General features: G+C 72.6%; 51 protein-coding genes, 1 tRNA gene and 2 pseudogenes (2 of these 54 cut by a window edge). 21 read left to right on the top strand and 33 right to left on the bottom strand.

Features of this window, described 5'->3' with window-relative positions; translation table 11 throughout:
- The 4 genes in view from R2E43_RS22020 to hasP are tightly spaced (at most 11 nt apart) and all read left to right on the top strand, a layout consistent with a single transcriptional unit that may run on beyond the window.
- On the top strand, positions 1–3,071 hold the end of the coding sequence (locus R2E43_RS22020; RefSeq protein WP_332056498.1) for a non-ribosomal peptide synthetase. It extends 7,969 nt beyond the left edge of the window; 3,071 of the gene's 11,040 nt are visible here — the last part of the coding sequence; the start codon falls outside the window, past its left edge; it ends in the stop codon at positions 3,069–3,071.
- The gene (locus R2E43_RS22015) at positions 3,071–10,324 is read left to right on the top strand and encodes an amino acid adenylation domain-containing protein (RefSeq protein WP_332056497.1); all 7,254 of its coding nucleotides are present in this window, start codon (positions 3,071–3,073) and stop codon (positions 10,322–10,324) included. Before R2E43_RS22020 ends, R2E43_RS22015 begins: the two co-directional genes overlap by 1 nt.
- Before the next feature lie 3 nt (positions 10,325–10,327).
- Positions 10,328–11,146, top strand: coding sequence for an alpha/beta fold hydrolase (locus R2E43_RS22010; protein WP_003975579.1), 819 nt, complete (start codon positions 10,328–10,330; stop codon positions 11,144–11,146).
- 11 nt (positions 11,147–11,157) lie between these two features.
- Complete coding sequence (gene hasP / locus R2E43_RS22005) at positions 11,158–12,060, top strand: 3-hydroxyasparagine phosphotransferase (protein WP_093456358.1); 903 nt, start codon at positions 11,158–11,160, stop codon at positions 12,058–12,060.
- Positions 12,061–12,136: 76 nt separating this feature from the next.
- On the opposite strand, the gene R2E43_RS22000 is transcribed toward hasP, so the two are convergent.
- The 15 genes from R2E43_RS22000 to R2E43_RS21930 all read right to left on the bottom strand — a co-directional run bounded on the left by R2E43_RS22000 (position 12,137) and on the right by R2E43_RS21930 (position 28,681).
- Positions 12,137–13,984 (bottom strand): ABC transporter ATP-binding protein, encoded by a 1,848-nt coding sequence (locus tag R2E43_RS22000; protein ID WP_093456359.1) that lies wholly within the window; start codon positions 13,982–13,984, stop codon positions 12,137–12,139.
- A 39-nt stretch (positions 13,985–14,023) separates the two neighbouring features.
- Positions 14,024–15,025 (bottom strand): L-asparagine oxygenase, encoded by a 1,002-nt coding sequence (gene asnO / locus R2E43_RS21995; RefSeq protein WP_003975576.1) that lies wholly within the window; start codon positions 15,023–15,025, stop codon positions 14,024–14,026.
- A gap of 57 nt (positions 15,026–15,082) precedes the next feature.
- On the bottom strand, positions 15,083–16,486 hold the full coding sequence (locus tag R2E43_RS21990) for an alkaline phosphatase family protein (protein ID WP_030871209.1): 1,404 nt from the start codon (positions 16,484–16,486) through the stop codon (positions 15,083–15,085).
- Positions 16,483–17,643: a metabolite traffic protein EboE gene (gene eboE / locus R2E43_RS21985; protein WP_011028848.1), complete on the bottom strand. Its 1,161-nt coding sequence runs from the start codon at positions 17,641–17,643 to the stop codon at positions 16,483–16,485. The genes R2E43_RS21990 and eboE overlap by 4 nt, the downstream gene beginning before the upstream one ends.
- Positions 17,644–17,649: 6 nt before the next feature.
- Positions 17,650–18,519 carry a TatD family hydrolase gene (locus R2E43_RS21980; RefSeq protein WP_011028849.1) on the bottom strand — a complete coding sequence of 290 codons (870 nt, stop codon included), beginning with the start codon at positions 18,517–18,519 and terminating at the stop codon, positions 17,650–17,652.
- Positions 18,516–19,214, bottom strand: a complete 699-nt coding sequence (locus tag R2E43_RS21975; RefSeq protein WP_030871213.1) for an EboA domain-containing protein — start codon at positions 19,212–19,214, stop codon at positions 18,516–18,518. Before R2E43_RS21975 ends, R2E43_RS21980 begins: the two co-directional genes overlap by 4 nt.
- A complete protein-coding gene (locus R2E43_RS21970; protein WP_011028851.1) occupies positions 19,211–20,083 on the bottom strand; it encodes a sugar phosphate isomerase/epimerase family protein in 873 nt (290 codons plus the stop codon). The genes R2E43_RS21975 and R2E43_RS21970 overlap by 4 nt, the downstream gene beginning before the upstream one ends.
- Positions 20,080–20,955, bottom strand: coding sequence for an SCO3242 family prenyltransferase (locus R2E43_RS21965; RefSeq protein ID WP_011028852.1), 876 nt, complete (start codon positions 20,953–20,955; stop codon positions 20,080–20,082). The genes R2E43_RS21970 and R2E43_RS21965 overlap by 4 nt, the downstream gene beginning before the upstream one ends.
- On the bottom strand, positions 20,952–22,118 hold the full coding sequence (locus R2E43_RS21960) for an inositol-3-phosphate synthase (protein WP_332056496.1): 1,167 nt from the start codon (positions 22,116–22,118) through the stop codon (positions 20,952–20,954). The genes R2E43_RS21965 and R2E43_RS21960 overlap by 4 nt, the downstream gene beginning before the upstream one ends.
- Positions 22,119–22,167: 49 nt before the next feature.
- Positions 22,168–22,965, bottom strand: a complete 798-nt coding sequence (locus tag R2E43_RS21955) for a hypothetical protein (RefSeq protein WP_003975569.1) — start codon at positions 22,963–22,965, stop codon at positions 22,168–22,170.
- A 67-nt stretch (positions 22,966–23,032) separates the two neighbouring features.
- On the bottom strand, positions 23,033–24,313 hold the full coding sequence (locus tag R2E43_RS21950; RefSeq protein ID WP_016326492.1) for an FAD-dependent monooxygenase: 1,281 nt from the start codon (positions 24,311–24,313) through the stop codon (positions 23,033–23,035).
- Between the two features lie 43 nt (positions 24,314–24,356).
- Entirely contained in the window at positions 24,357–25,349 is a 993-nt protein-coding gene (locus R2E43_RS21945) for a beta-ketoacyl-ACP synthase III (RefSeq protein ID WP_003975567.1), read from the bottom strand.
- Positions 25,346–27,169: an acyl-CoA dehydrogenase family protein gene (locus R2E43_RS21940; RefSeq protein WP_332056495.1), complete on the bottom strand. Its 1,824-nt coding sequence runs from the start codon at positions 27,167–27,169 to the stop codon at positions 25,346–25,348. The genes R2E43_RS21945 and R2E43_RS21940 overlap by 4 nt, the downstream gene beginning before the upstream one ends.
- A gap of 49 nt (positions 27,170–27,218) precedes the next feature.
- Positions 27,219–28,439 (bottom strand): beta-ketoacyl-[acyl-carrier-protein] synthase family protein, encoded by a 1,221-nt coding sequence (locus R2E43_RS21935; RefSeq protein ID WP_003975565.1) that lies wholly within the window; start codon positions 28,437–28,439, stop codon positions 27,219–27,221.
- Positions 28,436–28,681: an acyl carrier protein gene (locus tag R2E43_RS21930; protein ID WP_011028857.1), complete on the bottom strand. Its 246-nt coding sequence runs from the start codon at positions 28,679–28,681 to the stop codon at positions 28,436–28,438. Before R2E43_RS21930 ends, R2E43_RS21935 begins: the two co-directional genes overlap by 4 nt.
- A gap of 297 nt (positions 28,682–28,978) precedes the next feature.
- Here R2E43_RS21930 and R2E43_RS21925 point away from each other — a divergent pair.
- The 3 genes from R2E43_RS21925 (at position 28,979) to R2E43_RS21915 (ending at position 30,247) form a co-directional block, all read left to right on the top strand.
- Positions 28,979–29,051 (top strand) — tRNA-Arg (locus tag R2E43_RS21925).
- A gap of 114 nt (positions 29,052–29,165) precedes the next feature.
- Complete coding sequence (locus R2E43_RS21920) at positions 29,166–29,498, top strand: hypothetical protein (RefSeq protein WP_332056494.1); 333 nt, start codon at positions 29,166–29,168, stop codon at positions 29,496–29,498.
- On the top strand, positions 29,495–30,247 hold the full coding sequence (locus R2E43_RS21915; RefSeq protein WP_037897949.1) for a hypothetical protein: 753 nt from the start codon (positions 29,495–29,497) through the stop codon (positions 30,245–30,247). Before R2E43_RS21920 ends, R2E43_RS21915 begins: the two co-directional genes overlap by 4 nt.
- Before the next feature lie 103 nt (positions 30,248–30,350).
- Here the strand turns inward: R2E43_RS21915 and R2E43_RS21910 are convergent, their stop codons facing one another.
- The 4 genes from R2E43_RS21910 to R2E43_RS21895 all read right to left on the bottom strand — a co-directional run bounded on the left by R2E43_RS21910 (position 30,351) and on the right by R2E43_RS21895 (position 32,775).
- Positions 30,351–30,722 (bottom strand): hypothetical protein, encoded by a 372-nt coding sequence (locus R2E43_RS21910; RefSeq protein WP_030871233.1) that lies wholly within the window; start codon positions 30,720–30,722, stop codon positions 30,351–30,353.
- Between the two features lie 234 nt (positions 30,723–30,956).
- Entirely contained in the window at positions 30,957–31,103 is a 147-nt protein-coding gene (locus tag R2E43_RS21905; RefSeq protein ID WP_234328702.1) for a hypothetical protein, read from the bottom strand.
- 101 nt (positions 31,104–31,204) lie between these two features.
- Positions 31,205–32,443, bottom strand: coding sequence for a tyrosine-type recombinase/integrase (locus R2E43_RS21900; RefSeq protein WP_063739124.1), 1,239 nt, complete (start codon positions 32,441–32,443; stop codon positions 31,205–31,207).
- Positions 32,443–32,775, bottom strand: a complete 333-nt coding sequence (locus R2E43_RS21895) for an XRE family transcriptional regulator (RefSeq protein ID WP_234328703.1) — start codon at positions 32,773–32,775, stop codon at positions 32,443–32,445. Before R2E43_RS21895 ends, R2E43_RS21900 begins: the two co-directional genes overlap by 1 nt.
- A gap of 381 nt (positions 32,776–33,156) precedes the next feature.
- Here R2E43_RS21895 and R2E43_RS21890 point away from each other — a divergent pair, with 381 nt between their 5' ends.
- From R2E43_RS21890 to R2E43_RS21875, 4 genes are all read left to right on the top strand, one after another.
- The gene (locus R2E43_RS21890; RefSeq protein WP_030871241.1) at positions 33,157–33,381 is read left to right on the top strand and encodes a helix-turn-helix transcriptional regulator; all 225 of its coding nucleotides are present in this window, start codon (positions 33,157–33,159) and stop codon (positions 33,379–33,381) included.
- A 678-nt stretch (positions 33,382–34,059) separates the two neighbouring features.
- Complete coding sequence (locus tag R2E43_RS21885; protein WP_408649115.1) at positions 34,060–35,466, top strand: DUF3631 domain-containing protein; 1,407 nt, start codon at positions 34,060–34,062, stop codon at positions 35,464–35,466.
- Positions 35,467–35,766: 300 nt separating this feature from the next.
- Positions 35,767–36,270, top strand: coding sequence for a hypothetical protein (locus R2E43_RS21880; RefSeq protein ID WP_332056493.1), 504 nt, complete (start codon positions 35,767–35,769; stop codon positions 36,268–36,270).
- Positions 36,260–37,981 carry a relaxase/mobilization nuclease domain-containing protein gene (locus R2E43_RS21875; protein WP_030871251.1) on the top strand — a complete coding sequence of 574 codons (1,722 nt, stop codon included), beginning with the start codon at positions 36,260–36,262 and terminating at the stop codon, positions 37,979–37,981. The genes R2E43_RS21880 and R2E43_RS21875 overlap by 11 nt, the downstream gene beginning before the upstream one ends.
- A 24-nt stretch (positions 37,982–38,005) precedes the next feature.
- On the opposite strand, the gene R2E43_RS21870 is transcribed toward R2E43_RS21875, so the two are convergent.
- From R2E43_RS21870 to R2E43_RS21850, 5 genes are read right to left on the bottom strand one after another with little or no spacing between them, the layout of a single operon-like run.
- Entirely contained in the window at positions 38,006–38,536 is a 531-nt protein-coding gene (locus tag R2E43_RS21870) for an AAA family ATPase (protein WP_030871254.1), read from the bottom strand.
- 39 nt (positions 38,537–38,575) lie between these two features.
- Positions 38,576–39,451: a glycosyltransferase family 2 protein gene (locus tag R2E43_RS21865; protein ID WP_030871257.1), complete on the bottom strand. Its 876-nt coding sequence runs from the start codon at positions 39,449–39,451 to the stop codon at positions 38,576–38,578.
- Positions 39,445–40,680 carry a glycosyltransferase family protein gene (locus R2E43_RS21860; protein ID WP_030871260.1) on the bottom strand — a complete coding sequence of 412 codons (1,236 nt, stop codon included), beginning with the start codon at positions 40,678–40,680 and terminating at the stop codon, positions 39,445–39,447. Before R2E43_RS21860 ends, R2E43_RS21865 begins: the two co-directional genes overlap by 7 nt.
- Positions 40,677–41,381 carry a hypothetical protein gene (locus tag R2E43_RS21855; protein WP_030871263.1) on the bottom strand — a complete coding sequence of 235 codons (705 nt, stop codon included), beginning with the start codon at positions 41,379–41,381 and terminating at the stop codon, positions 40,677–40,679. The genes R2E43_RS21860 and R2E43_RS21855 overlap by 4 nt, the downstream gene beginning before the upstream one ends.
- Complete coding sequence (locus R2E43_RS21850) at positions 41,378–42,535, bottom strand: glycosyltransferase (protein WP_030871266.1); 1,158 nt, start codon at positions 42,533–42,535, stop codon at positions 41,378–41,380. Before R2E43_RS21850 ends, R2E43_RS21855 begins: the two co-directional genes overlap by 4 nt.
- Positions 42,536–42,676: 141 nt before the next feature.
- Between R2E43_RS21850 and R2E43_RS21845 the strand changes: the two genes are divergently transcribed.
- Positions 42,677–43,651, top strand: a complete 975-nt coding sequence (locus R2E43_RS21845; RefSeq protein WP_326651852.1) for a helix-turn-helix domain-containing protein — start codon at positions 42,677–42,679, stop codon at positions 43,649–43,651.
- Positions 43,648–44,217: a peptide deformylase gene (locus tag R2E43_RS21840; RefSeq protein ID WP_030871272.1), complete on the top strand. Its 570-nt coding sequence runs from the start codon at positions 43,648–43,650 to the stop codon at positions 44,215–44,217. Before R2E43_RS21845 ends, R2E43_RS21840 begins: the two co-directional genes overlap by 4 nt.
- A gap of 65 nt (positions 44,218–44,282) precedes the next feature.
- Here the strand turns inward: R2E43_RS21840 and R2E43_RS21835 are convergent, their stop codons facing one another.
- From R2E43_RS21835 to R2E43_RS21825, 3 genes are all read right to left on the bottom strand, one after another.
- Positions 44,283–45,023 carry a hypothetical protein gene (locus R2E43_RS21835; protein WP_030871275.1) on the bottom strand — a complete coding sequence of 247 codons (741 nt, stop codon included), beginning with the start codon at positions 45,021–45,023 and terminating at the stop codon, positions 44,283–44,285.
- A complete protein-coding gene (locus R2E43_RS21830) occupies positions 45,020–45,427 on the bottom strand; it encodes a hypothetical protein (protein WP_051815146.1) in 408 nt (135 codons plus the stop codon). The genes R2E43_RS21835 and R2E43_RS21830 overlap by 4 nt, the downstream gene beginning before the upstream one ends.
- 229 nt (positions 45,428–45,656) lie before the next feature.
- Complete coding sequence (locus tag R2E43_RS21825; RefSeq protein WP_158709861.1) at positions 45,657–46,370, bottom strand: hypothetical protein; 714 nt, start codon at positions 46,368–46,370, stop codon at positions 45,657–45,659.
- Between the two features lie 488 nt (positions 46,371–46,858).
- On the opposite strand from R2E43_RS21825, the gene R2E43_RS21820 reads away from it, so the two are divergent.
- Positions 46,859–47,059 carry a hypothetical protein gene (locus tag R2E43_RS21820; RefSeq protein ID WP_016326493.1) on the top strand — a complete coding sequence of 67 codons (201 nt, stop codon included), beginning with the start codon at positions 46,859–46,861 and terminating at the stop codon, positions 47,057–47,059.
- A 178-nt stretch (positions 47,060–47,237) separates the two neighbouring features.
- On the opposite strand, the pseudogene R2E43_RS21815 reads toward R2E43_RS21820, so the two are convergent.
- Both R2E43_RS21815 and R2E43_RS21810 read right to left on the bottom strand, forming a co-directional pair.
- Positions 47,238–47,560: pseudogene (locus tag R2E43_RS21815) on the bottom strand (helix-turn-helix domain-containing protein).
- Positions 47,560–47,896: pseudogene (locus R2E43_RS21810) on the bottom strand (type II toxin-antitoxin system RelE/ParE family toxin). Before R2E43_RS21810 ends, R2E43_RS21815 begins: the two co-directional pseudogenes overlap by 1 nt.
- Between R2E43_RS21810 and R2E43_RS21805 the strand changes: the two are divergent.
- Entirely contained in the window at positions 47,895–48,161 is a 267-nt protein-coding gene (locus R2E43_RS21805; protein ID WP_332056492.1) for a hypothetical protein, read from the top strand. The pseudogene R2E43_RS21810 and the gene R2E43_RS21805 sit on opposite strands and share 2 nt — an antisense overlap.
- Positions 48,158–48,604: a hypothetical protein gene (locus R2E43_RS21800; protein WP_332056491.1), complete on the top strand. Its 447-nt coding sequence runs from the start codon at positions 48,158–48,160 to the stop codon at positions 48,602–48,604. Before R2E43_RS21805 ends, R2E43_RS21800 begins: the two co-directional genes overlap by 4 nt.
- A 93-nt stretch (positions 48,605–48,697) precedes the next feature.
- On the opposite strand, the gene R2E43_RS21795 is transcribed toward R2E43_RS21800, so the two are convergent.
- Positions 48,698–49,132 carry a MerR family transcriptional regulator gene (locus tag R2E43_RS21795; protein WP_173668814.1) on the bottom strand — a complete coding sequence of 145 codons (435 nt, stop codon included), beginning with the start codon at positions 49,130–49,132 and terminating at the stop codon, positions 48,698–48,700.
- A gap of 425 nt (positions 49,133–49,557) precedes the next feature.
- Here R2E43_RS21795 and R2E43_RS21790 point away from each other — a divergent pair, with 425 nt between their 5' ends.
- Entirely contained in the window at positions 49,558–51,057 is a 1,500-nt protein-coding gene (locus R2E43_RS21790; RefSeq protein WP_003975558.1) for a SulP family inorganic anion transporter, read from the top strand.
- A gap of 12 nt (positions 51,058–51,069) precedes the next feature.
- Here R2E43_RS21790 and R2E43_RS21785 read toward each other — a convergent pair whose 3' ends face one another.
- Positions 51,070–51,996, bottom strand: a complete 927-nt coding sequence (locus R2E43_RS21785; protein ID WP_003975557.1) for an aminoglycoside phosphotransferase family protein — start codon at positions 51,994–51,996, stop codon at positions 51,070–51,072.
- A gap of 259 nt (positions 51,997–52,255) precedes the next feature.
- On the opposite strand from R2E43_RS21785, the gene R2E43_RS21780 reads away from it, so the two are divergent.
- Together R2E43_RS21780 and R2E43_RS21775 are read left to right on the top strand one after the other, a co-directional pair.
- Positions 52,256–53,470, top strand: a complete 1,215-nt coding sequence (locus R2E43_RS21780; RefSeq protein ID WP_003975556.1) for a cation:proton antiporter — start codon at positions 52,256–52,258, stop codon at positions 53,468–53,470.
- Positions 53,471–53,532: 62 nt separating this feature from the next.
- On the top strand, positions 53,533–54,078 hold the full coding sequence (locus R2E43_RS21775) for a DUF4396 domain-containing protein (RefSeq protein ID WP_332057127.1): 546 nt from the start codon (positions 53,533–53,535) through the stop codon (positions 54,076–54,078).
- A 36-nt stretch (positions 54,079–54,114) separates the two neighbouring features.
- Here R2E43_RS21775 and R2E43_RS21770 read toward each other — a convergent pair whose 3' ends face one another.
- A complete protein-coding gene (locus tag R2E43_RS21770) occupies positions 54,115–54,525 on the bottom strand; it encodes a four-helix bundle copper-binding protein (RefSeq protein ID WP_003975554.1) in 411 nt (136 codons plus the stop codon).
- Positions 54,526–54,672: 147 nt separating this feature from the next.
- Between R2E43_RS21770 and R2E43_RS21765 the strand changes: the two genes are divergently transcribed.
- Entirely contained in the window at positions 54,673–55,329 is a 657-nt protein-coding gene (locus R2E43_RS21765) for a precorrin-8X methylmutase (protein WP_003975553.1), read from the top strand.
- 31 nt (positions 55,330–55,360) lie between these two features.
- Here R2E43_RS21765 and R2E43_RS21760 read toward each other — a convergent pair whose 3' ends face one another.
- The gene (locus R2E43_RS21760) at positions 55,361–56,128 is read right to left on the bottom strand and encodes a cobalt-precorrin-6A reductase (protein WP_003975552.1); all 768 of its coding nucleotides are present in this window, start codon (positions 56,126–56,128) and stop codon (positions 55,361–55,363) included.
- A gap of 221 nt (positions 56,129–56,349) precedes the next feature.
- Here R2E43_RS21760 and R2E43_RS21755 point away from each other — a divergent pair, with 221 nt between their 5' ends.
- Positions 56,350–56,559: the start of an ATP-binding SpoIIE family protein phosphatase gene (locus R2E43_RS21755; protein ID WP_332056490.1), read on the top strand. 1,884 nt of this gene lie beyond the right edge of the window; 210 of the gene's 2,094 nt are visible here — the first part of the coding sequence; its start codon is at positions 56,350–56,352; the stop codon falls past the right edge of the window.

The following is a 56,559-nucleotide window of genomic DNA, read 5'->3' as shown; positions in this document are numbered from 1 at the left end:
GCGAGCGGATCGCCACCATGGCCGAGGACGCGGCGCCGGTGTGCGCGCTGACGACGTCGGCGGTCCCGGCCGGGGTGTTCCCGGCGGAGCTGCCCCGGCTGCTGCTCGACGACCCGGACGTCACCGCCCGGCTGGCGGTGCAGCCCGCGCACGACCTGACGGACGAGGACCGCACGCAGCCGCTGTCGCCGTGGAACGCGGCGTACATCATCTACACGTCGGGCTCCACGGGCCGCCCCAAGGGGGTGCTCGTGGAGCACCAGCCGGTGCTGAACTACCTGGCGGTGTCGGCGGAGCTGTACCCGGGCGTGGCGGGCAACGCGCTGCTGCACTCGCCGCTCTCCTTCGACCTGACGGTGACGGGTCTGTTCGCGCCGCTGCTGAACGGCGGCTGCGTGCACCTCGCGGACCTGGAGGAGCTGCACGAGCGGGCGCTGGACGGCGAGGTGCCCGACCTGCCGCAGACGACGTTCCTGAAGGCGACGCCGAGCCATCTGCCGCTGATCACCGGGCTGCCCGGGGTGTGCGTGCCGGACGGCGAGCTGGTCCTGGGCGGCGAGTCGCTGACCGGCCGCGCGGTGCGGACGCTGCTCGCGGCGCATCCGGGGGCGCGGGTCCTCAACGAGTACGGTCCGACCGAGACGATCGTGGGCTGCACGACCTGGCGGGTCGAGGCGCCGGACGACCTCGCGGACGGTGTGCTGACCATCGGCCGCCCGTTCCCCAACACGCGCATGCTGGTCCTCGACCCGTACTTGCAGCCCGTACCGGCCGGGGTGCCGGGCGAGTTGTACGTGTCCGGGGTGCAGCTGGCGCGCGGCTATCTGAACCGGCCCGGGCAGAGCGCATCCCGGTTCGTCGCCAACCCCTTCGAGGGGCCGGGCGAGCGGATGTACCGCACCGGCGACATCGTGCGCTGGAACCGGCGGGGCGACCTGGAGTTCATCAGCCGGGTCGACGACCAGGTGAAGATCCGCGGCTTCCGGGTGGAGCTGGGCGAGGTCGAGTCGGCCCTGTCGCGGCAGCCGGGGGTGCCGGAGGCGGTGGCCGTGGTGCGCGAGGACCGGCCGGGCGACCGGCGGCTGGTGGCGTACCTGGTGACCGGGGCCGGACCGGTGCCGGTGCCCTCGGACGAGGAGCTGCGGGAGCGGCTGCGCGAGACGCTGCCCGACTACATGGTGCCGTCGGCGTTCGTACGCCTGCCGGAGCTGCCGCTGACCGGCAACGGCAAACTGGACCGGGGGCGGCTGCCCGCACCGGACTACGCGGCCGCCGGCACGGGCCGGGCCCCGGTCACGGCGCGCGAGGAGCTGCTGTGCGCGCTGTTCGCCGAGGCGCTGGGCCTGGAGTCGGTCGGTGTCGACGACGGCTTCTTCGACCTGGGCGGCGACAGCATCCTGTCCATCCAGCTGGTCAGCCGGGCCCGCGCGAAGGGCCTCACGCTCTCCGTGCGGGACATCTTCGAGCACCAGAGCGTCGCCCGCGTCGCCGAGGCACTCGAACTCGCCGAGGCGCAGGCCGCCGACGGCGCGGCGGGGGTGCCGGCGGGCGCCGTACCGGGAGCGGCGGAAGAGGAGGCAGCGGCGAGCGGGCCGGTGCCCGCGACGCCGATCATGGGGTGGTTCGCCGCGCTGGGCGGGCCGGTCGCCCCGTTCAACCAGTCGGTGGTGGTGTCGGTGCCCGCGGACCTGGACGCGGAGCGGCTGGTGGCCGCCCTCAGGGCGCTCCTGGACCGGCACGACTCGCTGCGGCTGCGGGTCGCCGCGGACTGGTCGATGACCGTGCCCGAGCCCGAGCCCGGCGGCACGGACGCCGCCGGTCTCCTCACGCGCCGCGCGGCCGGGGACGTCGACGACGCCGGGCTGCACGCTCTGGTGGCCGAGGCGGGCGCCGCCGAGCGCGACCGGCTGTCCCCGGCCGACGGGCGGATGCTGCGGGCCTGCCACGTCGACCGGGGGCCGGACCGGCCGGGGCTGCTGGTCCTGGTCGCCCACCACCTGGCCGTGGACGCGGTCAGCTGGCGGCTGCTCGTGCCGGACCTGGCCGCCGCCTACGAGGGCCGCCCGCTCAGCCCGGCGGGCACCGGCTGGCGCCGGTGGGCGTCGGCGCTGCGGGACCTGGCCGGCTCCCCCGTCACCGAGGCCGAGACGGACCACTGGCTGGACGCGGCCCGCCCGGCCGCCGAGCCGGCGGACCCGGTACTGGATCCGGCGCGCGACACCCACGCCCGCTCGGGACAGGTCGTCCTCGACCTCGACCCGGACACCACCGACGCCCTGCTCACCTGGGTGCCCGGGGTGTTCCGGGCGGAGATCAACGACCTGCTGCTCACCGCGTTCGGGCTGGCCGTCGCCGACTGGCGGCGCGACCGGGGCGCCCGGGGCACGGCGCCCGTCACGGTGGACCTGGAGAGCCACGGCCGCCACGAGCACCTGGTGCCGGGCGCCGACCTCACCCGCACCACCGGCTGGTTCACCTCGATGCACCCGGTGCCGCTGCACCCCGAGGTCGACGACCCGGACTGGGCCGAGGTGTGGGACGGCGGGGCAGCGGCCGGGCGGGCCCTGAAGCGGGTCAAGGAGCAACTGCGCGCCGTCCCGCGCGACGGTGTGGGCCACGGCCTGCTCCGTCACCTCAACCCGCGCACCCGGGACCGTTTCGCCGCCCTGCCGACACCGGCGTACGGCTTCAACTACCTGGGCCGCCACACCGGCGGCCGGGGCGGCGGCGCACCGGGCGGCGGCGCCGGGCCCGAGCCGTGGAGCGTGCTCGGGCGGGGCGTGGCGGGGCAGCACCCCGACACCCCGCTGGCGCACCCGGTGGAACTGGTCGCGGGCGCCCACGACACCGACGCGGGGCCCACGCTGCACAGCGTGTGGACGTACGCGGACGCCGTGCTGTCCGAGACCGAGGTGCGGCGCCTGGGCGAGGGCTGGTTCCGGGCCCTGAAGGCGCTGGTCGAGCACGCCGGCCGGCCCGAGGCGAGCGGTCTGACCCCCTCGGACGTCTCCCTCACCTCGCTCAGCGAGGACGACATCTCCCGACTCGAGAGCGAATGGGGTTCCCTCTGATGGCCAAGTCCGGCTTGGAAGACATCCTGCCGCTGTCCCCGCTCCAGGAGGGGATGCTGTTCCACAACCTCTTCGACGAGGAGGAACTGGACGCCTACAACGTCCAGGTCTTCATCGACCTGGAGGGCGGCACGGACCCGGAGCGGCTGCGCCGGGCCGGGCAGGCGCTGCTGGAGCGGCACGCCAACCTGCGGGCCGCCTTCCGGCACGAGGGGCTCAAGCGCCCGGTGCAGCTCATCCCCCGCCGGGTCGTCCTGCCCTGGGGCGAGGAGGACCTGTCGGGCGTCGCCGAACCGGAGCGGGAGGCGGCGGCGGAGCGGGTCGCCGAGCGGGACCGCTGGACGCGCTTCGACCTGTCCCGGCCGCCGCTGATCCGCTTCACCCTGGTCCGGCTCGGCCCGGCCCGTCACCGGCTGCTGCTGACGCTCCACCACATCCTGGCGGACGGCTGGTCCATGCCGATCCTGCTGCGCGAGCTGATGACCCTGTACACCGTCCACGGCGACGGTACGGCCCTGCCCCGGGTGCGCCCCTACCGCGACTACCTGGGCTGGCTCGGCGGCCGGGACCGGGACGCCGCCCGGCAGGCCTGGACGGAGGCGTTCGCCGGGCTCGACGCGCCGAGCATCGTCGCCCCCGGCCGGGGCGCGCTCACCGCGGCGCCCGAGCGGATCGACTTCTCCGAGGACGAGGCGGCGAGCGCCGCGCTGACCCGGTTCGCCCGGTCCAACGGGCTGACGGTGAACACGGTGATCCAGGGCTGCTGGGGACTGGTCCTGTCCCATCTGACGGGCCGGGACGACGTGGTGTTCGGCGTGACCGTCAGCGGCCGCCCGCCGGAGCTGCCCGGTATCGACACCATGGTCGGCCTGTTCATGAACACCCTGCCGCTGCGGGTGCGGCTGCGGCCCGCCGAGACGCTGACCGGGTTCCTGCGCCGGCTGCAGGGCGAGCAGGCGCGGCTCATCGACCACCAGTGGGTGGGCCTCGCGGAGATCCAGCGCTGGGCGGGTTCCGGCGAACTCTTCGACACGGCCATGGTGTTCGAGAACTATCCGCTCAACTCCAGCCGCGGCCGCCCCCCGGGGGCCGCGCCGGACGCGGACCTCCCGACCGTCCTCGGGGTCCGTTCGAAGGACCAGATGCACTACCCGCTGGGTCTGCTGGCCCTGCCCCGCGAGACCCTGCGGTTCTCGCTGGGCTATCTGCCGCAGGTCTTCGACCCGGCGCGGGTCGAGGCGGTGATCGCCGCGTTCCGCCGGGCGCTGCGCACCGTCCTGGACGCCCCGGACACCCGGGTCGGCGCGGTCGCGCTGCTCGACCCGGAGGTGCGGGGCACCGTCCTGGAGAAGTGGAGCGGCTCGGACGACGTGCGGCCCGCAGAGCGGTTCACCGACCTGTTCGAGGAGCAGGTGGCGCGCACCCCCGGCAAGACGGCGCTGATCGCCCCCGACGGGCGGCTGACCTACGCCGAACTCGACGCCGCCGCCAACCGGCTGGCCCGTCGCCTGGTCGAGCTGGGCGTCGGCCCGGAACGGCACGTGGCGGTCGCGGTGGGGCGCCGCACGGAACTGGTGGTCGGCATGCTGGCGGTGCTCAAGGCGGGCGGCGCCTATGTGCCGGTCGACCCGGAGTACCCGCCGGACCGCATCCGCCACATGATCCAGGACGCGGACCCCGCGCTCGTCCTCACCACCTCCGACGTGGACGACCGGATCGGCGAGGAGTGCTGCGGGCCGCTGACGTTCGTCATGGACGACCCCAACACCGGAACGTCGCTGGGCAGGCACTCCGGGACGGCTCTCACCGACGCCGACCGCGCGGCGCCGCTGCTGCCGGGCCATCCGGCGTACGTCATCTACACCTCGGGCACGACGGGCCGCCCCAAGGGCGTCGTCGTCGAGCACCGGGCCCTGTCGGCGTTCGTGCGGCACTGCCGGTCCTCCCAGGCGCCGGACATCTCGGGGCTGTCCGTGATGCAGGCGTCCGCGTCCTTCGACCAGAGCGTCGGCTCGCTGCACGCCCCGCTGATCAGCGGCGGCTGCGTCCGGCTGACGGATCTGCGCGCCCTCGCCGAGACGGCCGGGTCCGAACCCGGCTTCCACCGTGCCACCTTCATGAAGGGCACCCCGTCGCACCTGGCGCTGCTGGCCACCATGCCGCCGGAGGTCGCGCCCTCGGGCACCCTGACCCTGGGCGGCGAGGAGCTGCGCGGGGAGATCCTGGCACCCTGGCGCGAGGCCGCGGGGGACGTGACGGTGGTGAACGTCTACGGGCCCACCGAGGCCACCGGTCACTGCCTGGAGCACTGGATCGCCCCGGACCGCACGGTGGAGCCGGGCCCGGTGCCGATCGGCACCCCGCACGAGGGGGTGCGGGTGTACGTCCTCGACTCCGCGCTGCGCCCGGTCGCACCGGGTCTGGACGGCGAGGTGTACCTGGCGGGCGTGCAGCTGGCGCGCGGCTACCTGGGCCGCGGCGGGCTGACCGCCGAGCGGTTCACGGCCGACCCGTTCGGCGCGCCGGGCAGCCGCATGTACCGCACGGGCGACGTCGCGCACTGGAACGAAGCGGGGGAGCTGGTCTTCGCCGGGCGCGCGGACCGGCAGGTCAAGCTGCGCGGGTACCGCATCGAGCTGGGCGAGATCGAGGCCGCCGTCGCGGGCGGGCCGGGTGTGCGCCAGGCCGCGGTCGTCCTGCGCGAGGACCGGCCGGGCGACCAGCGGCTGGTGGCCTACGTCGTCCCGGACCCCGGCCACTGGGACGAGGCCGCCGCCCGTGCCCGGCTGGCCCTGTCCCTGCCGGACTTCATGATGCCCTCGGCCTTCGTCGCCCTGGACGCCCTGCCGCTCAGCCCGAACGGCAAGCTGGACCGGGCGGCGCTGCCCGCCCCGACGTACACCGGCCGGACCGCGGGCCGGGCACCGCGCACCCCCGCCGAGGAGATCCTCTGCGACCTGTACGCGGAGGTCCTGTCGCTGCCGGGCGTCACCGTCGACGACGACTTCTTCGACCTCGGCGGTCACTCCCTGCTCGCCACCCGGCTCGTCAGCCGGGTCCGCACCACGCTGGGGGCCGAGCTGTCCATCCGGCAGTTCTTCGAGGCGCCGACCCCGGCCGCGCTCGCCGTGGTGCTCGCCGGGGCGGGCCGGGCGCGGGCCGCGCTCACCGCACGGCCCCGTCCCGAGCGCCTCCCGCTCTCCTACGCCCAGCAGCGCCTGTGGTTCCTCCACCTGCTCGAAGGGCCGAGCCCCACCTACAACATCCCGACGGTGCTCCGGCTGAGCGGACCGCTGCGCCCGGACGCGCTGCGCGCGGCGCTGCTGGACGTGGTCGGGCGGCACGAGAGCCTGCGGACGACGTTCACCGAGGACGAGCGGGGGGCCCGGCAGGTGGTGCACCCCGCCGACGGGGTCCGGCCGGTCTTCGAGACGGCCGAGTCCACGGAGGCCGACTACGAGGCCGACCTCGCACGGGCGGCCCGGCACGCCTTCGATCTGGGCGCGGAGATCCCGGTACGGGCGCGGCTGCTGCGGCTGTCGGAGCGGGAGCACGTCCTGCTGCTGCTCGTGCACCACATCGCCAGCGACGCCTGGTCCCGCGGCCCACTGGCCCAGGACCTCACCGCCGCCTACACCGCCCGCTGCGCCGGCGACGCACCCGCGTGGCAGCCCCTCCCCGTCCAGTACGCCGACTACGCCCTGTGGCAGCAGGAGATCCTCGGCGACGACACCGACCCCGACACCCTCGCCGGCCGCCAGCTCGCCTACTGGAAACAGCAGCTCGCCGGCCTGCCCGAACAGCTCGACCTCCCCACCGACCGGCCCCGGCCCGCCACCGCCGACCACACCGGCGACCGCGTCGAGTTCGCCCTCCCCGCCGACCTGCACACCCGTCTGACCGAACTCGCCCGGGCCACCGACACGACCCTCTACATGGTGCTCCAGGCCGCCCTCGCGACGCTGCTCACCCGGCACGGCGCCGGTGAGGACATCCCGATCGGCACCCCCGTCGCCGGACGCACCGACGACGCCACCGACCACCTCGTCGGCTTCTTCGTCAACACCCTCGTCCTGCGCACCGACACCAGCGGCAACCCCACCTTCCGCGACCTCCTCACCCGAGTCCGCGACACCGACCTCACCGCCTACACCCACCAGGACCTCCCCTTCGAACGCCTCGTAGAAGCCCTCAACCCCACCCGCTCCCTCACCCACCACCCCCTCTTCCAGGTGGTGCTGTCGCTGCGCAGCACCGCACCGCGGCGGGCGGACGGGGAGGGCGCGCCGGCGCTGCCGGGCGGGCTGAGGGTGAGCGGCACGGGCGGTGCGGCGGCGACGGCGGCCAAGGTCGACCTCGGGTTCTCGGTGACGGAGCGCCGGGCGGCCGACCACACCCCCGACGGGGTGGCGGGCGTCCTCGACTTCCGCACCGACCTCTTCGACCGCGGCACCGCGCAGGGTCTGGTGGACCGGCTGGTGCGGGTGCTCGCCGACGCGGCCGCCCACCCCGACCGGCCGCTGAGCCGCATCGACGTGCTCGGACCGCGGGAGCGGCACCGGGTCGTCGAGGAGTGGAACGCGACGGCGAAGGGGCTCGCCCCGGCCACCCTGCCCGAGCTGTTCGAGCGGCACGTGCGGGAGCGCCCCGGCGCCGAGGCGGTGGTCGCCGGCGACACGTCGCTGAGCTACGCGGAGCTGAACGCGCGCGCCAACCGGCTGGCCCGGCTGCTGGTGGCGCGGGGCGCGGGCCCCGAGCGGCTGGTGGCGCTGGCGCTGCCCCGCTCGGCCGAACTGCCCGTCGCCGTCCTCGCGGTGGCCAAGGCGGGCGCCGCCTACCTGCCGCTGGACCCGGCCCACCCGGCGGAGCGGATCGCGGGCACCCTCGACGACGCGGCACCGGTCGCGCTGCTGACCACGGCCGCGGTGGCCGCCGGCCTCCCGGACACGGACGTGCCCAGGCTGCTCCTTGACGAGGAGTCCGCGGCCGGCGGTGGCGAGGACGCCGCCGACCTCACCGACGCCGACCGGCTCGCGCCGCTGCTGCCGGGGCATCCCGCGTACGTCATCTACACCTCCGGCACCACCGGCCGCCCCAAGGGCGTCACCGTGACGCACTCGGGCCTGCCCGCCCTGCTGGACATCTTCACCTCGCAGCTGGACGTCGTACCCGGCAGCCGCGTCCTGCACCACCTCTCCCCCGCCTTCGACGGCGGGTTCTGGGAGCTGGCGATGGGGCTGCTGACCGGTGCGGCCCTCGTCGTCGTGGAGCCCGGCACCGTGCCGGGGCCCGCCCTGGCCGCGCTGGCGGTCCGCCACCGGGTCACCCACGCGGCGATCACCCCCGCGGTGCTCCAGCTGATCCCCGAGGGCGCGCTGCCCGCCGGCACGACCCTGGTCGTCGCCGCCGAGACCTGCCCGCCCGAACTGGTCGCCCGCTGGTCCGCGGGACGCCTGATGCGCAATTCCTACGGGCCGACGGAGACCACGGTCTGCGCCACCATGAGCGCCCCGCTGGCGGGCGCGGCCGTCCCGCCGATCGGTAGGCCGATCGCCGACACCGCCGGGTACGTCCTGGACGACGCGCTCCAGCCGGTGCCGCCGGGCGTGCCCGGGGAGCTGTACGTGCGCGGGCCCGGACTCGCCCGCGGCTACCTGGGCCGCCCGTCGCTGACCGCGGGCCGCTTCGTGGCGTGCCCGTTCGGGCCGGCGGGCGGCGTGATGTACCGCACCGGCGACCTGGTACGCCACCGCGCGGACGGCGACCTGGAGTACCTGGGCCGCACCGACACCCAGGTCAAGCTGCGCGGCATGCGCGTAGAGCCGGCCGAGATCGAGGCGGTGACGGCTGGCCTGCCCGGCGTGGCGCAGGCGGCCGTGCTGGTCCGCGAGGACACGCCCGGCGACCGCCGCCTGGTCGGCTACGTCGTGCCGGACGCCGGGGCGAGTGTGGACCCCGGCGCGCTGCGGCAGGCGCTGCGCGGCTCGCTGCCCGAGTACATGGTGCCCGCCGCCCTCGTGGTCCTCGACGCGCTGCCGCTCACCACCAACGGCAAGCTGGACCACCGTGCGCTGCCCGCCCCGGAGTACCGCACCGTCGAGGGCCGTTCGCCGCGCACCCCGCGCGAGGAGGCCCTGTGCCGGCTCTTCGCCGAGGTCCTCGGTCTGGAGCTGGTCGGTCTCGACGACGGCTTCTTCGACCTGGGCGGCCACTCGCTGCTGGCGATCCGGCTCGTGGAGCGGGTCCGTGCCGAGCTGGGCGAGGAGCTGGGCGTGCGCGACCTGTTCGCCGCTCCCACGGTCGCCGACCTGGCGGTGCGGCTCGCGGCGCGCGGCGGCCGGGAGCCGATGGAGCGGCTGCTCCCGCTGCGTGCCGCCGGTACCGCCCGGCCGGTGTTCTGCGTCCACCCCGGTTCCGGCATGAGCTGGTGCTACTCCGGCCTGGTGCGCCACCTGCCGCCCGGTATCCCGGTGTACGGCCTCCAGGCCGCCGGACTCGACGGCGACGGGCCGCTGCCCGCGACGCTTCAGGAGATGGCCGCCGAGTACGCGGATCTGGTCCGGCAGACGCAGCCCGAGGGCCCGTACCGGCTGCTGGGCTGGTCGCTCGGCGGCAACGTGGCCTTCGCCATGGCCCGCGAACTGCGCGCCCGCGGGCAGGAGGTGGAGCTGCTGGCCTTCCTGGACGCCTATCCGCGCCGGGCGGGCGCGGGCCCGGAGGCCCCGCTGGCCGAGGTGTTCGCGCACAACCTGCGCGACGCCGGGTTCGACGTCGCCGAGGAGGAGCTCACCGGCGGCCGCTTCCCCACGGCCCGCTACCGCGCGTTCCTGAACGCCGCCGGGGACCCGATGGGCCGCCTGGACGAGGCCGAACTGGCCGCGGTCCTGGAGGTGTTCATGAACAACGCGGCCCTGATGCGCGGCCACACCCCCGGCACCTACGACGGCGACGTGCTGGTGCTGGCGGCCGAGCGGGCGGACGGCGACAAGCTGGCCCGCCGCGGCGCCGAGTCGTGGCGCCCGCACGTGCGGGGCCGGATCGAACGGGTCGGTGTCGACGCCGACCACCTCGGCCTCGTGCAGTCCGACGCCGCCCTCGCCGTCATCGGCCGCGCGCTGGCCGGCCGCCTGGACCCGGCGACGGGCCACGCGGCTTCCGCAGCAGTCCCCGAGACCGAAGGAGTCACCGCCATGAACCCCTCGCCCGAGCCCGCCCCGACGCCCCAGTCGCTCGATTCGACCGAGGTCGCCTGAGCCATGCCCGTCCTCACCGTCAACGGCATCAGGATCAACTACTACGACGACGCGCCCCCGGCGGGTGCGCAGAACGCGCCCGCCGTGCTGCTCGTCATGGGCTCGGGCGGCAGCGGCCGGGCCTGGCACCTGCACCAGGTGCCCGCGCTGGTCGCCGCCGGGTTCCGGGTGATCAGCTTCGACAACCGGGGCATCGCGCCGAGCGAGGAGTGCCCCGGGGGCTTCGGCATCGACGACCTGGTCGCCGACACGGCGGCCCTCGTCGAGGAACTGCGGCTGGGGCCCTGCCGGGTGGCCGGCATCTCGATGGGCGCGCACATCGCCCAGGAGCTGGCCCTGTCCCGGCCCGACCTCGTGGACCGGCTGGTCCTGATGGCGACCCGGGCCCGCCCGGACGCGCTGCGCGAGGCGCTGTGCCGCGCGGAGATGGAGCTGTACGACCAGGGGATCCGGCTGCCCGCCGCCTACGAGGCGGTCGTGCAGGCCATGCAGAACCTGTCGCCGCGCACCCTCGACAACGACGTGCAGGCCCGCGACTGGCTGGACGTGCTGGAACTGACCCGGCGCTCCGGTGCGGGCTACCGGGCCCAGCTCGGGGTGCGGGTGGACGGCGACCGGCGGGAGGCCTACCGCGGCATCCGGGCCGCCACCCGCGTCGTCGCCTTCCAGGACGACCTGATCGCCCCGCCCCACCTGGGCCGGGAGGTGGCCGACGCGATCCCCGGCGCCGAGTACGAGCTGGTGCCCGACTGCGGGCACTACGGCTACCTGGAGTCGCCGGACGCGGTGAACAAGAGCCTCGTCGAATTCCTGCGCCGGTGAAGGAGAACCCGTTGAAGACCGAGTCCGATGTCCAGACCGGTGCGCCGACGGCCGCCGACGGCGCGCTGATCGCGCTGGCCCGTGAGGTGTGCCCCGGCTTCGCCCCCGGGGAGGTCGTCTACCGCAGCCGCACCTCGCTGGTGGTGGGCGGCGAGCTGGACGGCGTCGAGGCGCTGGCCAAGGTGCGCACGCCCGACTGGCGGCGCCAGTGCCTGCGCGAGATCGACACCTACGACCTGTTCGACGCGGTGCCCCCGCCGGTGCCGGTGCCGCGGCGGTTCGCCTCCGACCGGGAGCGGGCCGTGCTGGTCATGGAGCGGCTCACGGGAGAGGTGCTGGCGCCGGACCGGTTCCCGGTCACTCCGGTCTCCCGGGAGGACCTGGCCGGGGTGCTGGAGGCCGTGGAGCGGCTGCGGCACTGGCGGCCCGCGGCGGCCGGCGCGTGGGCGGTGGACTACCGGGGGATGCTGGAGGGGGTGCACGCCCAGGGCGTCTTCGACGACGCGCACTGGGCGGACCTGCTCCGGCTCCTCGAACTGTCCGGTGAGCCCCGCGAGTTCGGCCACGGCGACCTGGTGCTGGCGAACGTGGTCCGCAGCCGGGGCCGGCAGGTCCTGATCGACTGGGCGAGCAGCGCCCTGTACCTGCCCGGACTCGACCTGGCCCAGCTCTGGATGCTCCTCGGCGACGTCCCCGGGGCGCGGGCCCGCATCGAGGTGGAGGTGGCCGACCGCGCCGACGACCGGGACGGGATGATGCCGTTCCTGGTGAACCTGACGCTGCTGCTGTACCGCGAGCGCCGCGCCCACCGGCGGTTCACCGACGACGCCTCGCGGGCCCGGGCGGTGGGGCTCGACGCCGCCTGGGAGCTGACCCGGCACCGCGTCCGGCAGTGCCTGGCGACGGTCGGCTGACCGGCCCGGCGCACACGAAGGGGCCTCCCGGTGAAGTGCGCCGGGAGGCCCCTTCGTGTGGGGGGGGGAAGGCGGTCTACTGGATGAGCAGTTGGTGGCTGGCCAGCTCCCGGTAGAGGGGGCTGGTGCCGGTGAGTTCCTCGTGCCGGCCCGCGGCGACGACCCGGCCGTGCTCCAGGACGACGATCTGGTCGCTGTCCACGACGGTGGACAGCCGGTGGGCGACCACGAGCAGCGTCCGGTCGGCGGTGACGGTGCCGATGGCCTCCCGCATCAGGGCCTCGTTGCGGGCGTCGAGGTTGCTGGTCGCCTCGTCGAGCAGCATGATCGGCGGCGCGGCCAGGAAGGTGCGGGCCAGCGCCAGGCGCTGCCGTTCGCCGCCGGACAGCAGGACGCCGCCCTCGCCGACCTCGGTGTCCAGGCCCTGCGGCGCCCGCTCGATCACGCCCATGAGGTTGACCGAGCGCAGCACCTCCCGCATGTCGTCGTCGGTGGCGTCGGGCGCGGCGAGGGAGAGGTTGTCGCGGACGGTGCCGGCGAGGACCGGCGCCGACTGCTCGACGTAGCCGAGGCGTCCGCGCAGTTCGCGGCGGGGCAGGTCGCGTACGTCGGTGCCGCCGACCCGGACGGTGCCGGAGGTGACGTCGTAGAACCGTTCCACCAGCGACAGGAGGGTGGACTTGCCCGCTCCGGAGGGGCCGACGAGCGCGGTGCGGGTGCCGCGGGGGACGGCGAGGGAGACGTCCCGCAGGACCGTCTCGCCGTCGCCGTAGCCGAAGCTGACGCCCTCGAACTCGATCGCGGGCGGCCGCGGTTCCGCGTCGGCGGGCTCGGTCCCGGGCCGGGTGCGTTCGCGCACCGTGAGCGGTCCCGCGACGGCGTCGGTCTCCTGCGGCAGGTCCACCATCTCCTCGATGCGCTGGAGGGCGCCCAGCCCGGACTGGAGCCGGGAGTAGGCGGTCAGCGCGCGGCCGAGCGGGAACCACAGCATGAACAGGAAGAGCACGAAGGCGACCATGTCGCCGACCTGGATGGCGCCGCTGGCCACCCGGGCGCCGCCGAGGCCGAGGACGACGAGGAACGCCACCTGGATGGTGGTCGAGGTGATCGGGTTGATCATCGCCTGGAGCCGGGCGATGCGCATCCCGGCGTGGTAGGCCTGCTGCGCGTACCCGTCGACGGCCCTGCCCTCGCGTTCCTCGGCGCCGCTGGCGCGGATGGTGCGCACGGCGGAGATGGCGCGCTCGACGGCGGAGGTCATCTCGCCGATCCGGTCCTGGGCGTCGCGGGAGGCGCCCCGCACCCGCCGGGAGAGCCCGACGACGGCGAGGACGCCGAGTCCGAGGCCGAGGGCGGTGGCCGCGAACAGGGTGGGGTCGATCAGGCACATCATGAGCGCGGAGCCGCCGACCATGACGACGTTGGTCACGGTGTCGAAGAGGCCGGAGGTGACCACCGCGCGCAGCATGGTGGTGTCGGCGCCGACCCGGGAGAGCATGTCGCCGGTGCGGCGCTGGTCGTACTCGGTGATGGGCAGCCGCAGCAGCCGGGCCACCAGCCGGCGGCGGGCGGTCAGCACGAGCCCTTCGGCGGCCCGCTGGAGCAGGTAGTCGCGGACCCCGCCGAGCACGGCCACCACCACGAGGACGCCGATGAGCAGGGCCACCAGCCGCCCCACCGGCCTGTCCGCCTCGATGTCGGCCAGTACGTCCCGGGTCAGCACCGGCTGGCTGAGGGTCAGCAGGGTGACCACCAGGGAGAGCACCGCGACGATCCCCAGCGTCGGCCAGTAGCCCTGGAGATAGGGGAACAGGGAGCGCAGCCCGACCTTGCGGACCGGCGGGGCGGGCGGTCCGGGCTCCGGCGCGTTCTTCGCGCCGGTCTTCCGGGCGGGCGGTCGCTCCCTGGTCTGCGTGCTCGTCATCGCACTCCTACTCATGTCTCACTGCGGGGGCTTGGCCGGTCAGGCGGGCTGCGGGGCCGCTCCGAGCACGTAGCCGTCGGCCGGCCGCATCGCGCGCGAGCGGCGCAGGTCGGTGAGCACGAAGGTGCGCTGGAGCCAGCGGTCGGTGCCGTCGTAGCGGGGGGTGAACTCGGTGCGGCCGTGCACGGTGACGCGGTTGTCCACGATCGCCAGCTCCCCGGGCAGGAGGCGGTGGGTGACGGCGGTGGCGTCGAAGTGGGCCTGGAGTTCGCGCAGGGCCTCGGCGGCCCGCTCGGTCACCGGCTCGGTGGCCGCCAGGTCCACCCGCAGGTCGGGGTCCGAACGGTCGCCGAGGAGTACCGGTGCGGGTGCCTCCTCGGGGCCGCTCAGCTGGAAGGAGGGCGGCGGCGCGGTGCGGAACTCCGGTGCCCACAGGGCGTCCACGGTGGAGTCGGACAGCAGCGGCAGCACCCGCCGCACGCACGCGGTGCGCAGGCCCGCCCGGCCCGTGGGGTCGGCGCGCAGGCACAGCAGCATCACGAAGTCGGGGCGGTGCTCGTGGAAGGCGTTCTCGTTGTGGAACGTCAGCAGGGTCGAACCGGCGTTGCCCTGGAACTCCTCCATGCCCGGCACGGGGACGACGTCCTGTACGAGGGCGCCGTTCTTCTCCGGCAGGAACGCGCCGGGGTCGCCGAGCCCGCAGGCGGTCATCAGCAGCACGGCGGCGCCCAGCGAGGCCTCGCGCTGCACGGAGCCGTTGACCCGCGGGGTCGGCGGCAGCCCCATGGAGTCGACGGGCAGACCGCGCAGCACGATCGCGCCGTCCGGTCCCGAGTCCCGGCGGAATCCGGCGAGGTCCCGGCGCAGGGTCGCCGGCCAGGCGTGCCAGGCGTTCCTGGCCGCCTCGACCCATTCGGCGTCGTCGGGCCGCCCGGTCGCCTGCGTGGCGAGTTTCCAGGCGATCTCCTCGACGAGTTCCGCATCCGACTGATCCAGCGTCACGTCGTAGCGCGACGCCGGTCCCGCGGCATTCGCAGCCATGGGCAGAGCCTCCGTCCACCGTCGTTTTGTGTGTACTCGGGACGCTATGGGCCGTCGTTATCGGCCGCGTATCGAGTGAGCATGGGGAGAGATCCCGGCCAGGGAGAGCAGCAGTTCCTTGACCTCCGTCGCGGCGACCAACTCCCCCAGCGGCGCGTCCGGGTCGGAGACCAGCAGCACCGGCGCGTCCTCGGGGCGGCCGGGCAGGCGTCCGTGGCTGCCGCGGACCCGGGAGCCGTCCAGGGGGACGACGTTCATGGTGTAGCGCAGCCCGAGCTTCTTGCGGGCCAGCGCCGCCGCCGCGCGGAGCCGGGCCTTCGCCGGGGCGTGGTGGTCGAAGCCCAGCTCGGCCGGGTCGTAGCCGGGCTTGCGGTGGATCTCGACGGTGCGGGCGAAGTCCGGGGCGCGGGCGTCGTCCAGCCAGTAGTAGTAGGTGAACCAGGCCTCGGGCCGGGCGACGGCGACGAGTTCACCGGCCCGCTCGTGGTCGAGGCCGTGTTCCTTCTTCCCGGCCTCGCCGAGCACCTCGGCGACGCCGTCCAGGCCGTGCAGCAGTTCCTCGACGCGCGGCAGGTCGGCGGCGTCGCGCACGTAGACGTGGGCGACCTGGTGGTCGGCGACGGCGAAGGCCCTCGACGTCCAGGGGTCCAGGTACTCCATGCCGTCCTGGGTGTGCACGGCCAGCAGCCCGGCCCGGCGCAGCGCCCGGTTGATGTCGACGGGCCTGCTGACCGGGGTGATGCCGTACTCGCTCAGCACCACGACTGTGACGCCGTCGCGGCGGGCCTCGTCGAGCAGCGGTGCCAGGGTGCGGTCCAGTTCGGCGGCGGCCCGGCGGGCCCGGCGGCTGTCCGGGCCGAAGCGCTGGAGGTCGTAGTCGAGGTGCGGCACGTAGACGAGGTTCAGGTCGGGCTTGTGGGCGCGGTGCAGATGGCGGGCCGCGTCGACGATCCAGCGGGAGGAGGCGAGGTCCGCGGTGGGCCCCCAGTAGTGGAAGAGCGGAAAGGGCCCGAGGCGGCCGGTCAGCTCGTCGTGCAGGGAGGCCGGGTGGGTGTAGCAGTCGGGCTCCTTGCGGCCGTCGGCGTAGTAGACCGGCCGGGGCGTCACCGTCCAGTCGACGTCGGCGCCCATGGCGTACCACCAGCAGACGTTGGCGACGGTGTAGCCGGGGTGCAGCGCGCGGGCCGCCTGCCACACCTTCTCGCCGCCGACGAGCCGGTTGTGCTGCCGCCACAGCAGTACCTCGCCCAGGTCGCGGAAGTACCAGCCGTTGCCGACGACGCCGTGCTCCGCGGGCGGCCGGCCGGTCAGCAGCGTGGACTGCACCGAGCAGGTCACGGCGGGCAGCACGGTGTCCAGGCGGGCGCCGGTGCCGGCGTCGCGCAGCGCCGAGAGGCGGGGCATGTGGGCCAGCAGGCGCGGGGTGAGCCCCACGACGTCCAGCACGAGCAGGCGCTTCACGGGGTGCTCTCCTCCGTCAGGCCGAGGGCGGTCAGGGCGGAGCGGGTCCAGGCGAGTTCACCGGCGATGCCGTCGACGAGGCCGCCGCCGTCGGGTGCGCCGGGCAGCACCGGCCAGGTGTAGGTCTCGACCTCCACGTGGTCGGTGAGCGCGGTCGGCCCGCCGAGCAGGGTGGTCAGCGCGGCGACCAGTTCGGGGCGGGTGCTGCGCAGGGGCGGCGGCAGGTCGCGCTGGACGGGCACGTGGTAGTGGATCCGCCAGGCCGCGTCGCCGTTCAGCGCGCCCCCAAGCGCCTCGGGCAGGTCGTCGACGGCCGACGGGCCGCCCGGCGCGGCCTGCCGCGTCTGGTGCAGGAACCGCCGCTCGGCGAAGGCGGCCAGCGCGGCGCGGGCGGCCGGGTCGGCCGGCCGGTCGGCGTGCACCGCGCAGGACGCCTGGGTCTTGACGACGGGCAGCGCGGCGGCCAGCCGGGTCAGCGCGGGCCCCGGCTCCTCGAAGGCGACGGCGAGGTGGCAGGTGTCGACGCAGACGCCGAGCCGTTCGGGGTCCGCGCCGGCGAGCCGTGCCACCGCCTGGCCGGTCGTCTCGATCAGGCACCCGGGCTCGGGTTCGAACCCGACGCGCACGGTGCGCCCGGTGTCCGCGTTGAGCGCCGCCAGCCCCTGGGAGAGCAGGTCGAGGTGGCGCCGGGCGAGGTCGTCCCGGCGCGGGGTCCAGGGTGTGCGCCAGGCCAGTGGCAGCGTGGAGACGGAGCCGCGGGCGGCGTCCGGCGGCAGCAGCTCGGCCAGGACGCGGGCGCAGGCCAGGGTGTGGTCGAGGCGGGGCCGCTCGGTCCAGTCGGGCCGGTAGACGGCCTTCTTGACGGTCGGGGCGTGGAAGCCCGCGTAGGGGAAGGCGTTGAGGGTGACGACCTCGATGCCGCGCAGGTCCAGTTCCTTGCGGAGCAGGTCGAGCGCGGACCGGTCCGCGGCCAGGGCCGTCACGACCGGTGCCGCCAGCCACAGTCCGAGGCCGATCCGGTCGGCGCCGAGCCGTTCGCGCACCGGCTCCCCGTAGCGGGCCAGCTGGGCCAGGACGCCGTCGAGGTCCTCGGCCGCGTGGACGTTGGTGCAGTAGGCCAGGTGGACGGTGGTGCCGTCGCGGTGCCGCAGGCGCACGGCCCGTCACCTCTCCCCGCGGCGGATCGAGCTGCCCTCGAACTCCGCGCGGACGCCGGAGGCTTCGGCGCCCTCGGGGCCGTCGAGTTCGAGGCGCCCGCTCTGCCCGTAGAAGGCGACCGGATTGCGCCACAGCACCTGGTCGACGTCGTCCTCGCCGAAGCCGGCGGCGCGCATGGCGTCGGCGGTGCGGCGGGTCTTCAGCGGGTCGCTGCGGCCCCAGTCGGCGGCGGAGTTGACGAGGATCCGCGCGGTGCCGTACTCGCGCAGCAGCGCGACCATGCGGTCCTCGCTCATCTTGGTGTCGGGGTAGATCGAGAAACCCATCCAGCAGCCGCTGTCCGCGACGGCGCGCACGGTCACCTCGTTGAGGTGGTCGACGACGACCAGGCCCGGGTCGATGCCGGACTCGCGGACCACGTCCAGGGTGCGGCGGGTGCCGTTGGCCTTGTCGCGGTGCGGGGTGTGCACCAGGACGGGCAGGGCGTGCCGCACGGCGAGTTCGAGCTGCACGGTGAACGCCTTGTCCTCCTGCGGCGTCATCGCGTCGTAGCCGACCTCGCCGACCGCCACCACCCGGTCCCGGACCAGGTAGTCGGGCAGGACGTCGAGCACCCCGGCCAGCCGGGGGTCGTTGGCCTCCTTGGGGTTCAGGGCGAGCGCGCAGTGGTGGCGGATGCCGAACTGCTCGGCCCGGTAGGGCTCCCAGCCGAGCAGCGCGTCGAAGTAGTCGGTGAACGAGCTGACGCCGGTGCGCGGCTGGCCCAGCCAGAAGGCGGGTTCGACCAGCGCGCGGACCCCGGCGGCGGCCATCGCCTCGTAGTCGTCGGTGGTGCGGGACGTCATGTGGATGTGCGGGTCGAAGATGCGCGTCACGCCGTGGCCTCCGTGGATACGCGGTGGGTGTGCAGGTAGGCGGCGACGTCGGGCGGGAGTGCCCGTCCCGCGGCGCGCCGCTCGGCGGCGAAGTCGGCCATCATCCGGTCCAGTTCCGCGTCGGCACGTGCGTCCAGCGCGGCCACCAGGTCCAGCGGGACGCCGACGAACACGCATTTGAGGACGGCCTGCCGGAAGGCGTGCGCACCGAGCCGGAGGGCGCCGTACGGGCCGACGGCGGCGGCGATCAGCCTCGGGTCGTTGCACCGCAGCGCGTCCTCGACCAGCGGCAGCCCCAGGTCCCCGAGGTCGCCCGCGGCCTCCAGCAGCGACAGCGACCGCAGGACGGCCCGCCGTTCGGGCCCGCCCCCGACCCGGTACAGCCGGGAGACAACGGCCGCCAGCGCGGCACCGCGCACCGGAAGCGCGGCGAGCAGCAGCACGCGCGCGGCGTCGTCGACGCTCCACCCCGCGCCCAGCCCCGTACCCGCATCCGCACCCGCGCCGGCGTCGAGCGCGCCCCGACCGCACCGCCGGGCGGCGACCGCGAACGTCCCCTCGACCTCGCCCGGCTCGCACCGCACCGCCGCGCACGCCTGCTCCAGCCACGCGGCGGCGTCCGGGGCGAGCGCGCGGTCCAGGGCGCCGGCGAGGGCGTCCGGCAGGGACCGGGGTCCGTCGCCGCCGGGGTTCACGCGGCCGCTCCCCGGGTCGCGGGGCGGGCGCCGGCGTCGGCCGCGCGCAGGAAGTCCAGGGACCGGCGGGCCACCTCGGGGGCGGCGTGGCTGTGCCGGGGCAGCTCCACCGAGACCAGTCCGCGGTAGCCGGTGGCGGCCAGCGCGGACAGCACGGGCGGGAAGTCGATCTCCCCGCTGCCGAACTCCAGGTGCTCGTGGGTGCCCCGGCGCATGTCCTCGATCTGCACGTTGACCAGCCGGTCGGCGACCCGCCGTACGCAGTCGGCGACCGGCTGCGGCTCCAGGCAGCGGCAGTGCCCGATGTCCAGGGTCAGCCCCAGCGGGTGCGGGCCGCCGAGCCTGCGGCACAGTTCGTCGTAGGCGTCCAGGGTGTCCACGAACATGCCGGGCTCCGGTTCGAAGCCCAGCACGACCCCGGCCCGCGCGGCGGCCTCGACGACGGTGCCGCAGCCGGCCAGCAGCCGGTCCCAGACCACCTGCCGGGGCGTGTCCGCGGGGGCGGCGCCGCTCCAGAAGGACACGGCCTCCGCGCCGAGGTCGGCGGCGATCCGCACGGCCCGCAGCAGCAGGTCGACCCGGCGCCCGGCGCCCTCGGCGGACATCAGCACCGGCTGGTGCTTGCGCCAGGGGTCGAGCACGTACCGCCCGCCGGTCTCGACGACGACGGCCAGCCCCAGCCGGTCCAGCCGCGCCGCGAGCCGCCGCAGCCGGTGCGGCAGGTCGTCGGCGAACGGGTCGAGGTGCCGCGGGTCCAGGGTGAGTCCGACGCCCTCGTAGCCCAGATCCGCGAGGACGGCCAGGGCGTCCTCCAGCGGATGGTCGCCGAAGCCGTTGGTGCCGTACCCGAATCTCGTACCGGCGCTCATGTGGGGGACACCTTTCTGCCCAGTCGTCGGGCCCACGGGAGGGCGCAGGCCAGCGCGGCGCCGGCGGCGCCGCGTCCGGCGGTCGCGGTCAGCGCCGCCTGGAGCGGGATCAGCGCGTGGATGCCGGCCGCCACCGCCCGCCGCACCTGCGGCGCGGCCGGACTCCGCGCGGCCGCGAGCTGCGCCGCCGCACCCCCGTACGCGTACACGGCCGTCAGGCCCGCGGCCAGGACCCGGTCCCGGGCCGGCCGGCGGCGGCCGCGCAGCAGTACGGCGGCTCCGACCGCCCCGCCGACGGCGAGCGACTGCCGGGGCACCGCGCGGGGCGCACCGCTCACCTCGTACCGGCTCAGCCGGGTGACCATGCCGGTGTGCAGGGCGACGGTGGCCGCCGCCGGCAGCGCCCGGCGCAGTCCGCCCGGTCCCGCGCCGCCCAGGACGTTCAGCGCGCGGGCCGCGGCCATCGCGGCCGCACCGGCCGGGGTGGGCTTGAGCACGAGGTCGTACGCCCAGACGACACCGGCCAGGGGCAGCGCCGTGGCCAGGCCCCGGCGGCCGCGGGACAGTGCCGCGAGGCCGAGCCCGGCCGCGGTGAGCCCGCAGCCGACCGCGCGGGCCGCGGCCGGGCTCACCGCCCCGGAGGGCACCGGGCGTTCGGGCCGCTCCACCGCGTCGAGGTCGCGGTCCGCGTAGTCGTTGAGCGCCATCCCCGCCCAGTACAGGCAGACCGACGAGGCCGTCATGCCGAGCAGTCCGGGGCCGAGCGGCCGCCGGGCCGCCGCCGCTCCGGCGAGGACGTCCCCGGGCACCGACAGCGCGGCCGGGGCCCGGACCAGGCGGGCCAGGTCGTGCACCCGCGGCAGCGCACTCACGCGGGCGCCCCCACCGAGCGCGCCCAGCCGGCCAGGCTCGCGTACTGCGCGGCCAGGTCGTGCTCGGCGGAGCCCACCGGATCCTTGAAGAAGAAGCCCAGCTCCGGCACCGGCCCGGCGACGCCTGCGTGGTGCGCGAGGGCCATGAACCGGGCCAGGTCCAGCACGAGCGGCGCGGCCAGCGAGGAGTCGCAGCCCTGCCACGTGAACTGAAGGGTCATCCGGGCCCCCAGGAACCCCTCGAACGTCACGTGGTCCCAGGCGGTCTTCCACTCCCCGAGGTCGGGAACGTGGTGGATGTGCACGCCGCCCTCGACGGCGTGGCCCAGCTCCGCCTCCAGCACCAGGCCCTTGGAGGCGTTCTTGCTGACCACCCGCTCCGGGTCGGCGAGGGTGGCCCCGTCGCCGCCGCCCAGCAGGTTGGTGCCGGACCAGGAGCGCACCCGCAGCGCCCGGCGCGCGAACATCGGCGCGAGCACCGACTTGACCAGGGTCTCGCCGGTCTTGCCGTCGCTGCCGGCGTAGGGCAGGCCCTGTTCCCGGGCGAGTTCGTCCAGCGCGGGCAGGCGCGCTCCCGTCGACGGGGTGAAGTCGACGAAGGCGCAGCCGGCCCGCAGCGCCGCGTAGGCGTACAGGGAGCTGACGGGCAGCGGCCGTTCGCCCCGCGCCAGCGCCTCGCGCAGGGCCGCCGCCGAGGCGTGCGCCGGGTGCGGCACGGCCGGCGGCTGGGTGGAGGAGACGTTCACGACGACGACCCGGTCCAGACCGAGGCGCTCCCGGAAGCCGGTGAGGTCGGCGACGATCGCCCCGGCGGCCGACGCCTGGTCCGGGGTGCCGTCGCCGCCCTCCTCCGTGCCCGGCGGCGCGGGTCTGATCTCGGCGTCGGCCGCGTCGAGTTCCGCGGTCAGCACACCCGGCAGGCCGCGGGGCACGACGCCCGCCTCGGCGAGCTGCTCGGCCCGTTTGACCAGGCCGGTGCCGACGACGTCGTGGCCGCCGAAGACCAGCTCGTCGAAGCCGGGCAGCGGCACGCCGTCGAAGGCCTCGAGCGCGCTCACACAGCCGGTGGCCGGCACCAGCCCGGCGCGCAGCGCGGCGGCGCCGACGACGGTCGTGGTGGCCACCGAGCCGCGGGCACCCACCAGCCAGATTCCGGTACGCATGATGTCTCCTCCTGTCCTTGCCGTTGTCCTCGCCGCGGCGCCGGGTCCGTCAGCTCATGCCTTCGGGCAGCGGGTAGGACAGGAAGTCGCGGTCGAGCCGGTGCACGCTGCGCGGCAGCCACTTGGCGGCCTCCCGGGCCACGACCCGGCGCGGCAGCGGCTCCTTGACCTCGAACTGGGAGGGCTTGGCGATGGTCTGGATCGCCCACGCCATCGCGTTGATCGGGGCCATCCGCTCCCAGCGGTGCCTGCTGATGTCCAGCAGCATCATCGACCGCATGAAGATGAACCAGATGTGGTACCCGGGCGGCGGGTTGCCGTTCATGGTGTGCACCGGGCGCTCGCGGCGGGGGTCGTTGAGCACGCCCTGGGCGAAGTCCGCGAAGGCGCCGACGATGCCGTGGCCGTAGGGCCGGTAGTAGGTGTCGAAGACGCCGAGCTGGGCCTTGGAGAGCACCTGGAGCGGGCCCTTGATGGGGGTGACGTACTCGATGAAGTTGTTCGGGTAGTCGCTGGTGGCGGCCATGGCCATCCAGGCGTCGAAGATGGCCCGCTCCCAGCCGTCGCCGAGCGCGGTCTCGATGTCGGTGAACGCCTGCTCCAGCTCCGGGCCCACGTTGTAGAGCGTGGTCTCGTCGAACATGTACCAGAGTTCGTTGGCGCGGCGGTCGCCGAGCATGCCGGGTACGTCGGGGAAGTCGTCGTGGCCGCGGTGCGGGGTGACGGGGCGCTCGGCGGCACCGGCCGGAGCGGCGCCCAGCAGACCGGCGCCGGCGCCGAGGCCGACGGCCGCGGCACCGCCGAGGGCGGTGGTCATCAGGCGCCGCCGGTCGAGGTGGTTCGACATGGGTTCTCCTTGGTTCTCTCGCGCGGGCAGGGTGGGCTCGGGGGTGGGTTCAGGGGGTCGCGGCGGGCTACGGCGGCGGCAGCGGTGGGAGGCCGGCCTCGGCGTCGTGGCGCTGGATCCAGGACACGTCCTCGACGAGGGACGACATCGTGCCCGTGGACTCGGTCCCGTCCTCGTCGGGCCGCAGCCGCTGGGAGCCGCCGCCCCGCGAACCGAGCTGGACCCGGGTGGTGTGCGGCCTGCGGACGCCCTCGTAGGCGTCCAGCGCGGCCGCGATCGCCCGCCGGGCGGCGGGAACGGAAGCGGCGGCTGCGGCGGGAGCGGAAGCGGCGGATACGGCTGGAGCGGAAGCGGCGGATACGGAGGCCGAGGGGTCCGGGCCCGTCGGGGCGTCCAGGCAGTGTGCGAGGACCGCCGCGTCCTCGACGGCCTGGCTGACGCCCTGGCCGTGGTGGGGCAGCATCGGGTGGGCCGCGTCGCCGAGCAGGGTGACGGCGCCCGCGCTCCAGCGGGCCAGCGGCTCACGGTCGTACAGCGCCCAGCGCCGGGACTCCCGCACCGCGGCCACCAGGGACTTGACGTCGGTGTTCCAGCCGTCGAAGCGGGCGGCCAGTTCGTCCAGGTCGCCCGGGGCGCTCCAGGACTCCAGGCGCCACCGCGGGTCGGGCACGACGGCGACGAAGGTGAGGAACCGCCCGCCGCGCACCGGGTAGACCAGCATGCGGGCGTCCGGTCCCGCCCACACCAGGAGCGTGTCACCGGGCAGGCCGGGAACCTGGTCGCGGGCGACGACGCCGCGGAAGGCGCTCTGGCCGGAGAAGACGGCGGTGTCGGGCCCGGCGAGGGTGCGGCGCACCACGGAGTGCGCCCCGTCCGCGCCGATCAGGACGTCCGCGCCGGCGGTGGAGCCGTCGGCGAACTCCAGCCGGACCCCGCCCCCGGTCTCGGTGAACCGTTCGAGCCGGTGCCCGGCCCGCACCGTGCCGGAGGGCAGCGACTCGGCGAGCATGGTGTGCAGGTCGGCCCGGTGGATCGTGTAGTACGGCGCCCCGAACTCGGCGAGCCATTCCTCGCCCATCGGCTGCCGCACCAGGGTGCCCCCGTGCGACCAGTCCCGCACCTCCATGCCCGCGGGCCGTACACCGAGGGCGCGCAGCCGCTCGCCGAGGCCCCAGCGTTCCAGAAGGCGGCTGCCGTTGGGGCCCAGGTGCATGCCCACGCCCGCTTCCCTGAGTTCCGGCGCCTGCTCGTAGACGCGTACCTCGTGGCCCTTCCGGGTCAGGGCGAGGGCGGCGGCGAGTCCGCCGATGCCCCCGCCGACGACTGCGATCCGCAGCTTCGGCACCACGTTGTCCCTTCCTCTCGTGCGCCTGGTTCGTCGCTCGGTCCGGTCAGCTCCGCTGGTCCTGGACGGGTTCCGCGCCCGACCAGACGACGGCGGCGGAGCCCCAGGTCAGCCCGCCGCCGAAGGCGGTCAGGAGCAGGCGGTCCCCGGAGCCGATACGGCCCTGCGCGGCCGCGTCGGCCAGCGCGAGGGGGATGGACGCGGCGGCGGTGTTGGCCACGTCCGCGATGTTCGACACCACCCGCTCCGGGGGCAGCCGCAGCCGCTTCGCCACCGAGGTGAGGATGCGGAGGTTCGCCTGGTGCCCGACGAAGGCGTCCACGTCCGCCAGGTCCCAGCCCGCGTGCGCGGCGGTGGAACGCGCCGACTCCGCCATGGTGGTCACGGCACGGGTGTAGACGTCGCTGCCGCGCATGGTGAGGTACGCGCCGTCCGGCGGGATGGTGATCAGCTCGTCGCCGGTGCCGTCGCTGCCGAGCTCGGTGTGCAGCACGGCGCCCGGGTCGCCGGTGTCGCCGCGCTCCAGGAGCACGGCGCCCGCGCCGTCGCCGAAGACGACGGCGGTGCCCCGGTCGTCGGGGTCCACGATCGAGGAGTAGACGTCCGCGCCGATGACCAGGGCCCGGTCGCAGGTGCCCGCGGTGATCATCGCGCTGGCCACGGACAGCCCGTACACGAAGCCGGAGCACACGGCGGACAGGTCGAACGCGGCGGCGGCCCGCAGCCCGAGCCGGGACGCCACCCGGGGCGCGGTGGCGGGGCAGCGCCGGTCCGGTGTGGTGGTGGCGAGGAGGACGAGGTCGCAGTCGTCCCGTCCGGCGGACTTCAGCGCGGCGGCCCCGGCGGTGACGGCGAGGTCCCCCGTGGTGGTCCCGGGCGACACCCGGCGCCGGCGCTCGATGCCGGTACGGCTGTGGATCCAGGCGTGGTCGGTGTCCAGGTGCCGCGACACCTCGTCGTTGTCGACCACGGTCTCCGGCAGACAGGTGCCCACCCCGGTGACGACGGCCCCGGCCCGACCGCCGCGCGCGGCGCTCACGGGCGTACTCCGGCCTGCACGGTGCCGGGGGCCTGCACGGTGCCCGGGGCCGGTCCGGTACCCGGGCTCGGTCCGGTACCCGGGCTCGGGACGGTGCCGGCATGGGCCGCGGCGGTGCCGGCATGGGCCGCGGCGGTGCCGGCATGGGCCGCGGCGGCGTGCCGTTCCGCGAAGTCCGGGTGGGCGATCGGGGCGCTGATCAGGCCCTCGGGCACGGCCAGTTCGCGCAGCAGCGCGTCGGCGTCGAGGGGGGCGCCCGCCGCCTCGTGCCGGGCCGCCTCGAACCCCAGGAGGGCGTCCTGGTCGAGGATCCCGGCCCGCAGGGCGGCCAGCGCGTGTTCCAGCACGCAGACCGCCGCGTACTGCGCGAGCAGCCGCTCGGACAGCGGGGTCGATGCCTGCCGGGCCCAGTGGCCGATCGCCAGCGTCTGGTGGACGGCACGGCTCCACTGCGCGCTGGCCTCACCGGCGCCGTCCCGCTCCACCCGGTCGAGCAGGACGTCGCAGACGGCCCGCAGCACCCGGACGGCGTCCAGCCGTCCGGCCCCGGCGACCGCCTCGTCCAGCACCCGGTCGAACTCCTCGCGGTGGCGCAGGGCGAACCGGGTCGCCTGGTAGCCGAGGACGGTGTTGTCACCGCCGAAGGTGACCGCGATCTCGTAGTCGTGCAGCAGCGGCGCGATCTGGTTGGCGTCGTGGTAGCCGAGCCCGCCGCACAGCTCCCGGGTCTCGGCCAGCGTGTGCCGGGCGTCGCCGGTGCAGCCGGACTTGCCGCACGAGATCAGGGCGTGCAGCACCTGGTCGCGGGCCGGTGCTCCCTCGGCGCTCCGGGCCACCGCCACCTCGGCCAGCGCCGTCATGGCGTGCCGGGCGGCCAGCGAGCGCCCCACGGCCGCCGACAGCCGCATGCGGTAGTGCTCGTGGCCGATCAGCGGCCTGCCGAAGGTCTGTTTGACGGCCGCGAACCGCGTGGTGATCGCGCAGGCGAGCAGTTGCGCGTACGCCGCTCCCACCGACGGGAAGAGCCGCTCGTGGGTGAAGGTGGCCAGGCACTCCTCGAACCGCCGGTGGCGCGGCAGCGGGGACCGGTAGGTGCCGTCCTCGTCGATCGACGCCCAGCGGTTCATCAGCGCGGACAGCGGCAGCCGGTGGTCCGTGAAGGTCAGTACGCCGGTCTGGTTGGCCGTGACGCCGCCCTTCGGCTCGGCCCGGCCGATGCGCACGCCGGGCAGTACGGCCCCGGCCTCGCGCAGCGGTACCCGCAGCCAGTGGTGTCCCTCGTCGCGCCCGCCGACCTCCAGCCGGGCCAGCACCATGGCCACGTCGCCGGTGTGCAGGCTGTTGCCGGTCCACACCTTGCTGTCGGCGGGCCGGGGCGTGTTCAGCACCAGGCTCCGATCGTGCGGGTCGTAGACCGCGGTGGTCCGCACCCGCTTCAGGTCCGAGCCGGCGAGGAGTTCGGAACCGGCGAAGCAGTACATCCGCTCCATCGCGTCGATCTCCCCCGCCCAGGCGTCCAGTTGCTCCGGACCGCCGTGGCTGAGCAGCGCGTCGCCCGCGATCTGGTGCGAGACCAGGACGTTGAGCAGGGACAGGTCGTACGCGCCGATCCAGCCCATGGTGCGCAGGAACTCCGGGAAGCGGGCGCTGTCGCCCCGGCCCAGCCAGAGGGAGTTCGCCGCGAAACCGGCGCCGTTGAGGAGCCGCGCCCGGCGCAGCGTCAGCAGGCTGTAGTCGAGGACGCTCAGGTCGTCCGGTCGGATGGTGGCGAACTCGGGCCCGGAGAGGACACGGGCCAGCTCTTCTTCGCGTTGCGTCATGGGCTCTCCAGGGGAGGGAAGCTCGGATCCGTGGACGCCGTGGCGTCGTTCAGCCGGCGTCCAGCACCAGCGCGCAGTTGCTGCCGCCGAACCCGAAGGAGGTGCTCACGGCGACGTTCCCGTCGTGCCGGCGCACCCCGCCGAGGACCAGGTCCAGCTCGGGCAGGCCGGGGTCGGCCCGCTCGGTGTGCGCGATCGGCGGCAGCACGCCGGTGCGCAGGCTGCGCAGGGTCAGTACGGCCTCGATGGCGCCCGCCGCGCCGAGCGTGTGGCCCAGCAGGCCCTTGTTCGCGGTGACGGACGGGCCGTGCGGGAAGAGGCGGGCGATGAGCCGGGCCTCCGTCAGGTCGTTCTGCGGGGTCGAGGTGCCGTGCGCGTTCACGGTGGTCACGTCCCGCACCGACATCCGCGCCGCCGCCAGCGCCCGCTCCACGGCGGCCGCGGCGCCCGCACCGTCCGGCCGGGGGGCCGTCGGATGATGCGCGTCGGAGGTGTCGGCATGCCCGAGCAGCCGCCCCAGCACCTCCGCTCCCCGCGCCCGCGCCTTGGCCGGCTTCTCCATGACGACGGCGGCGGCACCCTCCGACATCACGAAGCCGTCGCGGTCGGCGCCGAACGGCCGGGAGGCGTCGGTCGCCTTCTGTTCGGACAGCGCGCCCATCCGGGCGAAGCCGGAGACGACGAGGGGGGTGACGGCCGCGTCCGTGCCGCAGACGACGACCGTGTCGCAGACACCGGCGTCCAGCAGCGTCTTGCCGAGCCCGAACGCCGAGGCCCCCGAGGCACAGGCGGCGGCCACGGTGTGACCGGGCCCGGTGATCCCGTACCGGGCGCCGATGGTCCCGGCCGCCATGTTGATCAGGGCCCGGGGGTGCAGGTACGGCGACACCATGGCCGCCCCCTGCCGCTCCAGCCGCCGGTGCTGCTCGTCGTGCGTGGTCACGCCCCCGAAGGCGCTGCCCACGACCACCCCGACCCGGCTGCCGTCCCAGCTGTCCGGGTCGAGCCCCGACTGCGCCAGCGCCTCCGCCACCGCCACCAGCGCGAACCGGATGAACGGATCGGTACGGGCGGTCCCGCGCCCGGTCAGCTGCCCCGGCCGCAGCGCGGGCACCCGCAGGCTGTGCCACGCCCCGGTACCGGCCAGCGGCTCGGGGTCACCGCCCTCCAGGGACCGGGCTGCGCACATCGCCTCCCAGGTCGAGTCGGCGTCGGTACCGGCCGGCGTCACCAGCCCGACACCGGTGATGGCGGCGGGCCCCTCGGTCACGCCGCTTCCAGACCCGAGCCGGCCAGCAGGACCACTTCCCCGACGGTGAGATCCGCGATCCGCGTCTCGTCACCGCTGAGGTCCACGCCGGTCTCCTCCTTGATCCGCACGATCAGCTCGGCGACGGCCAGCGAGTCCAGCTCCAGGTTCCGCAGCGAGGCACCGTCCGTGATCTCCGCGGGGTCCACTTCCAGATCCTCGGCCAGAATCCCGTGCACAACCGACTTGGGGTCCGTACTCATCGCGTTCACCTCTGGGGCTCAGGGTTGATTCGACACCTCGAAACGAGAACGGGCTCCACTGTGCTGGCGCCGGATATGCGGGACCTATCGCGCCGTTATCGGGGCACGTGGACGGCTGAGGAGAAAGACGGCCGACCACCGTTCCGCCGCCCCCGGGAGCCCCGTCGCCGTACCACCCCTTCACCGCCCGGCGTGCGACCCGCCCGACCCGCCCGGCCCACCCGGGCCTCCAGGCCGACGTCCGGCGGCCCCAGCAGCCGCCGGGGCTCACCCGCTACACTGTCGCGAGTCACCTTCGCCTCCGTAGCTCAGGGGATAGAGCACCGCTCTCCTAAAGCGGGTGTCGCAGGTTCGAATCCTGCCGGGGGCACAGCAAAGCAGCAGGTCAGAGGCCCTGCCGTCCAAGCGGGCGGCAGGGCCTCTGGTCTCGCAGCACATATATGGCACACATGGGTCCGCACGGCGGGTGGGGAGCAGTCACGAGATGCCTGCGAAGGATGAGCTGGCCCGGCGGCGATACGAGAAGCTGGTCGACCGCCTGGAATCGCTGATGAGGGCCGCACTCAAGCCCCAGCACAAGGGGTACTACGGGCAGCTCGTCCTGAGCAGCAGCGACCTCGAAGAGATGGGCGGGCTGAAGGACGTCCGGCGTGCCGCTCGGGAGGCGGGCCGCCGCCTCGACTGGAAGCCGACCACCACGCTTGTCGGGGGCCGGCTCTTCGTCCTCGACAAGCGCGAGGTGCCCGAGGAGATCGAGCAGCTTGCCGAGGACGCGGCAGCCACGGCGATGGACCGGGCCTGGCGGGAGCATCAGTGAGCCTGGCAGCCCTGCCCGAGCCCGCCGTGGTGCTGGCCGAGACCGACTGGGGTGCCCTGGAGCATGCCTACGGGACGGCGGAGGACACCCCCGCGCAGCTCGTCGCGCTCTTGGACGACGACCAACGCGCGAGATCCCAGGCCCTGGACCACCTGCACCACGTGGTGCACCACCAGAACACTCTCTACGTCGCGACGGTCCCGGCCACGTTGTACGTGGCCGGGATCCTCCACGACCCGCGCACCGCCCTGCCCGTCGACAAGAGGCCCCACGACTTCCCTGGGCCGATGCGCGCCGAGCTGCTGGGGTGGCTGAACTCGGTGGCCGACGCCGCCGGTGACCAGGCCGAGGCAACGATGCGCCGCTTCGGCTTCCCGCCCGAGGAATACCCTCCGATCGTCCGGACCCGCGAGATCCGCCAGCTGCTCTTCTCTGCCGTCTCCGCCTGCTTCGACGACTACGACCTACACGTCCACGAAGCGGCCCTCGCCGCCTGCATTCCACTGTTGGACGATCCCCACCTGCACCGTCACCGGAAGGCCGTGGCCCCACAACTGCGAGAGACGCTGGCCGCCAGCGCCCTGTGGCAGTACCAGGAGCGGGCCGTCGAGGCCCTCTCCTGGTGGGGCGAGGACACTACGGGCCTCAAGGTCCGACGGAACCCGTTCGCGTGGTGCGACGCGTCGCCTAACCCATCGGCGGACGAATGGCACCTTTCCCCGGAGGACCAGGCCGACCTGCCGTTCTGACCGGCGAGTAATCCAAGCCTGAGAGCTCAGCACACCTCGTTGGAGCCGTTGATGGGGGTGGGTTCCCCAATGCTGGGTCGAGGCTCACGAGCAGGGAAGGCAGTCACACGGCACGGAGATCGACTGCCACCGCGACGGCTTGTTTCCGAAGGTGGATGGCCAGGAACTCCATTTCCACGAGCGTGCCGACGAGACCGGATGCGGCAAGTTGAGCGGCGCGTGCGCGCGCCTCACCCATGGGCAGCTCCTGCGCTTCGCGCAGGGCCTTCAGCACCAGGACAAGGCTCGGCGCTTCTCCCGTCAGCCGAAGCTGGGCCGGGCCGTGAACCTGCAGCAGAGCATGTCGGATGTATTCGGGAGTCACGGGGCCGCTGCCCTGCTCGCACCACCCAGCGCGGCAGTCCTCACACCGGCCCTCGCTGCCCCAGCGCAGCCTGCCACGTTCGATGAACTGGCCGACGTCTCGTGTCAGCACGCCGCCGCATTGGTCACAGCGGCCTGTGACCTGTGTTCCTTGTGTGATCATCTCAGGGCTTCAGCCTGCCGACTCGTCCTCAGAAAACTCCCGGCTTCCCCACCTGTTCCAGAGGGTGCGGTGCCACTCGCTGGCGTTCGAACCAGGCCGCTGCACAGAAGGGACTGGACCAGGACCGGTCTCGATGAGGTGCAGCAGCGACCAGGCGACGCCGTAGCAGTCATCCGGGCCAAATCAGCCGGCCAGAGCCTCCGCCTCCTCGGTCGTGACGGGCTGGGAGATGGCTTCGAGCTGCTGGACCCGTCGGTCGATCTCGCCCTCGTCCGCGTTGCAGTCGGGTAGGGGGCCGACTGCAACGAAAGCTCTGACTTCGGGTCTCATGTGCGAATGATCCGCTGCCGGTCCACGCTCGGGCAAGAACGGGGCAGCACCTCAAGGGCGGCTCCCTCGACTGCCGCACCACAGCACGGCTCAGGCACACATCACGCTGCGGGATCCTCCCAGGCAGCCACCGCCTCAGCCGCCTTCCGTGCCCTCTTCTCCGCCTTCGCCAGTTCGGCCTTCGCCTTGGCCAACTGCTTGGAGCGGCGCTTGTGCATCTTCTTCGAGACCTCGTCGAGGCGGTCGGGGAAGAGATGGCCGTACGTGTCCAGCGTCAGCGTCGCGGACTTGTGTCCGAGCATGGTCTGGACGACGTTGACGTCCGCGCCGCTGGCGATGGCGAGGGAAGCCGCCGTGTGGCGCAGCTTGTGCGGCGTGAGCTTGAGGTGGCCGAGGCCCGCTTTGGCGACCGCCGGGGCGAAGAACCGTTGACGGAAGTTCCGGGCCCGTAGCGGTCCGCCCTGCGGAGCCGTGAACAGCAGCTCGTCCTCGCCCCGTCCTTCGACATGGGGCTTCAACTCCTCGGCGAGGAAGCGAGGGATCGGGACGGACCGGCGCTCGTGGTTCTTGGGCGAGTCGAGGTAGAGCTTGCCGTTGTCCTCAACGTACGCCTCGACGATGTGCGCGCGGCAGGCGTCGAGGTCGACGCGCCTCACCTTCAGCGCGGACGCCTCGCCCCAGCGGAGCCCCGTATAGGCCAACAGCAGGATGAAGACCCGATACACCCCCGAAGCGTCGGCGAGCGCTTCGGCTTGAAGGTCGTCGAGGTAGACGTGGTCAGCCGGTACCGGCTTCGGCAGGGGCACGCCGGCGGCTGGGTTGAACGCCAGGCGCCGGGACTTGACTGCGAAGCCGAGTACGCGACTGAGGACGACGTACGCCTTGCGCACCGAACGCGCGCTGAGCTTCCTGCCTCCCGCCGCCTCCCCGGACAGCATGTCCGCGAGCCATTCGGCGACGTCCTCGAAGCGGATGCGGTCCAGGGCCGTCGTGCCCCACTTGGGAATTACGTGGACGTCGAGAACGCCTCGGTAGCGGTTGCGAGTTGACCGCTTGAGGTGGATCTGCGCGGCCAGCCAGGATTCCGCCACCTCTGCAAACTTCACACGCGCCGCGGCCGGGTCACGGTACGTGCCGTCGGAGAGGCGGGACTCGACCCTCGTCCGCTCGGCGTCCGCGTCGACCTTGCGGGCCAGTGTCTTCATCCTGGGTTTGCCGTCAGGGTCGTACCAGCGCACGCGGTAGCGCCCAGGCGGGGTGCGTCCCGTCTTCTTGGCCACTGCCACAGCCCGCACGTACGCCGTGTGCCCCACGCGGTCCTCGATCCAGACGCGCGCCATCAGACCCCTTCCCGGACGCCGTTCGGCACGGCGGTCGCAGAGTCGACCTCCAAGGAAGGCAGCAACAAGGCCAGAGGCGAGACACCGAGTGCGGCGGCGACGGTGACGCGGTCATCGATCTCGCAGCGTCGACGAGCCCTCTCGATGCGGTTGGCGACAAGGTGGGAGCCAGGGCGGCCCAGCGCGGTCATGCGGGAGGCCAGCTGCTGCCGAGTGAAGCCGCACACCGAACGAGCGGCCCCGATATTACGGGCGGCGCGCATTCCGGCCGGCCTGATTTCGATGAGGTGAGTAGCCATGACGGATAGCTGTAACTCGACATCGGCGAGCATGGCAAGAGTTGGTTCTAAAACTCTACAGAACTTGCAGGCGCGGGCACTTCTCTCCGGGAACGGGCGGTTCGATGTATCGAGAATTGCGTGGTACGGTCCCGCGCCGCTACGGCGGTTCCAGGCACAGGCGGTCACCACAGCACACTGCTGGCCTGCCGGTTCTCCGCCGATGATTGCCGAGTGCCCCTACGGGATCTTCCGGCGAGAACCAGGCGGATTGGTGGACTTTTTGGTCAACCGGCGATTCGCCCTTACGGTTATTCCCTCTTCGATCGCCCCACCGTTCGGGCCGACCGAAGAAGCCCTAGAAATACATGCGGACAGAGTCGAAGGTGTGGCTTTTCTGCCGCACCCGTCTCCTGCAACCGATATGGAGTGCCCTTGCCCAACGGATTCCCTCGCCCCGCCACGGCCGCGACGCGCGGCCCGCTCGCCACGCCGGCTGAGATCGCCGCCTACCTCGGGGTGCCCGTGAAGACCCTCTACCAGTGGAAGTACCGGGGTATCGGCCCGAAGGTCCACAAGGTCGGCCGACACCTGCGCTACCGCTGGCGCGAGGTCGACACCTGGCTCGACCAGCAGACCTCGTACGACCTCACGGCATGACTCACCGGGAAACAGAGCGGCCCTCGGCGCGCCAACGCCGGGGGCCGGAGATTCCCCTACGCATCGCCCATCCCTGAACGACTGAGCCGGTGAGGGTCGGGACCTTGCCCGTCCTGCCCCTCACCAGAGAGGAACGTCTATGGAGGACTCTACGTCCCCTCGCACTTCGAGTGCATCCGCCAACGCGGAAACCAGGCCCAAGGTTGTCTGGCCGCCCGCGGCGGTCCCCGGACAGGGAACGGTCCCGCGCAACGGGGACCGAGCCGAGTCACGGTCCCCTCGCCAGGGGACCGGCGACGGTCCCCACGGCGGGCACGGTCCCCTGGGCCCGGATGCCGGGGACCGGTCCCATCGTGCGGGGACCGGGAACCAACCGCACCACGGTGTTGCTCCGCTGCCGCCGAAGGGAGCGGCCTGGTCCCACGACCAAGCGCGGGCCACCGAGCAGATATCCGCTGACGAGGAAGAGATGCAGGTCAGCGGCGTGCGGACTGGACCACGGGATGCGGACGATTCCGGTCCGGACGGACCAGTGCCCTCCCCGAAGGCGGACCATGAGCCTGGTCCCGGTCCCCTGGTCCCCAATGTGGGGACCGGTCCCCAGGGCGCGGGCGTGGCACCAGGGGACCGTGCGGTAGGGGACCGCGGTCCCCAACGGGCTGCGGGACCGACGGTCCCGTGGGGACCGAGCAGGTACAGAGCGGGACCGTGGTCCCGGATGACGGTTCGGGGACCGGGGACCGTGGGGGCGCCGGCGTCGAGGTGACCGGTGACGGGGCCGTGCTGCTGGATGAGCTGCAGGCGGCGATAGGCCGGTACGTGGTGTTGCCGAGTGAGGAGGCGCTGACGGCAGTCACCTTGTGGGTGGCGGCCTCTCACATCCAGCCCGCCCTTCAGCACGCGCCGCGCCTGGCGGTGGTGGGGCCGACCAAGGGGTGTGGCAAGTCCCGTGTCCTGGATGTGCTCCACGAGACCGTGCACCAGCCGATGATGACGGTCAACACGTCTCCGGCGGTGGTCTTCCGCGTCATAGGCAAGAACCCGCCGACGCTGCTGGTGGACGAGGCCGACACCATCTTCGGCCCCAAGGCCGGCGACAAGGAGGACCTGCGCGGCCTGCTGAACGCAGGGCACCAGCGCAACCGGCCGGCATGGCGGATCTCCGGGCCGGAGCACAAGCCGACGGCGTTTCCCACCTTCGCCATGGCCGCGCTGGCCGGGATCGGCGACCTGCCCGACACGATCATGGACCGGGCGGTCGTGCTGCGCATGCAGAAGCGCAAGCCGGGTGAGCGGATCACCCCGTTCCGCTCGCGGCACTCCGTGCCTGAACTGCACGCGGTGCGTGACCGGCTGGCCGCGTGGCTGACGCCGCTGCGTGGCGCGGCTGCCGGTCTGGTGCCGAAGATGCCGGTTGAGGACAGGGCTGCGGACACGTGGGAGCCGCTGGTCATCGTCGCCGACCTGGCCGGCGGCCACTGGCCCGCGAAGGCCCGCGCCGCCTGCTTGGCGATGACTCGGCACGAGGCCGTCCACGACGAGCAGACGACCCTGAAGACGAGGCTGCTGCGTGATGTCCGCCGCATCTTCGAACAGCAGGGCAACAAGGAGGCTCTGCGCTCGCAGGATCTGCTCGCCGCTCTCCTGGCAGATGCTGAATCTCCATGGCCGGACTACGGCACCAAGGGGCTGACCGCCTTCCACCTGTCGGCGCTGCTGCGGGACTTCGGCATCCGCCCGGCGAACTATCGCTTCGAGCAGGGCCGTCAGGCCAAGGCGTACGCCCGCAATCAGTTCCTCGACGCCTGGGCCCGCTATTGCCCCGACCCCGCCCAGTCGGCCCCCGCAGCCGGGCACGAGTTCACGCCCGTACGCCCAGCCGGGGCAAGCTGCCCGCCCCTCCGACCGGGTCGCTGCCTGTCGGCCCGCCCGGCGGCACCGCAGGCCCCAAGCCCGCCCGCTGAACCCACTCCCTGGGTCCGTCTCAGTCCGTCCCGTCCGTCCCCGCGCAGGTCAGCGCGGGGACGGACTTCCTCGCCGGGACGGAGATGCCCGTACCTGCAGCCGAGTCCGTACCTGTCCTGACCAGCCACGGGACGGCTGCGACGGACGTGACGAAGCCCTGCCCACATGCCACCGGAGCACCACCATGCACGACAACAACACGGACGATGCCCCCTCCCGCCACCGCAGGGGACTGTTCAGGCTGGCCCGCCGAACAGCAGCAAGCTGGAGCGAACGAGCCTCTAACGAGGCTTCGTCCGCGCTTGCCCCCGCCCCAGGGGGGCGGAGGAAGAGGCCGGGCGCCAGCGGGCGCCCGAGCCTGGGGAGGGGACGACCGAGCCCAGCACCGCACCCGGCGCCGGCTGCGCCGCCCCGTGCCCCGTGCAGCCTGCCGATGCCCGACCGCCCATTGAACAGCCTGCCGAAACGACGCCTTCCGATGAGCAGCCTTCGTGGCGCGAGCCCGACGCCCCGGCACTGCCCGCGCTGATGAACCGCAAGCGCACCACCGAGAAGCGCGACCAGGAAAAGACCATCCGCTTCACCCCGACCGCGGTTCGCATCATCGCCAAGGAGGCCGAGCGGCGCGGTCAGAAGTTCGCCGGGTTCGTCGGCGACGCCGCGCTCGCTGTCGCCCTCGGCAAGGCGGGCATGGTCGGCAGTCCGGAGGACGATCCCCTCCGCCCGCTGATCGAGGCCGTCGAGGCTCACACCGTCGCGCTGAACCGCATCGGCAGCAACCTCAACCAGATAACCGGAGCCATCCACCGAGGAACCGTTCCCGAGCACGCGGAGGCCGTGCTCGCTCGCGTCGAGCGGACGGCCGAGAGTAGTTACCGGCTGATCGACCAGTTCCTGGCGGAGAGGCCCGGCCATGGTGCCTGACGTCTCCACCGGATCCAGCACCCTCGGCCTGATCAACTACCTCTTCGGCCCCGGGCGGCGGGACGAGCACACCGACCCGCACATCGTCGCCGCCTGGGACATGGCCGGCGCCCCCGACCCCGGCCGCGACCACGAAGCCACCTACAGCCAGCTCGCCAGGCGCCTGGACCACCACGTCGACCTGCGCACCCGCGAGCTGGGCGGCCACAAACCGCCGCAGCACGTGTGGCACTGCCCGGTACGCACCGCACCCGGCGACCGCTACCTCACCGACGCCGAGTGGGCAGAAGTCGCCCGCCGCATAGTGACGGCCACCGGCATCGCGCCCGAGGGCGACGAAAAGGCGTGCCGGTGGATCGCCGTACGGCACGCGGACGACCACATCCACATCCTCGCCACTACCGTCCGCGCCGACGGCCGACGCCCGCGCACCCACCGCGACGGCCAGCGGGCACAGCAGGAGTGCCGCAAGATCGAGGCCGAGTTCGGCCTGCGCCGCCTGAAGTCCGGCGACCTCACCGCACCGCCCACACCGACCGGCGCCGAGCGCGCCAAGGCCGAGCGCCAAGGCCAGGACGTCACCGCGCGGGAGTGGCTGCGCGAGCAGGCGTACGCCGTCGCTGCCACCGTACGCAGCATTGACGGCTACTTCACCGTCCTCACGTCGCTCGGCATCCAGGTCAAGCAGCGCATCGGCCCCGAGTCAGGCGAGATGACCGGCTACAGCCTGGCCGCCCCCGGCGACACCGCCCAAGGCGAGCCGGTCTGGTACGGCGGCTCCAAGCTCGCCCCCGACCTGTCCTTCAACCGCCTGTGCGAACGCCTCCCCACCCAGGACGTAACCGAACGCCCGCAGCACATCAAGGACCCCCACACGTCATGGCGTCGTGCCGAGAGCGCCGTGCGCACAGCCCGCACCGTCCTCGACTCGGGAGACGACGCCGCAGCCCAAGGCCAGCTGAATGCCTTCAGCGACGCTCTGCATAACCTGGCCCGCGCCACTCACGGCCCGCACCAGGCCGAACTACAGGCAGCAGCGACGGCGTTCAACCGTTCCCGCCGCTCGGCGATCCGGGCCGACCACCAGGCCGCCACCTCCCTGCGGGACGCCGCCAAGGAACTCGCCTACGCCACAAACGAGCCGGGCGGGCTCGCCATCGCCCTCATCTTCGCCGCCCTCCACCTGGCCCGCGCCGCCGCAAATTGGCACGCACAGCGCGGCCACCAGCAGCAGGCGGCCGCAACTGAACAGACCCTCCTCCACCTGCGGACCGGCTACCAGCAGGCCAGCGAGCCGGTCCTGGCAGACCTCTCCCGCCGAGCCCCACGCCAGCAGACCATCGACCGATTCGAGGCCACCGTGCGCCAAGCACTCCCCGACCACGCCGACCAGATCCTGGCTGATCCTGTCTGGCCCGCCCTCACCACCACGCTCGCCCGCGCCGAGACCGCCGGCCACAATGCCCGCCAACTCCTGAGCGAGGCTGCCGCCGAGCGTGAACTCGACACCGCGGACTCACCGGCACAGGTCCTGGTGTGGCGCATCACCGCCCAGCCGAACAAGCGCGTGCAAGCAGCGCGCAGGCGAAGCACTGTGAACGCCACGCCCTTCGTGTCCGTACCACCTCAGCCTGCGCCTACGGCGGTGCGCGAGCAGAGCGCTGAGCGCAGCCAACGCCAAGCCCGCAGCAGACCACGTCATGGTCGGTGATAACGAGCAGTCAGTGGGTCTGCTTCAGTCCTGCTTGTGCCTGGCCGCAGACAGCGCCGCCACGAGCGCGTCAAGGTCTCCGGTGCAGACGATGACTTCTTCGTCGTCGGCCGGGGGGTCGAATCGGGCGAAGAAGTCGTCGAGGGCTTCGGGTGTGACGGTGAGGGCGTTGGCGTCCTCGCGCTGGTTGCGCTCGGCGAGGCGTCCCAGCAGCTCTTCCCGGTCGGCGGGGAGGTAGACGACGAGCGGATGGGCGCCCGCTTCGCGGGCGGCCTGCTGCCAGGCGTCGCGCTCGGCGCGCCGCCACAGCCCGTGGTCCAGGACGACGTCGTTACCAGCCTCCAGCTCCTTGACGAACCGCTGCCGGATCGCCTCGACCACTGGTCGTTCGCGCTCGAAGTAGGTGTGCTCGGGGTAGTCCACGCCGTATCGGCCGTGGAGGCGGTGCACCTCCTCGTCCACGGACAGCCGCGTGTAGCCGTGGTCGGCCAGGGCTCGGGCGACGGTGGTCTTCCCGGAGCCGGTGATGCCGGCCAGGAGAACGGCGAGGGGCACGTGGTCATCCCTTTCGCGATGAGCTGTCCGTGGGCGCGGTCATTGTCTCTGATCCTGGCAGGTGTGCGCGTGCGGTCGCCAGGCCGTGACGATGCTGCGGGCCTCGCTGGGCCAGCTGAACGGCATGCGGTCCAGGCTCACCCGGCGGAAGGCGAACCGCGGATCGCTGGTGTTGATCACTCCGCCGTACTGGCCGACGTGCGACAGGAGGCGGCTGGCCTCGTCGCGCACGGCCGGGGTCTGTTCCTGCCATGTGCCGGTCGAGAAGTGCTGGACCCGGCGGCGGAGGTCGTCCAGGACGCCCGAGCGCCACTTGAAGTGGTGAACCGCGCAGATGCGGTTGGCATCCGGACGCTGTCCGGGGGCCCTGTGGTTGCCGCCTGCCACGGTGACATCGTGGCGGGCGAGAACGATCTTGCGGGGGTCTCCGTGCAGAAGCCGGTGGGTGAGGTGCCCGCCGAGGGGATAGGCGAGATCCAGTCCGCCTTCGGGCCTCCAGCCGGTCAGGCGCCCGCTCGGGGCGATCCGGTCGAGCATCAGGCCGCCCACCACGCGGTGCCCGGACTTCTCTGCCTGGGCGATCACCTCACTCAGCGGGGCGGGGTGCTGCTGGAACTCGTCGGCGTCGGCGAGCAGGTGCCAGCCCGGGCCGGCCCGGTGCCGCAGGGAGTCCCTGAGCTGGGTGTTGGTGTGCTCGTGCCACGGGCCGGTGCTGGTGCCGGTGGGGATGATGCCCAGTTCGCGGCTGGCGGCCTGGAGTTCGTGCCGCTGCTGGTCGGGCACGTGCTCGGGGAAGTGGAAGGCGATCAGGAACCGCTCGACGCCCAGCCACCGGTAGTGGCGGACCCAGGCGGCCAGCAGCGGGGGTTCGACGGGGCCGACGACGGCGATCAGCGCGGGAGGGGTGCTCAGCATCGGGAGTCCTTCGTACGCAGTGAGGCGAAGGTGCGGGTGAGGAAGTCGGCCTGCTCGGCGGCCGACCGCATCCCCAGCAGGTGGGGCGCCTCGGGACCGGGCCGCTCGGGCGGCTGACGGATGACGCTGTGCAGGGCCTCGGCGAGGGCGTCCGGGGCGCTGGCGGTGAAGGTCAGGGCCCAGGGCCGGCCGCTCAGGCGGGCGGTGAGACCGGGGTCGTGGTCGGAGACGACGAGGGGGACGCCGAGGCGGGCGGCGTCCATCACGAGCCCGGACTCCTTGCCGACGCCGGGGCAGCGGGTGACCAGGGCGGCGTCGGCGGCGGCGTAGACCAGCCGCAACACCGGTTCACTGACCGGTCCGGGCATCGTGTGGAGGTGGATGTTCGGCAGGTCACGCCATCGGGCGAGCACGGCTTCGTCGAGCGGGATACCGGTGACCACCAGGTGCAGAGGATCCTTCAGTAGGGGCAGGGCGGCGTCGATGACTCCGATGTCCTTGTAGGGCCACCAGCCGCCGACGAGGCACACCGAGGCTTCGCCGGTGGGGATGTCGAAGGCGGTACGGCCGCCGTCGCGTTCGGCGTCGGTGAGGCGGCGGCCATCGTCGACCGCGAAGGCCCGCACCACCGCGGGCAGGTCCGGGAAGGCTGCCGTGAACTGATCGCCTACGGCCTGGGTCGGGCACACCGCCAGAACCTGCCTCTCGCCCCGGCGGGCGAGCCGTCCGAGGAACCGCACGGCAGCGTCCTCGGTAGTGACTTGTTCGTGGACGAACCGCAAGTGCGGCAGCCCGCCAAGGAGAGCGGCGGCACCGTGCAGGGCCTCGCTCGCGCTCAGGATCACCACCGCCTCGGCGCCGGGCGCCAGCCGGCGGGCGGTCCGCAGGGCCGACGCCTCCGCAAGGCACCGGGCGATGAGGGTGATCTGGTGCGGAAGCCGCCGCAGGAAGCGCGGCCAGCGGCGCGAGCGGAAGACCCGCAGGCCAGCCCTGGAGAGCCCGGCCGCAAGGCGGCAGGCGGCCAGCAGTACGGCCGCCGGGTGTCCGGCCGGTGCGGTCACCAGCCGGGCCCCGGCCTCGCGCAGGGCCGCCACCGCCTCGCGGACGATCCCGTGCGGGGCGATCACCAGGCTGCTGGGCCGGGCCTGGGCGAGGGCCACCATCGTGCGCTGGTGGTGCCCGCCCAGGCGGTCGGCGTACGGCTCGATCAGCACCAGGGGGCCGGTCACCCGGCCACCGCCTGGTCCCCGTGGGCGGCGGTGAACCTCTCCCGCAGCCACGTGGGGTCGTTGAGGTGGTCGAACTGTCCGGGGGCGCGGGCGAACTCCTTGGCGAAGGCGACCCCTTCGCGGGCCCCGGCGGCGGCGTACGGGGCGAACTCGCCGCTGCGGCTCTTTGTCCATGCCTCCACCCGCTGGCGGGAGTCGTCGTCGGCCATGCCGTACTCGCTGCCGCGGGCGAGCATCACGCACTCGCGGAAACCGGCCTTCCACGCGTGGAATGGGCTCTGGTTGAACCTCGTGATCCCCGCGGTCTGCTGGGCGAACTCGATCCGTCCGGGCAGGGCAGCGAGTACGTCCACGGCCTCGCCCATCTCGCGCAGGGCACTGCGGCGGACCAGTTTCAGCCCGCCGTAGCCGTAGGTCAGACCGTTGACCGGGTTGACCGCCCGCCACACCCGCATCGAGACGCCCTCGTCCAGAGGCTCCACCGTGGCGGGGTCGAAGCTGGCGTCGATGGCGAAGTCCCCGTCGGCGAGGAAGAACTGCTCGTGGTCGACGACCTCGGCACACAGACGGTAGGCCCGGCGCATCCCGTGCACGCCGTGCAGGCGCTTGACCGTGCCGCCGAGCGTGCGCTGGAGCCGGGAGTGCAGAGCGGTGGCCATCGGCTCGTCGTACGAGAGGAGAACCGCGTCGAAGCTGTTCACGAGACGGCCTCCAGGTAGCGGGCCGCGATCAGGGCGGGGGTGAAGTCGGCGGTGGAGGCGTGGGCTCGCTTGGCGTGCAGGGCATGGAATTCGGCGTCCGTGGCGAGCCGTTCGGCCAAGGCGACGGCCTCGGCCGGGGTGGTGAAGCACAGCTCGGGGTCGATGTGCTCGGCGAGCCAGCCGAGGCGGGGCGAGATGACCGGAAGGCCCATGCCCTGGCAGTCGATCACGCTCATCGACCAGGGGCAGCCGGGCCGGAACGGGGCGATGCCGAAGCGCGCGCCGGCCAGCAGGTCCTTGTAGCGGACGCGGTCGCCCCGGTCGGAGACGACCTGAACGTGCAGCAGGGCGGCGAGCTGGTCACGCATCTTCTCGGGGCTGTCGTCCAGGCCCTTGCGCTCCGCCCGGCGCTGGCCGAACAGGTCCATGACCCGCAGCCTGACGGTGCCGGACGCGACCAGGTCGCGGGCCAGGTCCACGAACTGCCCGGTGCCGTAGTGCGCGTACAGCCGGTGGTTGTAGACGCCGATCGCCCCGGCGCCGGAGGCGGGCTGCGTGGTGGCGGGGTCGCGTACCAGACGCTCGTCACGCGGGGCGGGCACCACTCGCAGCTTCTCGCCGAGGTCCACGGTCATCCGGGCGGCTGCCGCCGACACCCAGGACGCGGCCGTGGAGGAGTGGACCAGCACCCGGTCACAGGCGGCCAGTCCGGCGGCGAACGCCAGCAGCACCGGCCGTCCGAGCCCCGCGTCGTTCAGGGACGGGTCGAGCTGGAGCTGGCCGCCGCTCGTGAAGGAGAACGGCAGGTAGTGGCAGTAGCCGGCCAGTAGGGCGTTGGATCCGGCCTCCAGTAGGGCCGTGCGGATCGCCGGGGCCTCCTCGATCTGGTTGGCCACGACTACGTCGGGCTTCTCCGCTCGGATCAGTGCCACCAGCTCGTCGATGTCCCCGGAGAAGCGGGCCCGGTACTTCGTCGCCGGCACCTTCGTCTGGTGGAATCCGCAGCGGGCATCCCCGGCCGGAGCCGGGGCCGCGACCGTCACGTCCGCTCCGGCATCCGCCAGAGCCGGGGCAAGCAGGTCCGCGAAAATCCACCCCGAGTCGGCCGAAAGCCGGTCGGGGTTGGAGATGTTCAGCAGGTACAGCACGCGCATGTTGCTTCGCCTCCCTCATCCGCCCGGAGGGTCGATCCGGGCCAGTAAGGGAAGGAAAGCGGCGACGCAGGCCGTGACGGGATGGTGAACTTGGATCACTCACGGTTCATTCATGCTCACCAACGATGACGCGGGGCTTCGATGGAAGCGCAAGGCGAGGAGATCACCGCCGAGCAGGCGGCCGAGGACTACGCGGCCGAGGTGGCGCGCTGGCGGGAAGTACGCGGCATGTCCAAGAGGGCGTTGGCGCTGGCCATGGGCTTCGACCCGTCCTACGTCAGTCACGTGGAGTCGGGCCGCCACAAGCCCAGCGAGGAGTTTTCGCGTCTCGCCGACGAGTCACTGAACGCCGGGAAGGCGATCTGGAGACGCTGGTGCGACTACGAGCAGGCAAAGGCCCGTACCCGGCGGCCGGCGGCGCCGCCGCCCGCCCAGCGCAGGCCGGAACAGCCGTATGCGACCGGATCGGCCCTCGTCGTGGAACACGACGCGGCACGGCTCGAGTACGACGGCAGCTCGTACCGGCTGACCATGCGCCGGAGGCTACGGAACACCGGCGAGGAGCCGGTGACCCGCTACCTGATCCGCATCTCCGTGGACCGCTACCCCGGCGACCCTGAGCAGTCCAACGCGCACTACCGAGCCCATCCGTTGACCTGGGACGAACTCGACCTCACCGCCACTTGCCGGGGCGAGGCGATGCGGTGGCAGGCCAAGCACGACCGCGACGCCTTCAAGGAGGTGTGGCTGCTGTTCGACAACGAACACGGCCGCTTCCCGCTCTATCCCGGCGAGTCCGTGTGGATCGAGTACGCCTACACCGTCGGCGACGAGAAGTGGGGCAACTGGTTCCAGCGAGCCGTACGCCTGCCCACCGAGCAACTGGAAGTCCAGCTCGCCTTCCCCGCCGCCCTTGACCCCGTCGTGTGGGGTACCGAGACCTCCATGACCGCCGAAGCCTCCCCGCTGCGAACCCCGCCCGTCCGCAGCGACCACGGTGAACTACGGCAATTCACGTGGATCACGACCACACCCGCCCTGCACGCTCGGTACCGTCTGGAGTGGCGGTTTCGGGCACAGACCGAACGCGACACAGATCAAGGGGAGTTCAGGTGATTGACGTGCGGCCCAGCCAGCAGATGCGAGACCTCGGAGTCGTCCAACACGGCGCCGGCATCCTCGCCGAACCGGCCCGCGCCTTCGACCTGCCCGCCGAACGCGACGAGGCCGAACGCATCACAGACGAACTGTTCGCCGCCATGGAACGGATCGGCCAGGTCCACCCCTTCGCCAAGGGCATGGGCATCGCAGCCCCGCAGATCGGCATCGCACGAGCCGCCGCCGTCGTCCAGCCGCCCGGCGACGCCCCCGCCATCATCCTCCTCAACCCCCGGATCACCACCCGCTCCGAGGAGATGGACGAGCAGTACGAGGGCTGCCTGAGCTTCTTCGATGTCCGCGGCCTCGTCCCCCGCCCCCTGAAGATCACGGTGGAGACCACGGCCCTGACCGGCGAGACCGTGACCACCGTGTACGAACGCGGCCTCGCCCGCCTCATCCACCACGAGATCGATCACCTCGATGGGCTCCTCTATACCTCCCGGATGCTGCCTGGAGTCGAACCGATCCCCGTGGACGAGTACCGCCAGACCGGCCGGGCATGGACGTACGAGGAAGCCTGATCAGCCTGTCCTCATGGACTGGACACTGGGCCTGTCGTTCACTTCAGGGGCGCAGGCTGAGCGGCTCAACGGTTCACCACGTAGAAGATGAAGGCTGCGCCGATTCCGAGGCCCCAGAAGAATGCGACGGCTCGCGCCCGGTGGTCGGGAAGGATCTCCGGTGGAGGTGGCGTCACAGTGGCCTCGATCCGCTCGGCCACGCGATTAAGTGCGGTCCCTATCTCCTCCATCCGGCCAAAAGGCTTGTCCCTGTTCTGCAGTCTGTCCATGTCCCTGACCAGTTGGTCCAGAGAACTTAGACTGCCCTCAAGGCGCGTGACCAAGCCGCTGAGGTCATCGCGGCCTTGCGAGCTGACGGTCCCCTCGAAGCGACTAACAACCCTGCTGAGCTCGTCAAGGTCGAGCTGCTTGGACACCTTGTCGAAGGTGTCTGCGGCGTGAGAAAGCTGACCTGCGACGTCCTCGTTGATGCTGTGGCTTGCGCGCATGAGCAACGCGGCGACATCCTCGTTGATGCTCTGGGCAGCACGCGAGAGAGTGTGAGCGACATCTTCGTTGATGCTGCTCGCCGCCAGCGCGAGCAAGCTCGCGGTATCAGGGGAGATCAACCCGTCGTCCAGAGCCTCTTCAAGCAGCTCGGCCAGGGCGGGAGAATCCTTAGAGACCTTCCTGAGTAGCGCTTTGGTCTTCGCATCGACTGCCTCAATGCGGATATCGCCGTGGTTATCACCACCTACGAAGGCACCGTCTCCGTGGTTGTGCTGCTCAGCGATGTGCCGCTCCGGCTCCGGAACGGCGGACGTCACTGCCCCTCCTGCCCATCGACGCGGATAGTGCCGTGGTTGTCGCCGCCGATGAAAGTGCCGCGCCCGTGGTTATGCTGAGAACCGATGTTGACCGTCTTCGTGCCGGACGGCGTCGCAGAGCGCAGCGCCTCGATGTCCGCTCGGGCCTCGGGGTAGGCGGTGAGGAACGCGGTCAGCACGCTGCTCCACTGAGCAGTGACCTCGGCCTGGGTAACCCGGCGCTGTTCCAGGGCCTCGGCGTGCTCATCAAGCGCACGCAGCGCATGGGACTCTTCCTGCGCGGCCCCGCGCCGGAAGATTGCAGAGATCCGGGTGCGCAGGACGTCGGCCCGGCCTTGAAGCAGGTAGGCGAGAACGTTGCTGGCGGCGCCGGTGGCGACGGCTATGGCTGCTGCGTCAAGCATGGAAGCCCCCCGAGGTAGATGCCGAGCACGGCGCTACGCGCCTCCGTGACGGATAGATAGTCCCTCGCAACAGAGCCCAAACACCGAGGCTCTTGAGTAACTGGCCACCGTTTCCCGGCAGTTGGCTGGAAAGCATGCTCCTGAACGGCGGAATCCCTGTGGATCGGGCACGAACCACGCCCGCTGCAGCAACTCTGATGATCGGAGCACGTTGGAGGGGTACGCGCCGTCAGGGGCAGGATGCGCAGCCGGCGCAGAGTGGCCACAGTCTGAGCACTTCCGGGCGCATGCCATCAAGGTGCACAACGGACATGCCCTTGGAGTCCGTCACGGTGAGCCGGAGGATGCCGTCGAGCCTTGTTATGTTCATGCCCATCTTGATCGTCGCGTCCGGATCAGGTCGAAGAAGGACGGGTTCATTCCTGGTGGCCAGGACTGCCCAAAGAGAGAGGTGCTGCGGCACCTCGCCGGACTGCCGTAGGTCTGCGAGGAGGGCCGGAACCTCTCCGCTTGACGGGAAACCATCCTTGGCTTTCCATGTCAGTCCCGTGTAGTGAACGCGAGGATGGTGGCACATCAGGACAGTTTTGATGAGCCACCGAGACAGCGAAGCGATGTCACTCCGTGATGACGTGAATATCATCCGACCCTGGAGCAGCTTCGGCAGGTGCTCAGCGGCCGGCTTCTCAAAGGTCTCGTTCAACCACTGGTTGCACGAGACACAACAAGGCACCCGGATGGCGCTGAGACTGCTGTTCAGCTTCCTGGTCTCTTTCTCTCTGCGCCCCTGGTAGGTCGCGGCGTACATGTCGTACGCCTCACCAAGCACGAGGTCGTTCGCATCACCTAGGAGCTTCAGCAGCTGCTCAGGCAGCGCGTGCTCGCCGGTGGCCTTCTTCACCTGAGCCGGACAGAGGGCACAGGTGTGCCTCTTCGCAGACATGAGTCAAAAGCCTAGCGACCCGCGTGTCTGCGTAGCAGCGGATTTTCAAAGAGCCGTGCCGGGGTGGCCCGTCAGATAGGCGCACGCGGAACGGATTCAGCACACATGAGGACGGGAAGCCCCGCGAACACGTGAGAACTACGGAGGGGTATTTTCCCAGGCCAGACACCCTGCAGTCGACGTTTCCGCAGGTCACAGCCCCGACCAGGGAAAACTCCTAAAGCGGGTGTCGCAGGTTCGAATCCTGCCGGGGGCACCGGTTCAGAAGGGGCCCACCTCCGAATTTTCGGAGGTGGGCCCCTTCTCACATCCACGTCCGACATCAACGCGGACGGCCCCTCGCGATCAGGACGACCAGGGCGCCGCTTCCTGAACAGCCGGTCCATGTGACGCAACCGGCGGAACCCTCGTCGTTGGGCGGACACCGTGGTACCCGCGGTTCACTGCGAGATCCCGATCAACCGCTAGCCCGGCCTAAGGTTCGCCGTATGGCCGACGACGCCCAGCTCTGTCCCGAGTGCAGCCAGCCCCTGAAGTCGGGCGGTCTCGTGCTGTCCAAGCGTGACGACGACGGCCTGCGGGTGTGCCGGTCTGTCTGGCGATGCGCCGATCGGCACACATGGTGGCAGTGGGCGGACCGGCCGGAGGAAGTGTTGGAGAGCTGCCCAGTTCCGGAACTGTTTCGCTGACATCCAACGCTGACGTCAGCAAGGCGGGACGGCGGCATACAGCAGCGCCCCCGAACGACCGTCGGGCCTGCCACCTACGGCCCCAGGGAGGGCTGTAGATCTAACTCTCAAAGCGGGCATCGCAGGTTCGAATCCTGCCGAAGGCACCGGAAGTCTTTCGTAGGTGCCCGGCGTCGGTTCAGGCGGCGTGCGGGGTGAAGGTGACGCGTGAGTCGCCTTCGTCAATGGTCAGGTTCAGTGTGCCGTCCAAGGCCTTGGCCAGGCGCCGCAGCAGCGGGAGCGTCGGCACAGTGTCGCCCCCTCCATCCGGGAGACCTGGGGTTGGGTCATCCCTGCCCGCTCGGCCAGCTCCGTCCGGGAGAGCCCCAGCTCGATCCGCCGGTCGTACACCGCCTGCCCGAGGTCGCCGGCCAGGCGGGCGTCGACATACTCCTGGTCGTACTCCACCGCCTCGCCCTCGAGCCGACCAGTCCGACGCGTCCTCCACGTGCTGTGGTTCATCAGCTCTCCTTGCGCCGCTCGTAGATGTGCTCCGTGGCCTTGTTGGGCCTCGCAGACCTTCTGGACCTGGTGTGCGCACTCGATTTCTGCTGCCTCGCGCATTCTCGTCTTCCGGAAGACCGTCAGCAGCACGAACCGTTGTCCGGGCGCGCGCCAGTACGGGATGCGTACGGCTCTCTGAGCGTCGCCGGCTCGTCCAGCAGTCGGTCCGTCTTGTCCTCGACTCGTCGGTACAGGCGGAACGGAAGCAGCGCCAGCCAAATCCCGCACTTCGGGCTCGATCTCGGGCCACCATCCCGGCCTTGAGGCCGAGCGAACGTGGCATACTTTAAGTATGGCAACCCGGAAGATCACCATCACCGTGCCGGAAGAGCTGGTGGAGTCGATCAAGGAGCGCGTCGACACACGCGGAGTGTCCGGATATATCGCGGCCGCCGCCGCTCATCAGGACGCCATGGACCGACTGCGCGAGCTGGCCGGACGACTCGAGGAGGAGCACGGCGCCGTGACGGATGACGAGCAGCAGGCAGCGCTGGACCGCATCGCCGCCATCGACGGCTGGCATGACGAGCAGCGATCGCCTTCGGGCGAGGCCGCGTGAGTCGCAACGCCCGGGCTAGGGTTCATCGGCCGAGGCAGCGCGTCTTCGTGTTCGACTCCGAGGCTCTGTCCAAGGCGGTTCAGGGCGATAGGGAGATGACGGCGCTGATCAAGACGGCTCCGCGGCTCGACATTCCGATCGTCACCTCGGCGCTCACGACGTTGGAGGCGTGGGACCCGCGCGAGGCGTCGAGGCAGTCCGTGTGGAACTGGACGCTGTCCCGCATCCGCGTCGTGCACACGGACGACCGGGTCATTGCCATGGCGCGCGACATGCTGAAGACCGCCGGCCTACATGGGCACAAGTACGCCATCGACGCGATTCTGGCGGCCGTGGCCGGGCAGGAAGCCGCGCAGGGAGCTGAGGCAACCGTCTTCACCTCCGACACCGACGACATGAGCCGGCTCGTCGCGGGACACTCCGTTCGAGTCGAGAAGATCTGACGAGCCCCAAAAAAGTGGGTAGGTGCGAATCCTGCCGGGCGCGGAGGAACAGCGACACGCACCGCGCGTCGGGCTCGACGTGGGCGGCGCCGGTCAGGGGGTGTCGTCGTCGGGCTGGGTGCCGGCGGGCGGGGCCGTTCGGTTCAGGCGGGCGGTCAGGGTGGTGGCGAAGTCCTCGGCGCGGGACAGTTGGGTTCGGAGTTTCTCCACCTGTTCGGCGGCGGCCTGCTGGTACGTGCGGACGCGTTCCAGCAGGGCGGCGCGCTCGGCCGGGTCGAGGGGGGCGTCGCCGTCCAGGCGGTCGGTGGCGTCGAGCAGGTCGCGCATCTGCTCGAGGGTGAAACCGAGGGGCTTCATCCGGCGGATGACCATGAGCCGGGCGACGTCGGTCTCGGTGTAGAGGCGGAAGCCGCCCTGGGACCGGGCGGAGGGGATGACCAGGCCGGTCTCCTCGTAGTGCCGGATGGTGCGCAGGGACAGCTCCGTCCGCGCGGCGACCTCGCCGATCTGCATGTGCCTGTCGTCCACGTCGTCCACGTCGTCCACCGTTGTTCTCCTGGCTCTTCGCGTCGGTCCGTCGGCCCGCCGACCTCTACTCTAACGTTAGGGTAGAGTTGTCGACGGTGAGGGCGGCCCCTGCTGCCCCGCCCTGCCGTTCCGGGGCCGATGACGCCCCCGGCGAAGATCCGTTTCCCGCGGGAGAGAGCGTGCGCGAGCCCCTGAAGCCGATCGCCGCCGCGTGCCCGCCGTGACCCTTCGCCCCTGGATGTGAGCAGCCCGGCCGGTCCGCGTCGGCCCTGCCCTGCGTCCCTCGCCCCCCCAGACTTCCGGCCCGCTCCGCGGGTCGCCCGCGGGGTGCCGACCCGGCCCCCCGCGCGCCCTTGCCGCACGCCCGGCCTGCCCGTGGGTGTGCCCGAGCACGACAGGTACGCATCTCCTTGTCTTCTGCTGCTGTGACTCCCACGACCCCGGCCGCGCGGCTGCGCGCCCTCAAGCCGGATTGGCTGAACGATCCGAAGGTCTGGCGCACCGAGATCCTGGCCGGCCTCGTCGTCGCCCTGGCGCTGATCCCGGAGGCCATCTCCTTCTCGATCATCGCCGGTGTCGACCCGGCGATCGGTCTGTTCGCCTCCTTCACCATGGCCGTGACGATCTCGATCGTCGGCGGTCGCCGCGCGATGATCTCCGCCGCCACCGGCGCGGTCGCGCTCGTCATCGCGCCGATGAACCGGGAACACGGCCTGGGCTACCTGATCGCGACCGTCATCCTGGCCGGTGTCTTCCAGATCGTCCTGGGCGCGGTGGGCGTGGCCAAGCTCATGCGGTTCGTGCCCCGCTCGGTGATGACGGGCTTCGTGAACGCCCTCGCCGTCATGATCTTCATGGCGCAGGTGCCGGAGATGCACGACGTGCCCTGGCCGGTCTACCCGCTGATCGTCGGCGGCCTGGCGCTGATGGTGTTCTTCCCGAAGGTCACCAGGGTGGTCCCGGCCCCGCTGGTGTCCATCGTCATCCTCACCGTGATCACCGTCGCCGCCGGGATCGCGGTGCCCACCGTCGGCGACAAGGGCGAGCTGCCGTCCTCGCTGCCGGTGCCGGGCCTGCCCGATGTGCCCTTCACCCTGGACACCCTGACCACCATCGCGCCCTACGCCCTCGCCATGGCGCTGGTCGGCCTGATGGAGTCGCTGATGACCGCCAGGCTCGTCGACGACATCACCGACACCCACTCCTCCAAGACCCGCGAGTCCATCGGCCAGGGCGTCGCCAACATCGTCACCGGTTTCTTCGGCGGCATGGGCGGCTGCGCCATGATCGGCCAGACCATGATCAACGTGAAGGTGTCCGGCGCCCGTACCCGGGTCTCCACCTTCCTCGCCGGTTCGTTCCTGATGGTGCTGTGCATCGTCTTCGGCCCGGTCGTCTCCGACATCCCCATGGCCGCTCTGGTCGCCGTCATGGTCATGGTCGCCTTCGGCACCTTCGACTGGCACTCCGTCGCGCCCAAGACCCTGAAGCGGATGCCCGCCGGGGAGATCGCCGTCATGGTCATCACCGTGATCGTCGTGGTCGCCACCGACAACCTCGCCATCGGCGTCGTCGTCGGCACCGTCACCGCCATGGTCGTCTTCGCCCGGCGCGTCGCCCACCTCGCCCAGGTCACCGCCGTCACGGACCCCGACGGCACCACGGTCGTCTACCGGGTCACCGGAGAGCTGTTCTTCGCCTCCTCCAACGACCTCGTCGGCCAGTTCGACTACGCGGGCGACCCGGACCGGGTCGTCATCGACCTCTCCGCCGCCCACATCTGGGACGCCTCCTCGGTGGCCGCCCTGGACGCGATCGAGACGAAGTACGGGCAGCGCGGCAAGAGCGTCGAGATCACCGGCCTGAACACCCCGAGCGCCGACCTCCACGGCAGGCTCACCGGCGAACTCACCGGCAGTCACTGACCGGGGCGCGCGTCACCCCGGCGTGCCGAACCACGCCTCCGCGAGCGCCGGGAGTGTTTCCGCGCCGGGTACGGGCAGTTCGCGCAGGTACCAGGGGAGGTCGCTGTACACGTGCAGCAGCGTGTACGCGAGCAGTACCGACGGGTCGAAGCTGCGGCCGTACGCCTTGGCCAGGCGGGCCAGCAGGTCCGGGTCGCCGCCGGTGACGAACAGGCCGACGCCCACGAAGTCGTAGGCGCGGTCACCGATCATGGCGGGTTCGAAGTCGAAGAGCCCGGTCAGCCGCCACCCGTCGGGGTCGACCATGAGGTGCTGTCGCATCACCTCGGTGTGCAGCAGGCAGCCGTCCGGGTCGCGCGGCAGCGGGACCGAGGCCAGGAAGTCGGGGATCTGCTCCAGCCAGCCGGCCGGCAGCCCGTGGGCGCGCTGCCGTCGCACGGCGCCGGCTCGCTGGCGGTCCAGGAAGGCGCCCCAGTCGCCGGGGCCGAGGACGTCCCCGAGGGGGCCGGGGTCGAGGGAGTGCAGTACCGCGAGGGTTTCCCCGACCTCGGTGACGAGCCGTTCGCGGTGGTCGCGGGGCACGCGGTCCCAGGCGCCGGCCAGGTTCTCGCCGTGGAGGCGGGACATCAGGACGTACTGCCAGCCGTTCTCGCAGGGGCCGAAGTCACGGATCCGGGGGGTCGGTGTCGGGAGGCGTCCCTGGAGGTGGGTGAGGACGCGGCCCTCCGCGATGCCGTCCTGCGCGGCGGCTCCCGGGAACAGCTTGAGCACGTGCTCGTCGCCCACCGCGTAGACCGGCCGGGAGCCGTCCGGGAAGCGGGTCAGCGGTGCGTCCGCGAGCCCAAGGCGTGCGCACAGGCCGGCCGCACCGGGGCGCATCACCGTCTCGTCGGGGACGACCGCGTCCCACTCGTCGTCCGTTTCCACCGGGGGCAGCATGACCGGGACGGTAGGCGACCGCATGCCGGGGAGCAACGGAGATTCGCCCCTCCTCCTTCCGCTCCTCCTTCGCTCCTCCTTCGCTCCTCCGTCCGGCGTACGCCCGGTAGTCCCGGTCTGCCGGGCGGGTGACAGTGGCAGGGGCGGGCGCCGTCGGTGTCCCGTCCCGGCACGCCGTTCGCGAGGGAGCGTCGATGGCACCGAAGGCGGGGCGGCGCCGTGCGCGGCAGTCCGTGGCCGGGCGACACGGCGGTGTCTCATGAGCCATCCGGGCACCCTCGTCCTGATCCTGGCCGCCGCGGTCCTGGCGCCGCTCCTCGTCCACGCCACGGGGCGGCGGGTCCGGGTCCCGCTGGTCATCTTCGAGATCTCACTCGGCATCGTGATGGGGCCGGACGTACTCGGCTGGGCCCGTCCCGACGACGTCGTGGACACGCTGGCCGACCTCGGCCTGTCCATGCTCATCTTCCTGGCCGGCTACGAGATCGACTTCGCCGCCGTCCGGGGCGACACCCTGCGCCGTTCCCTGTGGTCCTGGCCGGTCGCCCTCGTCGCCGGGATCGCGTTGGCGCTGCTCGTCAGCGGCGGGGACGTCTTCGAGGCGTTCGTCATCGGCACCGCGCTCACCAGCACCACGCTCGGCACCGTACTGCCGATGCTGCGGGACAGCGGCGAGCTGCGCGGCCGGTTCGGGACGGTGATCTCGGCGTTCGGCGCGGTCGGCGAGTTCGGGCCCGTGATCGCCGTGGCGCTGCTGCTCAGCGGACGGCGGCCGGCCGAGTCGGCGGCGCTGCTGGCCGCGTTCGGGGCGATCACGACGGCCGCGGTGTTCTGGGCGCTGCGCCCGAGACCGCCCTGGTTCGCCCGGCTGACCGAGCGGACCCTGCACACGAGCGGCCAGTTCGCGGTCCGGTTCGTGATGCTGCTGCTCGCCTGCATGCTGGGCCTCGCCGAGGTCTTCGGACTCGACGTCCTGCTGGGCGCGTTCGCGGCCGGCGTGCTGACCCGGCTCGTACTGCTCCGGGCCGCGCCCGCGAGCAGCGGTGAGGTCCTCGGCAAGGTCGAGGCCATGGGCTTCGGCTTCCTCGTGCCCCTCTTCTACGTGGTCACCGGTATCGAGTTCGACCTGGCCGCGCTGCTGCACGACCCGGGCGCGCTGCTGCTGGTGCCGGGGTTCCTGCTGCTCTTCCTGCTGGTGCACGGGGGCCCGGTGTACCTCCTCGCGCCCAGGGATCTCGGTCGCGGGGACCGGGCGGCGCTGGCGCTGTTCACCTCGACGTGCCTGCCGCTGGTCGTCGCCATCACGACCATCGGCGTCGACCAGGAGCTGATCGCCACGGACCGGGCGGCTTCGCTGGTCGGTGCCGCGATGGTCTCCGTACTCGTGTTCCCCCTGCTCGCGGCCCGCGTGCGGGCGACGGACCGGACGGCGCCGGTGACGGACGGGGCCGCCGAGGACTCGGAGGCCTGGTGACGGGTCCACCTCCTGGACTGGATACCCCTAGGGGGTATATCTTCTGCGTCATGGACCACGACATGGACCACAGCACGCACCACTCCGCCCCCGAAGACGACGGGCCCGGGCACCCCCACGGGCACGGGCACCTCCACGGGCACGGACACCCTCACGGGCACGCGCACGGGCACGGCACCACCTGGGCGACCGCCATGCAGGCGACGCTGCACTGCCTCACCGGGTGCGCCATCGGCGAGATCCTCGGCATGGTCATCGGAACCGCGCTGATGTGGGGCAACGTGCCGACCATGGTGCTGGCCATCGCCCTGGCCTTCGTCTTCGGCTACTCCCTCACCCTCTTCGCGGTCGTGCGCGCCGGGGTGTCCATGAAGGCCGCGATCAAGGTGGCGCTGGCCGCCGACACCGTCTCCATCGCGGTGATGGAGCTGGTCGACAACGGAATCATCGCCCTGGTCCCCGGCGCCATGGAGGCGCACCTGTCGGACGGGCTGTTCTGGTACGCCCTGCTCGGCGGCTTCGCCGTGGCGTTCGTGATCACCACGCCGGTCAACAAGTGGATGATCGGTCGCGGCAAGGGCCACGCCGTCGTCCACGCCTACCACTGACCGGCGGGACGGGTCCCGGCGAACCGCTCGCCGACCTCAGCCCAGGCCGGCGAGCAGTTCCTGGCACGCCTGCTCGCAGCTCCGGCACGCCTCGGCGCAGACCCGGCAGTGCTCGTGCATGCCGGCGTGCCGGGCGCACTCGTCGCCGCACGCCGCGCAGACGGTCGCGCAGGCCTGGAGCACGGCCCGGGTGACGTTGGCGTCGTAGCCCGTGTGCCGGGACAGGACCGCGGCCGTGGCGGTGCAGACGTCGGCGCAGTCCATGTCGGTGCGGATGCACTTGGTCAGATCGGCGACCGTGGGCTCCGACAGACAGGCGTCGGCGCACGCGGTGCACGCCTGCGCGCACCTGAGGCACTCCTCGATGCACCTGGCCATGGCCTCCCGGTCCACGCCGCCCAGGTCGGCCGGGTAGGTACGGAGCAGGTCGTTGACGGTGGTGGGCATGGCAGCCGCTTCCCTTCCGTTCACGCGTACGTCTGGGTGGTGCCTGCCGGGTTTCACCGCGCGGCGCACCGCAAACCGCCGCCGAACACCTGTCGGTATGCTCCCCACCGTGGCCGTCCGCCGACCGAGAACAGCGAGAAGAGCACCGTGACCCCGTACGACTCCAAGAACGAGTACGAGTACGAGTACGAGAAGGACGGCGCGGCCATCTACCGCCAGTCCTTCGCCACCATCCGCGCGGAGGCCGACCTGTCCGGGCTGCCCGCCGACGTCGGCCGGGTCGCGGTCCGGATGATCCACGCCTGCGGGATGGTCGACCTGGTCCGCGACCTGTCGTGGTCCCCCGGCGTCGTCTCCCGCGCCCGCGAGGCCCTGCGGGCCGGTGCGCCCGTGCTCTGCGACGTGCGGATGGTGGCGAGCGGGGTGACGCGCGCCCGGCTGCCCGCGGACAACGACGTCGTGTGCACCCTGTCCGACCCCGCCGTCCCCGAGCTGGCGGCCCGGCTCGGCACCACGCGCAGCGCCGCCGCGCTGGAGCTGTGGCGCGACCGGCTGGACGGCGCCGTGGTCGCCGTCGGCAACGCGCCCACCGCGCTCTTCCGGCTGCTGGAGATGATCGGCGAGGGGGCTCCGCGCCCGGCCGCGGTCATCGGCGTACCCGTCGGCTTCGTCGGTGCCGCCGAGTCCAAGGAGGCGCTGGCCGCCCACCCGTCCGGGGTGGAGCACCTCGTCGTACGGGGGCGTCGCGGGGGCAGTGCGCTCGCCGCCGCCGCGGTCAACGCGATCGCCAACGAGGAGGAGTGAGCCGCGCGCGGTACGGCGGCCCGCACCTGACCTAGGGCCGCCTCGGCGAGCGCCTCGCGCGGGCCTCCGCGACCCACCGGGCCGCCTGCCCGGGTTCGGCCACGACCCGCACCCCCTCGGGCACCGGGGGCCTGCGCACCACGACCACGGGCAGCCCCGCCTCGCGGGCGGCCGTCAGTTTCGGCGCCGTGGCCGCTCCCCCGCTGTCCTTGGTGACCAGGACGTCGATCCGGTGCCGGCGCAGCAGCTCGCGCTCCCCGTCGAGGGTGAAGGGGCCGCGGTCCAGCAGGACCTCCGTGCGGGGCGGGCGGGGCCCCTCGGGCGCGTCGACGGACCGGACGAGGAACCACGGGTCGGCCAGCGGGGCGAAGACGGCCAGGCCCGTGCGGCCGGTGGTCAGGAAGACCCGCCGGCCGAGCGCGGGCAGCAGCGCGGCGGCCTCCGCGAGGGAGCCGGCCTCGTGCCAGACGTCCCCCTCGACCGGACGCCAGCCGGGGCGGCGCAGCACGAGCAGCGGGACCCCGGCGGTGGCGGCGGCATGTGCCGCGTTGCGGGTGATGGTGCCGGCGAAGGGGTGGGTGGCGTCGACGAGCAGGCCGACGGCGTGCTCGCGGAGCCAGGCGGCCAGTCCTTCGGCACCGCCGAAACCACCGACGCGCACCTCGCCCGGTGGCGTCCTGGGCGCGGAGACCCGTCCCGCCAGGGAGGTCGTCACGCGCGGCCCCGCCGGCTGCCCGGCCGCCAGCAGTTCGGCCAGGCGCCGGGCCTCCGTGGTGCCGCCGAGGATCAGCACGTGCACGGCAGTCCGTCTCCCTCCTCCCGGTCCCCGCGGTTCCCCCTTCAGCGGGTTCCCGCGGTTCCCCCTTCATCGGTTCCCGCTTCCTCCGGTCCCCGCTCTCCGTCGGCGTCGAGCCAAGCACATCCTCCGGCCGAGTTGCCGGACGGGGCCGATGCGAGAAGGTGAGGAAGGTGAGGAAGGCGAGGAAGGCGCGGGGGAAGGCCGCGAAGGGAGAGCGTGCGGTGACTGGCGATCCCATCGGCGACGCCGCGGTGCTCAGCGCGCTGTTCGCCAACTCGCCCCAGGGTCTGTTCGTCTTCGACTCCGAGCAGAAGGTCACCCGCTACAACCCCGCCGGCCGGGGAGTGCGGGGACTGCCCGAGGAGGACGTCGTCGGACAGGGCATCGCCGACTTCGTCCCCGGGTTCGAAGCGGTCGAACTCCAGGGTCTG

The organism is Streptomyces violaceoruber (assembly GCF_033406955.1).
Lineage (GTDB): Bacteria > Actinomycetota > Actinomycetes > Streptomycetales > Streptomycetaceae > Streptomyces > Streptomyces violaceoruber.
The sequence above is the reverse complement of the archived record's forward strand: the minus strand, read 5'-3'. Positions and strand labels throughout refer to the sequence as shown.

Bases quoted from the DNA above. Each gene is read 5' to 3' on its own strand.
- R2E43_RS21960 (WP_332056496.1), bottom strand. From the start codon at position 22,118: ATGCGTACCGGAATCTGGCTGGTGGGTGCCCGCGGCTCGGTGGCCACC.
- R2E43_RS21895 (WP_234328703.1), bottom strand. From the start codon at position 32,775: ATGCTCGCCGATGTCGAGTTACAGCTATCCGTCATGGCTACTCACCTC.
- R2E43_RS21820 (WP_016326493.1), top strand. From the start codon at position 46,859: ATGGCCGACGACGCCCAGCTCTGTCCCGAGTGCAGCCAGCCCCTGAAG.
- R2E43_RS21955 (WP_003975569.1), bottom strand. From the start codon at position 22,965: ATGTCGAACCACCTCGACCGGCGGCGCCTGATGACCACCGCCCTCGGC.
- R2E43_RS22015 (WP_332056497.1), top strand. From the start codon at position 3,071: ATGGCCAAGTCCGGCTTGGAAGACATCCTGCCGCTGTCCCCGCTCCAG.
- R2E43_RS21770 (WP_003975554.1), bottom strand. From the start codon at position 54,525: ATGCCCACCACCGTCAACGACCTGCTCCGTACCTACCCGGCCGACCTG.
- R2E43_RS21775 (WP_332057127.1), top strand. From the start codon at position 53,533: ATGGACCACAGCACGCACCACTCCGCCCCCGAAGACGACGGGCCCGGG.
- R2E43_RS21830 (WP_051815146.1), bottom strand. From the start codon at position 45,427: ATGCTTGACGCAGCAGCCATAGCCGTCGCCACCGGCGCCGCCAGCAAC.
- R2E43_RS21780 (WP_003975556.1), top strand. From the start codon at position 52,256: ATGAGCCATCCGGGCACCCTCGTCCTGATCCTGGCCGCCGCGGTCCTG.
- R2E43_RS21900 (WP_063739124.1), bottom strand. From the start codon at position 32,443: ATGGCGCGCGTCTGGATCGAGGACCGCGTGGGGCACACGGCGTACGTG.
- R2E43_RS21845 (WP_326651852.1), top strand. From the start codon at position 42,677: ATGGAAGCGCAAGGCGAGGAGATCACCGCCGAGCAGGCGGCCGAGGAC.
- asnO (WP_003975576.1), bottom strand. From the start codon at position 15,025: ATGGCTGCGAATGCCGCGGGACCGGCGTCGCGCTACGACGTGACGCTG.
- R2E43_RS21825 (WP_158709861.1), bottom strand. From the start codon at position 46,370: ATGTCTGCGAAGAGGCACACCTGTGCCCTCTGTCCGGCTCAGGTGAAG.
- R2E43_RS21930 (WP_011028857.1), bottom strand. From the start codon at position 28,681: ATGAGTACGGACCCCAAGTCGGTTGTGCACGGGATTCTGGCCGAGGAT.
- R2E43_RS21970 (WP_011028851.1), bottom strand. From the start codon at position 20,083: ATGAGCGCCGGTACGAGATTCGGGTACGGCACCAACGGCTTCGGCGAC.
- R2E43_RS21785 (WP_003975557.1), bottom strand. From the start codon at position 51,996: ATGCTGCCCCCGGTGGAAACGGACGACGAGTGGGACGCGGTCGTCCCC.
- R2E43_RS21850 (WP_030871266.1), bottom strand. From the start codon at position 42,535: ATGCGCGTGCTGTACCTGCTGAACATCTCCAACCCCGACCGGCTTTCG.
- R2E43_RS21920 (WP_332056494.1), top strand. From the start codon at position 29,166: ATGCCTGCGAAGGATGAGCTGGCCCGGCGGCGATACGAGAAGCTGGTC.
- R2E43_RS21905 (WP_234328702.1), bottom strand. From the start codon at position 31,103: ATGAGACCCGAAGTCAGAGCTTTCGTTGCAGTCGGCCCCCTACCCGAC.
- R2E43_RS22010 (WP_003975579.1), top strand. From the start codon at position 10,328: ATGCCCGTCCTCACCGTCAACGGCATCAGGATCAACTACTACGACGAC.
- R2E43_RS21940 (WP_332056495.1), bottom strand. From the start codon at position 27,169: ATGACGCAACGCGAAGAAGAGCTGGCCCGTGTCCTCTCCGGGCCCGAG.
- R2E43_RS21865 (WP_030871257.1), bottom strand. From the start codon at position 39,451: ATGCTGAGCACCCCTCCCGCGCTGATCGCCGTCGTCGGCCCCGTCGAA.
- R2E43_RS22000 (WP_093456359.1), bottom strand. From the start codon at position 13,984: ATGACGAGCACGCAGACCAGGGAGCGACCGCCCGCCCGGAAGACCGGC.
- R2E43_RS21805 (WP_332056492.1), top strand. From the start codon at position 47,895: ATGGCAACCCGGAAGATCACCATCACCGTGCCGGAAGAGCTGGTGGAG.
- R2E43_RS21875 (WP_030871251.1), top strand. From the start codon at position 36,260: ATGGTGCCTGACGTCTCCACCGGATCCAGCACCCTCGGCCTGATCAAC.